65 protein-coding genes and 1 tRNA gene (1 of these 66 cut by a window edge) are annotated in these 54,466 nt (G+C 34.8%); 28 read left to right on the top strand and 38 right to left on the bottom strand.

Features of this window, described 5'->3' with window-relative positions:
* From ACNQGD_RS00330 to ACNQGD_RS00260, 15 genes are all read right to left on the bottom strand, one after another.
* Window positions 1–97, bottom strand: partial view of a hypothetical protein gene (locus tag ACNQGD_RS00330; RefSeq protein WP_417997914.1) — the 5' portion only. The gene continues 245 nt to the left of window position 1, outside the view; only the first 97 of its 342 coding nucleotides appear in the window; the start codon lies at window positions 95–97; its stop codon lies off the left edge, out of view.
* Window positions 94–309 (bottom strand): hypothetical protein, encoded by a 216-nt coding sequence (locus tag ACNQGD_RS00325; RefSeq protein WP_417997913.1) that lies wholly within the window; start codon window positions 307–309, stop codon window positions 94–96. The genes ACNQGD_RS00330 and ACNQGD_RS00325 overlap by 4 nt, the downstream gene beginning before the upstream one ends.
* Window positions 306–452 (bottom strand): hypothetical protein, encoded by a 147-nt coding sequence (locus ACNQGD_RS00320; protein ID WP_417997912.1) that lies wholly within the window; start codon window positions 450–452, stop codon window positions 306–308. Before ACNQGD_RS00320 ends, ACNQGD_RS00325 begins: the two co-directional genes overlap by 4 nt.
* A gap of 284 nt (window positions 453–736) precedes the next feature.
* A complete protein-coding gene (locus ACNQGD_RS00315) occupies window positions 737–1,093 on the bottom strand; it encodes a hypothetical protein (RefSeq protein ID WP_417997911.1) in 357 nt (118 codons plus the stop codon).
* A complete protein-coding gene (locus ACNQGD_RS00310) occupies window positions 1,080–1,253 on the bottom strand; it encodes a hypothetical protein (RefSeq protein WP_417997910.1) in 174 nt (57 codons plus the stop codon). The genes ACNQGD_RS00315 and ACNQGD_RS00310 overlap by 14 nt, the downstream gene beginning before the upstream one ends.
* Window positions 1,254–1,339: 86 nt before the next feature.
* On the bottom strand, window positions 1,340–1,615 hold the full coding sequence (locus ACNQGD_RS00305) for a hypothetical protein (protein ID WP_417996817.1): 276 nt from the start codon (window positions 1,613–1,615) through the stop codon (window positions 1,340–1,342).
* A 4-nt stretch (window positions 1,616–1,619) separates the two neighbouring features.
* Window positions 1,620–1,826, bottom strand: a complete 207-nt coding sequence (locus ACNQGD_RS00300; protein ID WP_126568832.1) for a hypothetical protein — start codon at window positions 1,824–1,826, stop codon at window positions 1,620–1,622.
* Window positions 1,827–1,933: 107 nt separating this feature from the next.
* The gene (locus ACNQGD_RS00295; protein ID WP_417997909.1) at window positions 1,934–2,686 is read right to left on the bottom strand and encodes a DUF3164 family protein; all 753 of its coding nucleotides are present in this window, start codon (window positions 2,684–2,686) and stop codon (window positions 1,934–1,936) included.
* A complete protein-coding gene (locus ACNQGD_RS00290; protein ID WP_417997908.1) occupies window positions 2,687–2,983 on the bottom strand; it encodes a hypothetical protein in 297 nt (98 codons plus the stop codon). It abuts the gene before it with no gap.
* Window positions 2,980–3,162, bottom strand: coding sequence for a hypothetical protein (locus tag ACNQGD_RS00285; RefSeq protein WP_417997907.1), 183 nt, complete (start codon window positions 3,160–3,162; stop codon window positions 2,980–2,982). The genes ACNQGD_RS00290 and ACNQGD_RS00285 overlap by 4 nt, the downstream gene beginning before the upstream one ends.
* 2 nt (window positions 3,163–3,164) lie before the next feature.
* On the bottom strand, window positions 3,165–3,548 hold the full coding sequence (locus tag ACNQGD_RS00280) for a hypothetical protein (RefSeq protein WP_417997906.1): 384 nt from the start codon (window positions 3,546–3,548) through the stop codon (window positions 3,165–3,167).
* A 2-nt stretch (window positions 3,549–3,550) separates the two neighbouring features.
* A complete protein-coding gene (locus tag ACNQGD_RS00275) occupies window positions 3,551–4,177 on the bottom strand; it encodes a hypothetical protein (protein ID WP_417997905.1) in 627 nt (208 codons plus the stop codon).
* On the bottom strand, window positions 4,177–5,022 hold the full coding sequence (locus tag ACNQGD_RS00270; protein WP_379858678.1) for an AAA family ATPase: 846 nt from the start codon (window positions 5,020–5,022) through the stop codon (window positions 4,177–4,179). The genes ACNQGD_RS00275 and ACNQGD_RS00270 overlap by 1 nt, the downstream gene beginning before the upstream one ends.
* 46 nt (window positions 5,023–5,068) lie before the next feature.
* Window positions 5,069–6,904: a hypothetical protein gene (locus ACNQGD_RS00265; protein WP_417997904.1), complete on the bottom strand. Its 1,836-nt coding sequence runs from the start codon at window positions 6,902–6,904 to the stop codon at window positions 5,069–5,071.
* A 164-nt stretch (window positions 6,905–7,068) separates the two neighbouring features.
* Complete coding sequence (locus ACNQGD_RS00260) at window positions 7,069–7,260, bottom strand: hypothetical protein (protein WP_379858675.1); 192 nt, start codon at window positions 7,258–7,260, stop codon at window positions 7,069–7,071.
* Between the two features lie 184 nt (window positions 7,261–7,444).
* On the opposite strand from ACNQGD_RS00260, the gene ACNQGD_RS00255 reads away from it, so the two are divergent.
* From ACNQGD_RS00255 to ACNQGD_RS00240, 4 genes are all read left to right on the top strand, one after another.
* Complete coding sequence (locus tag ACNQGD_RS00255) at window positions 7,445–8,062, top strand: S24 family peptidase (RefSeq protein ID WP_417997903.1); 618 nt, start codon at window positions 7,445–7,447, stop codon at window positions 8,060–8,062.
* A 638-nt stretch (window positions 8,063–8,700) separates the two neighbouring features.
* A complete protein-coding gene (locus tag ACNQGD_RS00250) occupies window positions 8,701–9,060 on the top strand; it encodes a hypothetical protein (RefSeq protein WP_417997902.1) in 360 nt (119 codons plus the stop codon).
* Window positions 9,056–9,196 (top strand): hypothetical protein, encoded by a 141-nt coding sequence (locus ACNQGD_RS00245; protein ID WP_417998262.1) that lies wholly within the window; start codon window positions 9,056–9,058, stop codon window positions 9,194–9,196. The genes ACNQGD_RS00250 and ACNQGD_RS00245 overlap by 5 nt, the downstream gene beginning before the upstream one ends.
* Before the next feature lie 198 nt (window positions 9,197–9,394).
* Window positions 9,395–10,462: a glycosyltransferase gene (locus ACNQGD_RS00240; RefSeq protein ID WP_417997901.1), complete on the top strand. Its 1,068-nt coding sequence runs from the start codon at window positions 9,395–9,397 to the stop codon at window positions 10,460–10,462.
* A 73-nt stretch (window positions 10,463–10,535) separates the two neighbouring features.
* Here ACNQGD_RS00240 and ACNQGD_RS00235 read toward each other — a convergent pair whose 3' ends face one another.
* Window positions 10,536–11,597, bottom strand: coding sequence for a sensor histidine kinase (locus ACNQGD_RS00235; RefSeq protein ID WP_417997900.1), 1,062 nt, complete (start codon window positions 11,595–11,597; stop codon window positions 10,536–10,538).
* Window positions 11,598–12,281 carry a response regulator transcription factor gene (locus ACNQGD_RS00230; protein ID WP_417994269.1) on the bottom strand — a complete coding sequence of 228 codons (684 nt, stop codon included), beginning with the start codon at window positions 12,279–12,281 and terminating at the stop codon, window positions 11,598–11,600.
* A 177-nt stretch (window positions 12,282–12,458) separates the two neighbouring features.
* Between ACNQGD_RS00230 and ACNQGD_RS00225 the strand changes: the two genes are divergently transcribed.
* The 4 genes from ACNQGD_RS00225 to ACNQGD_RS00210 all read left to right on the top strand — a co-directional run bounded on the left by ACNQGD_RS00225 (window position 12,459) and on the right by ACNQGD_RS00210 (window position 18,215).
* Window positions 12,459–15,239 (top strand): TonB-dependent receptor, encoded by a 2,781-nt coding sequence (locus ACNQGD_RS00225; protein WP_417997899.1) that lies wholly within the window; start codon window positions 12,459–12,461, stop codon window positions 15,237–15,239.
* Window positions 15,240–15,423: 184 nt separating this feature from the next.
* Window positions 15,424–16,641, top strand: coding sequence for a hypothetical protein (locus ACNQGD_RS00220; protein ID WP_417997898.1), 1,218 nt, complete (start codon window positions 15,424–15,426; stop codon window positions 16,639–16,641).
* Between the two features lie 106 nt (window positions 16,642–16,747).
* Window positions 16,748–17,086 (top strand): T9SS type A sorting domain-containing protein, encoded by a 339-nt coding sequence (locus ACNQGD_RS00215; protein WP_417995844.1) that lies wholly within the window; start codon window positions 16,748–16,750, stop codon window positions 17,084–17,086.
* A 148-nt stretch (window positions 17,087–17,234) separates the two neighbouring features.
* The gene (locus ACNQGD_RS00210) at window positions 17,235–18,215 is read left to right on the top strand and encodes a LuxE/PaaK family acyltransferase (protein WP_417997897.1); all 981 of its coding nucleotides are present in this window, start codon (window positions 17,235–17,237) and stop codon (window positions 18,213–18,215) included.
* Between the two features lie 52 nt (window positions 18,216–18,267).
* On the opposite strand, the gene tyrS is transcribed toward ACNQGD_RS00210, so the two are convergent.
* On the bottom strand, window positions 18,268–19,566 hold the full coding sequence (gene tyrS / locus ACNQGD_RS00205; RefSeq protein ID WP_417997896.1) for a tyrosine--tRNA ligase: 1,299 nt from the start codon (window positions 19,564–19,566) through the stop codon (window positions 18,268–18,270).
* A 93-nt stretch (window positions 19,567–19,659) separates the two neighbouring features.
* Here tyrS and ACNQGD_RS00200 point away from each other — a divergent pair, with 93 nt between their 5' ends.
* The gene (locus ACNQGD_RS00200) at window positions 19,660–20,649 is read left to right on the top strand and encodes an NAD-dependent epimerase/dehydratase family protein (protein ID WP_417997895.1); all 990 of its coding nucleotides are present in this window, start codon (window positions 19,660–19,662) and stop codon (window positions 20,647–20,649) included.
* 9 nt (window positions 20,650–20,658) lie between these two features.
* Here ACNQGD_RS00200 and ACNQGD_RS00195 read toward each other — a convergent pair whose 3' ends face one another.
* From ACNQGD_RS00195 to ACNQGD_RS00185, 3 genes are read right to left on the bottom strand one after another with little or no spacing between them, the layout of a single operon-like run.
* Window positions 20,659–21,084 (bottom strand): DUF4296 domain-containing protein, encoded by a 426-nt coding sequence (locus ACNQGD_RS00195; RefSeq protein ID WP_417997894.1) that lies wholly within the window; start codon window positions 21,082–21,084, stop codon window positions 20,659–20,661.
* Window positions 21,085–21,093: 9 nt separating this feature from the next.
* The gene (locus ACNQGD_RS00190) at window positions 21,094–22,434 is read right to left on the bottom strand and encodes a dihydroorotase (RefSeq protein ID WP_417995839.1); all 1,341 of its coding nucleotides are present in this window, start codon (window positions 22,432–22,434) and stop codon (window positions 21,094–21,096) included.
* Window positions 22,435–22,446: 12 nt separating this feature from the next.
* Window positions 22,447–23,172 (bottom strand): polyprenol monophosphomannose synthase, encoded by a 726-nt coding sequence (locus ACNQGD_RS00185; protein WP_417994277.1) that lies wholly within the window; start codon window positions 23,170–23,172, stop codon window positions 22,447–22,449.
* Between the two features lie 104 nt (window positions 23,173–23,276).
* Between ACNQGD_RS00185 and ACNQGD_RS00180 the strand changes: the two genes are divergently transcribed.
* The 3 genes from ACNQGD_RS00180 to ACNQGD_RS00170 all read left to right on the top strand — a co-directional run bounded on the left by ACNQGD_RS00180 (window position 23,277) and on the right by ACNQGD_RS00170 (window position 25,347).
* Window positions 23,277–23,948 carry a DUF4271 domain-containing protein gene (locus tag ACNQGD_RS00180; protein WP_417997893.1) on the top strand — a complete coding sequence of 224 codons (672 nt, stop codon included), beginning with the start codon at window positions 23,277–23,279 and terminating at the stop codon, window positions 23,946–23,948.
* Between the two features lie 12 nt (window positions 23,949–23,960).
* Window positions 23,961–24,710, top strand: coding sequence for a uroporphyrinogen-III synthase (locus ACNQGD_RS00175; RefSeq protein WP_417997892.1), 750 nt, complete (start codon window positions 23,961–23,963; stop codon window positions 24,708–24,710).
* 166 nt (window positions 24,711–24,876) lie between these two features.
* A complete protein-coding gene (locus ACNQGD_RS00170; RefSeq protein WP_417994110.1) occupies window positions 24,877–25,347 on the top strand; it encodes an Lrp/AsnC ligand binding domain-containing protein in 471 nt (156 codons plus the stop codon).
* A gap of 94 nt (window positions 25,348–25,441) precedes the next feature.
* On the opposite strand, the gene ACNQGD_RS00165 is transcribed toward ACNQGD_RS00170, so the two are convergent.
* Complete coding sequence (locus tag ACNQGD_RS00165) at window positions 25,442–26,128, bottom strand: zinc metallopeptidase (protein ID WP_417997891.1); 687 nt, start codon at window positions 26,126–26,128, stop codon at window positions 25,442–25,444.
* A gap of 211 nt (window positions 26,129–26,339) precedes the next feature.
* Window positions 26,340–29,441, bottom strand: a complete 3,102-nt coding sequence (locus ACNQGD_RS00160) for a leucine--tRNA ligase (protein WP_417997890.1) — start codon at window positions 29,439–29,441, stop codon at window positions 26,340–26,342.
* A gap of 277 nt (window positions 29,442–29,718) precedes the next feature.
* Here ACNQGD_RS00160 and ACNQGD_RS00155 point away from each other — a divergent pair, with 277 nt between their 5' ends.
* The 4 genes from ACNQGD_RS00155 to truB all read left to right on the top strand — a co-directional run bounded on the left by ACNQGD_RS00155 (window position 29,719) and on the right by truB (window position 32,440).
* Window positions 29,719–30,594, top strand: a complete 876-nt coding sequence (locus tag ACNQGD_RS00155) for a cell division protein FtsX (protein ID WP_417995492.1) — start codon at window positions 29,719–29,721, stop codon at window positions 30,592–30,594.
* Between the two features lie 76 nt (window positions 30,595–30,670).
* Complete coding sequence (locus ACNQGD_RS00150) at window positions 30,671–30,913, top strand: DUF3098 domain-containing protein (protein ID WP_417994106.1); 243 nt, start codon at window positions 30,671–30,673, stop codon at window positions 30,911–30,913.
* Window positions 30,914–31,735, top strand: a complete 822-nt coding sequence (locus tag ACNQGD_RS00145) for an undecaprenyl-diphosphate phosphatase (protein ID WP_417997889.1) — start codon at window positions 30,914–30,916, stop codon at window positions 31,733–31,735.
* Between the two features lie 6 nt (window positions 31,736–31,741).
* Window positions 31,742–32,440 carry a tRNA pseudouridine(55) synthase TruB gene (gene truB, locus ACNQGD_RS00140; protein WP_417994104.1) on the top strand — a complete coding sequence of 233 codons (699 nt, stop codon included), beginning with the start codon at window positions 31,742–31,744 and terminating at the stop codon, window positions 32,438–32,440.
* A 478-nt stretch (window positions 32,441–32,918) separates the two neighbouring features.
* On the opposite strand, the gene ACNQGD_RS00135 is transcribed toward truB, so the two are convergent.
* Entirely contained in the window at window positions 32,919–33,524 is a 606-nt protein-coding gene (locus tag ACNQGD_RS00135) for a thioredoxin family protein (protein WP_417997888.1), read from the bottom strand.
* A gap of 105 nt (window positions 33,525–33,629) precedes the next feature.
* Between ACNQGD_RS00135 and ACNQGD_RS00130 the strand changes: the two genes are divergently transcribed.
* From ACNQGD_RS00130 to ACNQGD_RS00105, 6 genes are all read left to right on the top strand, one after another.
* Entirely contained in the window at window positions 33,630–34,409 is a 780-nt protein-coding gene (locus ACNQGD_RS00130) for a patatin-like phospholipase family protein (RefSeq protein WP_417995496.1), read from the top strand.
* A gap of 68 nt (window positions 34,410–34,477) precedes the next feature.
* On the top strand, window positions 34,478–35,185 hold the full coding sequence (pyrH, locus tag ACNQGD_RS00125; RefSeq protein WP_417994101.1) for a UMP kinase: 708 nt from the start codon (window positions 34,478–34,480) through the stop codon (window positions 35,183–35,185).
* A gap of 120 nt (window positions 35,186–35,305) precedes the next feature.
* Window positions 35,306–35,869, top strand: coding sequence for a ribosome recycling factor (frr, locus tag ACNQGD_RS00120; RefSeq protein ID WP_417994100.1), 564 nt, complete (start codon window positions 35,306–35,308; stop codon window positions 35,867–35,869).
* Window positions 35,870–36,232: 363 nt separating this feature from the next.
* Entirely contained in the window at window positions 36,233–36,583 is a 351-nt protein-coding gene (locus ACNQGD_RS00115) for a toxin-antitoxin system YwqK family antitoxin (RefSeq protein ID WP_417997887.1), read from the top strand.
* A 2-nt stretch (window positions 36,584–36,585) separates the two neighbouring features.
* Window positions 36,586–36,960 (top strand): BlaI/MecI/CopY family transcriptional regulator, encoded by a 375-nt coding sequence (locus tag ACNQGD_RS00110; RefSeq protein ID WP_282713810.1) that lies wholly within the window; start codon window positions 36,586–36,588, stop codon window positions 36,958–36,960.
* Window positions 36,957–38,417 carry a M56 family metallopeptidase gene (locus ACNQGD_RS00105; RefSeq protein ID WP_417997886.1) on the top strand — a complete coding sequence of 487 codons (1,461 nt, stop codon included), beginning with the start codon at window positions 36,957–36,959 and terminating at the stop codon, window positions 38,415–38,417. Before ACNQGD_RS00110 ends, ACNQGD_RS00105 begins: the two co-directional genes overlap by 4 nt.
* Window positions 38,418–38,609: 192 nt before the next feature.
* On the opposite strand, the gene ACNQGD_RS00100 is transcribed toward ACNQGD_RS00105, so the two are convergent.
* Window positions 38,610–39,824, bottom strand: a complete 1,215-nt coding sequence (locus tag ACNQGD_RS00100; RefSeq protein WP_417997885.1) for a PIN-like domain-containing protein — start codon at window positions 39,822–39,824, stop codon at window positions 38,610–38,612.
* A gap of 388 nt (window positions 39,825–40,212) precedes the next feature.
* Complete coding sequence (locus tag ACNQGD_RS00095) at window positions 40,213–41,583, bottom strand: saccharopine dehydrogenase family protein (RefSeq protein ID WP_417997884.1); 1,371 nt, start codon at window positions 41,581–41,583, stop codon at window positions 40,213–40,215.
* 176 nt (window positions 41,584–41,759) lie between these two features.
* Between ACNQGD_RS00095 and ACNQGD_RS00090 the strand changes: the two genes are divergently transcribed.
* The 3 genes from ACNQGD_RS00090 (at window position 41,760) to ACNQGD_RS00080 (ending at window position 45,112) form a co-directional block, all read left to right on the top strand.
* Window positions 41,760–42,152: a DUF423 domain-containing protein gene (locus tag ACNQGD_RS00090; protein ID WP_417997883.1), complete on the top strand. Its 393-nt coding sequence runs from the start codon at window positions 41,760–41,762 to the stop codon at window positions 42,150–42,152.
* 74 nt (window positions 42,153–42,226) lie between these two features.
* Entirely contained in the window at window positions 42,227–43,828 is a 1,602-nt protein-coding gene (gene pckA, locus ACNQGD_RS00085; protein WP_417997882.1) for a phosphoenolpyruvate carboxykinase (ATP), read from the top strand.
* A gap of 183 nt (window positions 43,829–44,011) precedes the next feature.
* Window positions 44,012–45,112, top strand: a complete 1,101-nt coding sequence (locus ACNQGD_RS00080; RefSeq protein WP_417997881.1) for a DUF4407 domain-containing protein — start codon at window positions 44,012–44,014, stop codon at window positions 45,110–45,112.
* Between the two features lie 76 nt (window positions 45,113–45,188).
* Here ACNQGD_RS00080 and ACNQGD_RS00075 read toward each other — a convergent pair whose 3' ends face one another.
* The 7 genes from ACNQGD_RS00075 to ruvC all read right to left on the bottom strand — a co-directional run bounded on the left by ACNQGD_RS00075 (window position 45,189) and on the right by ruvC (window position 49,769).
* Entirely contained in the window at window positions 45,189–45,899 is a 711-nt protein-coding gene (locus ACNQGD_RS00075; RefSeq protein WP_417997880.1) for a PH domain-containing protein, read from the bottom strand.
* Window positions 45,900–45,968: 69 nt separating this feature from the next.
* Window positions 45,969–46,340, bottom strand: coding sequence for an MmcQ/YjbR family DNA-binding protein (locus tag ACNQGD_RS00070; RefSeq protein ID WP_417997879.1), 372 nt, complete (start codon window positions 46,338–46,340; stop codon window positions 45,969–45,971).
* Window positions 46,341–46,365: 25 nt separating this feature from the next.
* Window positions 46,366–47,151: a cyclase family protein gene (locus ACNQGD_RS00065; protein WP_417997878.1), complete on the bottom strand. Its 786-nt coding sequence runs from the start codon at window positions 47,149–47,151 to the stop codon at window positions 46,366–46,368.
* 39 nt (window positions 47,152–47,190) lie between these two features.
* Window positions 47,191–47,475 (bottom strand): GIY-YIG nuclease family protein, encoded by a 285-nt coding sequence (locus ACNQGD_RS00060; protein WP_417997877.1) that lies wholly within the window; start codon window positions 47,473–47,475, stop codon window positions 47,191–47,193.
* 34 nt (window positions 47,476–47,509) lie between these two features.
* Window positions 47,510–48,658: a radical SAM family heme chaperone HemW gene (gene hemW, locus ACNQGD_RS00055; RefSeq protein WP_417997876.1), complete on the bottom strand. Its 1,149-nt coding sequence runs from the start codon at window positions 48,656–48,658 to the stop codon at window positions 47,510–47,512.
* A 112-nt stretch (window positions 48,659–48,770) separates the two neighbouring features.
* The gene (locus tag ACNQGD_RS00050) at window positions 48,771–49,142 is read right to left on the bottom strand and encodes a four helix bundle protein (RefSeq protein ID WP_417995513.1); all 372 of its coding nucleotides are present in this window, start codon (window positions 49,140–49,142) and stop codon (window positions 48,771–48,773) included.
* Window positions 49,143–49,214: 72 nt separating this feature from the next.
* A complete protein-coding gene (ruvC, locus tag ACNQGD_RS00045) occupies window positions 49,215–49,769 on the bottom strand; it encodes a crossover junction endodeoxyribonuclease RuvC (RefSeq protein ID WP_196852764.1) in 555 nt (184 codons plus the stop codon).
* Window positions 49,770–49,824: 55 nt separating this feature from the next.
* On the opposite strand from ruvC, the gene ACNQGD_RS00040 reads away from it, so the two are divergent.
* On the top strand, window positions 49,825–50,811 hold the full coding sequence (locus ACNQGD_RS00040; protein WP_417995514.1) for a hypothetical protein: 987 nt from the start codon (window positions 49,825–49,827) through the stop codon (window positions 50,809–50,811).
* A 7-nt stretch (window positions 50,812–50,818) separates the two neighbouring features.
* Window positions 50,819–51,919 (top strand): glycosyltransferase family 2 protein, encoded by a 1,101-nt coding sequence (locus ACNQGD_RS00035; protein ID WP_417997875.1) that lies wholly within the window; start codon window positions 50,819–50,821, stop codon window positions 51,917–51,919.
* Between the two features lie 133 nt (window positions 51,920–52,052).
* Here ACNQGD_RS00035 and ACNQGD_RS00030 read toward each other — a convergent pair whose 3' ends face one another.
* Both ACNQGD_RS00030 and ACNQGD_RS00025 read right to left on the bottom strand, forming a co-directional pair.
* Window positions 52,053–52,529 carry a hypothetical protein gene (locus ACNQGD_RS00030; RefSeq protein WP_417997874.1) on the bottom strand — a complete coding sequence of 159 codons (477 nt, stop codon included), beginning with the start codon at window positions 52,527–52,529 and terminating at the stop codon, window positions 52,053–52,055.
* A 42-nt stretch (window positions 52,530–52,571) separates the two neighbouring features.
* Window positions 52,572–52,961 (bottom strand): hypothetical protein, encoded by a 390-nt coding sequence (locus tag ACNQGD_RS00025; protein ID WP_417997873.1) that lies wholly within the window; start codon window positions 52,959–52,961, stop codon window positions 52,572–52,574.
* A gap of 51 nt (window positions 52,962–53,012) precedes the next feature.
* Here ACNQGD_RS00025 and ACNQGD_RS00020 point away from each other — a divergent pair, with 51 nt between their 5' ends.
* Window positions 53,013–53,513 (top strand): DUF456 domain-containing protein, encoded by a 501-nt coding sequence (locus tag ACNQGD_RS00020; protein ID WP_417997872.1) that lies wholly within the window; start codon window positions 53,013–53,015, stop codon window positions 53,511–53,513.
* A gap of 99 nt (window positions 53,514–53,612) precedes the next feature.
* On the opposite strand, the gene ACNQGD_RS00015 is transcribed toward ACNQGD_RS00020, so the two are convergent.
* The 3 genes from ACNQGD_RS00015 to ACNQGD_RS00005 form a co-directional block, all read right to left on the bottom strand.
* Complete coding sequence (locus ACNQGD_RS00015) at window positions 53,613–53,861, bottom strand: GIY-YIG nuclease family protein (protein WP_417997871.1); 249 nt, start codon at window positions 53,859–53,861, stop codon at window positions 53,613–53,615.
* A 135-nt stretch (window positions 53,862–53,996) separates the two neighbouring features.
* Complete coding sequence (locus ACNQGD_RS00010) at window positions 53,997–54,245, bottom strand: GIY-YIG nuclease family protein (RefSeq protein ID WP_417997870.1); 249 nt, start codon at window positions 54,243–54,245, stop codon at window positions 53,997–53,999.
* A gap of 65 nt (window positions 54,246–54,310) precedes the next feature.
* A tRNA-Asp gene (locus ACNQGD_RS00005) sits at window positions 54,311–54,387 on the bottom strand.
* Window positions 54,388–54,466 lie beyond the last annotated feature (79 nt).

Here is a 54,466-nt window from a genome sequence, read left to right as displayed (position 1 = left end):
CTTCTAACGATATCGGCTTATAATCTTCGATTTGGTTCATCAACTTTTCCAGTGCCATTATTTGATCAGGCGTGACTTTAGTTTTAATCGGTTTCATTTTTCAGTTCCTTTATAATCCTCAAGAGGACAGTTATCGGGTATTGTTAGTTGAGACTGCAAAACATCTGATGATTGGCTTTCAGCTATCAAAAAATGAGGAGCATCAGGAAACATACATATTGCAAAACTGCTTTTGCTTTCTCGGCGGTTGTCTGCAATGACGCAGAATTCACACTCGTTACATTCGGATATTACTTTAGCTATTTTCATGAGCATTCCGTTTTAGGTTTTTCTAATTCTTCGCCACATTCAGTGCAAACTAATACTGTTGTTTCACAGGTGACTATACTTTCTAATACTTTTATTGTAGCGATGTCGTGGGGACAAATTACCGTGATGCTATACTTTTCCATCTGCAAAGTCTTTTGAAAAGCAATATTTAGCGTGACAATATTTTGAGCACTGGTTAACATCGGAGCAATCACATTTTGGATACTTTGATGTACGCTTTTTTTTCTTTGGTTCTGATTGTCCTAAAAGCCTACCCAACATAAAAACTCCGAGTAAGACTATAACTAAAAAGAACCATGCGACAGGGTTATTGATTACCTCCATGTTGTTTCATTTGGGCAGCATCTTTTGCCGCCGTTTAACTTTTTTTGAATTCTGTAGAATATTGAGTTTAAAAACTTTTTTATCATTTGTACTTTGATTTTACTATTCCTTTAAATGCTTCAATTATTTTCGAAACCTCTTCCGGCTTCATGTCTTTTAAGGGCTTGTTAATTGGTGATTTATCACTCTTTAAAAAATCGCTCAGTCTGTTAATGTCTGGAACTTCACCCCATTTGCCATTGGGTACCACCCATTGCGCTTGACGGAGTAGTGATAGGATTGTTTTGTGCTGTTGATTATTTTTGTCGAACAATCCCCAGTTGCTTTTGCTATGGCCTCTGCCTCCTTGTACAATGGTTTGCAATTGCTTTTTTGGGGCGTTGTAGTCGTCAATTGCGGAACCTTGTCCCTCGTACACGTATGCTTTAGTTGCTGTCATTTTCAATTACTTTTTTTTGAACTGTTTTTCCGTAGAATGCTTTGAATGGAATTCTATTTTCATACATCTCTTCATGCTCTTTGCACATTTGCTTACCTTTTCCGATGTTTTTTTTATTACATCCATCGGCAGCACAATCTTCTATAAATACTGTGTTCATTTGTTGTTATTTTAAATTTGCTCCCGAGGCGGGACTCGAACCCGCAAAAGCCATTTTCACTCGGGAAACCGAATTAACTAACCAAATTATTTTTTGCTGTCCTCTCTATCTTGAAAAATCAATTTGTTACAGATATGATTGAACTCTAACGGATCGGGTGACTGTCCTGTAATTTTGCTAAATATGTGTTGTGGTACTCTTGTCCCTAAGACGTGAAACAAATCATTTAAATTCCCTTCTTTAGATACTTTATTAATATCAATGTAGTAATCACTTTCTTCGTCAAAAACGGACTGTAATGCGCTTAAAATTTTTGCTTGGAACTGAATTTGAATTTCTTGTTTTTTGTTTTCTTTTGGCATTTTTTTATCCTTTATAAGTTGCTTTTGTGTGTTTTTTGAACCTCTTGTTTTTAATGATTAGCTTTTCATAATTCCGAAAAGCTTGATGTTGCCTTGCGGTCAAATCCGCTTTACAAGACCAGTTTCCTAGACTGTCTTTATAAATCACGTGGCCGTTCAAATCGTAGCTTTCGTGGTCAATTATTGGCGTTATGGTTATTTCTGTTTTCATATTGTTTAAAGGTGGTTCTTATCTTAAATCGAAGCCATAACACATATTCAACGATGGCTTTACCGTTGAGCACTATTAGCAGGATTGCTAATAGTGCCGTTACTGAATTACTCTGGTGCATTGGTTTCTGCAATTACTTCGTTGTAAAACTCAAACTTGTAGCCTTTAGAAAAATCAACCGCCGACATGGACAAAGGGATTGGCGTTTTGTTTTTGTTTTCGTCAATCAGTGCCGCTTCAACGAACCAAACGGAGCGCACTGGCTTGTATGATTTACTTATGATATCAACACCATCGGTAAACTCTTCATCACTGAATTTGGCAGTTAATTTTTGCAGCTCTAAAACTCGGCTGCCTTTCAGATTTCCTTTAGCGTCTTTTTTCAAAAGGTTAAAAACCATATCAACCAAAGCAGCAGTTTCGGTATCTTTTGCAAGCGAGCTAATGTATTTTTCTACTTTAGCAATACCGGCGTTTACCGTATCGTCCCAACCGTCCGTAATTCGGTAGCCTATTTGCACTTCGCCACCTTCAAAGGAGAAAGTATGGGACTGCTGTTTTTCCTTTACTCCAAAAACTTCTGATTTTAGTTTCAGGATATCCTCGAAGTACTGAAACGCTTCTGTTTTTGCATTAGACAGCACCTCAGATGCTAATGCGAGTTTAAAAATGGCTTTCGGTACTGTTTGTTCAACAAGTTCCTTATAAGCGATTCTATCGGCTTCTTTTTTAGAATCCTGTGCCGCTAATGCCGCTTTTAGTTGTGCAGGTGAAAATTTCGTTAAATCTACTGCCGGTGCTTCCATTGTTGCTGTACTCATAATTATTGCTTCTTTTACTATTATATTATTGGTTTCCATTTATTTTAAAATTATATCGGAGGAAAAGCCGCCCCATCCCGTGGCGTGTATCTTCTCGATGGTGAACTTGATTTTTGCCTCAATTGCTACCGGTATTTTATACTCCCGGACTTCGTGGCTAAAGGTTTCATTATTGGCGTGGCTTAATTGCGAAAGCAGTGCGCCACGTTCTTGATTGATGCAGATGCGTTCCCCAACTTTGAACACATGAATGCGACCTTGTTTTTGCAAATCCGAGCAATACACGAGCACGTTGTGTAAATCTTCTAATCGTTGATATATGTCTTCGTTACTCATTTGCTGTGGAAATTATGGTTTCTAATGTCGAAGGTGTCACGCTCGTAGGTTCTACCTAGTTGTTGTTCTTTTAGCTTGCGCAAATCCGTTTCTATTATTGTCCGGTTGGCGTGGTTGGGATTGTCTCTTAACCATTGCTCTAGCTCTGCTATTTTATTTTTTCGATGCTGTGGGGTCATTGTTAATTTTGATTGAATGTTAGACTTGGGATTTTTACACCGTGAACTTTGAGGTAACTCACCGCTCTTGTTTTTTTGATTTCCTGCAGTAGTGCTGTTGGGCGTATGTTGAACATGCCATACGTACAGTCATTATAAAAAGTTTGATAATCCTTTACTGGAATGTTCTCATCATATCGCTGTGTCATGGTGGCAAACTTTTCCTCACATTTTGCATATTCCATTAAATACCATTTATTGACTGCTGAGTTTGCTATTACTTTTTGAAACTCTCTAGCGTTAATGGTTACGCTTTCGCACCATCTTGCATACGATCCAAAAATCATGTTTTCGTAATCATCAGCAGTCATTTGTAATTTTTGAGCGGTTGTTGTTTTTGTACTCATGGCTATTTTATTTTTAAATCAAATTGGGCGGCTCCTTGCTCCCAAATGGTATAGGGTTCTTTATCTCCTCCAAGGCGGCTTAAACACATCGCCCGGTAACCTTCAACTCTGATTTTGACATCAGCATCATATTTCACAAACTTGGCAAGTGATCCCTCCGGGTTCTTGCCATCTGCATGGCTTATGAAAATGAACAACTTATTATGAAACTCCTCCTTTAGAAGTTTGTATTCCTTTTTGTTCAGTCCGGTGTACTGCAATGAATCAATGAAAATAATGTCCGGTGATTTTTTGCGCCTCAGTCGCTCTTTCAAATCGTCTATTCCTTCCCGGTTGCCTATTGTAAATCTGTTTTTTACTTCCTGCATGTTCTGGGCTACGATGGCATTTTGCATGGACTTTCGTGCGCCCTCTTCCAGTGTGTTGTAAAAAACTTTTCCTGATAGCGTTAAGGCTTTTGCTAATTGAAGACTGAAACCCGTTTTACCGTTAAAACTCTCACCCCATATAATCCAAATCCCTGAGCATTCCGGTGTCCCTAGTAACTTTTTAAATTCGGGCGGTAACTCTAATTCTTTGAACTTCTTTTTTGTTATTTCGTCAACCGAAACGGCTCTTTTTACTGCCATTAAACTCTGTTTTTTACAGCGTGAATTTTTCGTTTTACTCTTCGTAGGTCACATTCTGAATCGTTGAATATTTCCTTAATGTCCTTTGTACTTTCCACACCATTGGCGATGCATATTTGAGTAACATCATTGTAGTTAACTCCTTTAAGCTCTATGAACTTTCGACCGATACGGGAGTTGATTTCTTTGTATCCTTTGCGGTTAAGCTTGATTCCCTTGCTTATTCTTTTTGAAAGGTGATCCGTTGCACATAGAATGATTCCGCAATGATCTTCCAGTCTATTATATAAAGTGATAAAGAAGTACAGCACCGTGTCTGGAAGTTTGTCCGCTTCATCCAGTATGATAAGCGGGTTTTGTTGTGATTTCAGTTTCTTTACGATTTCGTTCATCATTTCGGCAACTGTAAAACCGCTATAATCAACACCCATTGAAGTTAGGAGTTGCACCAGGAACTCTTTGCGATTCCAATACTCAGCACAGCTCAACAAATACGCATTTTTATTGTCAGACACATAAAGGTCAAAACTCTTAGACTTGCCGGAACCTGCATCGCCGGTCATGGCAAAAACATTGGCGTTTTGTTGTGCATCTGTCAGGAACTTTGAAATTATTTTAAAGTCAGTTGTTTCAACAAAAACCCATTCTTTAGAACTGTGTCCTATTTGAGAGGCTACATTTCTCCACATCGTTTCTGAGATATTTTCCCAGTTGTTATTCATTATTTGCGAAAGCAAGGCAGAGGAAACGCCGTTTAATGAATTGGCTGCCTTATTTTGGCTTCCCTTTTGATTGATAAAAAGGGCTAGTTTTTCGTGTACTTGTTTTTTGAAATCAGTTGTCATACTTTTGTTTTTTAAATTTTTGGTGAATTCGGGGTGCAACCCGTTTTTACATTAATTGAGTATAATCAAACTCTTGATCATCCTCTGTGAGAACCGCTTCGCTTAATTTCTTTTGATACTGAGCGATGTCGGTTTTTTCTTTTTTAACTCTCTTGGAGTTGACACCTTTTAGTTTTGGGTTTTTATATCCGTAGCTTTCGGCAGTCATGTTGTGTTTTTGTAGGTTCGCTTCCGCTTTTTCCTCCGTTGCAATTCGTATTTTCTTAGTGGCTTCGATTTGGTCTCTGTAATATTGAGCTTCCCAATCTTCTTGCTCTTGCTGTCCTCTGTGTATTTCAACTTTCGTTTCAGCAGCTCTCACAAATTTTAATCCTAGTGGCGTTTTCTTGTAGAGATAGATTAAACTCATATCGTCCGGGTCAAATTTTATGTGAAACTTTTGGCTCACATTTTCAATATGCCATTCCTGGTCTATGGCTCTTGAATTTTCTTGGTAGACTACATATTCATATTGAGTTGTTTTTTCCTTGAAGCTAATCCCGCTAGAGTGGCACTGTATTGGTAGGTTTCTCTCAATCCAAAAGAAGTCAACCATTTGAAACGGCGTTACTTTTGGGCAGTCCGGGTTTTCACTGTCAAAATACATCTCAATACGTGGTAAGCCTGTTTTTGGGTGCGGTGCCTGATTCCATTCGTTACGCTTTTGCTCGTATTGTGCTTTTAGTTGGGCAAACGTTGGTAACATTTCAGTATTCGCAAGAACAAACTCCATGTTAGCATGGCTCGAAACTTTTTTCGATGTGATATTTTGCCCAGAATAGTTTGGTAATTGTGCTAAAAACTGAGTTTGAAATCTTCCAAATGCGCTCTCAATCGTTTTTGATTTACCATTATAAGGCTGTGTTTTAATGGCTAAATGGCTAATTTTATCAAAGAAACCACCTGAGTGAAGCTTCTTGTTACCGGCACCGTTATCCAGTGATATTTGGTAAGGCCTGTGTTCTGAAACTTGAATTGCCATTTTGAAAGCTTGGTATCCTGCCTCGTAATCTTCCTTCTCTGAAATGTGATATCCTAAGAATACTTCGCTGTACGCATCCATAACCTCATACACATTAATCGTTTTCATTTTACCGTTTGCATCCTGATAGTAAAGGTTGATTTTGGTACCATCTGAATACCAAAGTGAATCTCTCATGGATGGCAAAGCCGTTTTAAATGACATGGTAAACTTTTCTTTGAATTTCAATTCTCCAAAACGGTACCCGTACCATAAAGGCTCAATCTTAGGATCTGATAGGAAGTTGATAAGCGATTGCTCTGACTTAATCATTTTCCACTCTTGCTCTTCCGCTTCGGTATTGTATTCTTTCAAAAGTTGGTTGTAATTTGCTACACGTTTTACACGGTCACACCAACGAGCCAAAACAAATGACTTGGCATCATCGTTAATTTTCTCCGCATTTTTAGAACCAAAGGCTTTGTGTATAAAAACCCCGTAACCATCGTTTAAGTACTGTTTAACCTTATCTCTAAGGATTCTTTGGTTTCTTGGAAGTGAGTGCGGATAAGTATGTTTTGGCAATTCTGAAACTACCTCTGCGATACGTTCCCAAACATTCACTTTAGAACCTGCTAGTGCTTTTCGTTGTGCTAATTTTGAATTAACGATAGTGTTGATTGCATTTGCGATTGAAGCGTTACAACAGTACTCTTTGATGTTTTTCTCTGGTAGTGCTTCGCCACTGTCAAGCGTATAGTTTCTAAAAAATTCGTATGCTTTTTGATCGTCAAGGATATAATCAGTAAATGTGATAGTCGTCACCTTTGCGTAAGGATCTCCGGCTAGTTCAATTACTTTATTTTTTATATCTGATCTCATGGTGTCGAATTGTATTAGTGCTTTACGGCCATTGCCGCCTGTCGTCATTTTTTTGAGGTGGCCTCTTGAACATAGCTGCTTATAATTAGGCTCGCTAATTATTCCGCTTTCTACAATCCAAGAGGCTTGTACACAAAGGATATTATTTTGATAGTATTCAAACATTACGATTCTTGATTAGGTTCAAAAATTTCCAACATTACTTTTGCGTCTTTTAAAATTGCTTTTGCTAAATCTGTATTGTTGTCACGTTCACCTTTTAAAACAAGGGTTATATAGGTCGCAGTACAATCGTGTTTTTCTGCAAGAGCCGACTTATTTATTTTTTTTCTTTGTGCTTTTGTAAAGTGCTCCATTTTTTCGTTAGCTTTGTTTTAAATTCTGAACAAATATCGAAACAAGTTTCGAAATAAAAAAATATATTCGAAAGTTTTTTCGAAAGTATTTTATAATGCTTTATAAATGAGTTCTATAAATAAAAAAATTGACGACATAGCTAATGAGCACTATGCAGGCAACAATTCCGCCTTTGCTAAAGTTATGGGTACAAGTGAGGCTAATATTCGTAATTACCGTAAGGAAACGATGCCAAAACTGGAATTCGTTGTAAAGCTTAGAGAGATATTCGAAATAAGTTTCGATTATTTATTATCAGATTACGTAGACCCGGCTAAATCTAAAATAGGCGAGCCTAGCACGATCTATAAATTGAAAACTGATAGATCAATAAAGGATCAAAGAGTACCTTTATATGACATTGAGGCGACAGCCGGAATGGTAGAGTTATTCAGGAATAAAAACGGCAAAACAAAACCAGTAGATTTTATTTCGATACCAAATCTTCCAAAATGCGATGGTGCAATTTATGTCACAGGCGACAGTATGTATCCATTATTAAAGAGTGGCGATATCGTAATGTACAAAGAGCTCAACAACTCTATAGATAATATTTTCTTTGGTGAAATGTATCTATTATCAATCAATATGGATGGTGAGGAATTTGTAACGGTAAAGTGGATTCACAAATCTGATAAAGGCGATGATTTTATAAAAATAGTTTCGCAAAATAGCCATCATCAGGCAAAGGATGTTCATCTTAAAAACATAAAAGCCTTAGCGCTTATAAAAGCATCAATAAGGATCAATTCCATGAGTTAATTATTTTTTTTAACTGATTCCACATACTAAAACCTTGTAAGCCCTTATAAATAGGGCTTTTTTTGTTTCTGTACATTAAAAATTTAGGGTATTAAGTGTGTGCTTAAACGCTTTTTTAGTTACTTTTTAAATGTTTTTATGTTTTATGAATACTTTTATATACTAACATTTATCAATATTTGTAACTGCAACTGTAACCCCAACTGTAACTGCAAAGTAATTAATAGAGTTTTTTATATTTATTCATTGAGTCCATTTACAAACTGTTTAAACAACCCTTTTAAAGCGTTTAAATAGTATTTAAACGGTAAAAAATAACCCCCATTTAGTAATAAAATGGGGGTTTTAGCTATATTTGTCCGGCCTAATAGTAGTAAGGCGTTTAAAGCGTTTAAAAATGATACTAGCGATGGTAGTTCAATGGAAGTAAACGGTAGATAAATGCACCTTTTAATTTTGGAGTGTTTTAGACCTTTTTTATCGTGAAGTATTGATTTTATTGAGTTTTTCGACCTTTTTATATTACTTACTTATGTATGTTTTATTTTAGGGCTTATATTTTATTGTAAAATATTCAAAATCAAATTATTATAAAAAAACTACTGTTGTTATGTTTTGTAATTATTTTGTCAGTAAACTTGCAAGCACAAGAAACTGCCGCTGAAAAGAAAGCAGCAAAAGCTAAAACTGAAAAATTGGCTTTAGCCAAAAAAGAAAAGGCCGAAGCAGCGAGAGAAAAGGCGACTTTAGCCAAAGAAAAAGCAGCTAAGACTAAAAAAATTGCTAAAAAGAAATCCGAGACTGCCAAAGACAAAGCAAGTATAGCTAAAGAAAAAGCGGAAACCGCCAAAGATAAAGCTGCCATAGCCAAAGAAAAAGCAACAGCATCTAAAAAAACAGCAAAAGGAAAAGTAGAAACTGCCAAGGATAAAGCAACGATGGCTAAAACTGTAATAAAAGAAAAAGCTATAAACAGCAAATCAGTAAAAAAAAATTAAAGAAACTAATGAGAAAGCACCTAAAGTAGCCGACAAAATAACAGGTGAATACAATGGCAAAAAAGTATATACTGGTCCTAGAGGAGGAAAATATTACATTAACTCTAACGGAAATAAAACCTATATCCAAGAATAATTTTTAAAGAAAGCATCTTAAAAAGGCTATCCCTAAAAAGATAGCCTTTCTTTCTTTTGGTTCAAAAATAGAAGAAAAAACAATCTGAAAGAGTACTTAAGTATTGTATAACTTAATAGTTTAGTAATCTTTTGAAAATATAAAAAAGGGCTTAACTTATGTATCTTTCCACTAGAAAAACATTTGATACAATTAGAAATGGATATAAAAACTGCGCCTAAAACTATTTTGATTACCCCTTTAAACTGGGGTTTAGGCCATGCCACCCGTTGCATTCCAATCATTAGAGCTTTACAAGACAACAACTACATCCCAATAATTGCCTCAGATGGCATTGCTCTTGAATTGCTACGAAAAGAATTTCCAAATCTCCAAACACTGGAACTGCCATCCTATCAAATTGAATATGCTAAAAATGGCGCTAATTTTAAATGGAAATTAATAAAAAATGGCCCCAAAATGGTAAAAGCTATTCTGGAAGAAAAAAAAACAATTCAAAATTGGATCAAAAAATATACAATTGACGGTATTATTTCGGATAATAGATTGGGGGTTTTCAGCAAGAACGTACCCTCCGTATTTATCACCCATCAATTGAATGTGATGACCGGAAATACCACTTGGATTACCAGTAAAATACATCAATCAATTATAAAAAAATATACGGAATGCTGGGTTCCCGACCTCGCCGGAACTCCAAATTTAACCGGCAAACTGGGTCATGTTGACAATCCAAACCTCAAAACAAAATACATTGGTCCCTTGAGCAGGCTTCAAAAGAAATTGTTGCCAAAAAAATATGATTTACTGATAATTCTCTCTGGTCCTGAACCTCAACGTGGCATGCTGGAAAAACATTTGAAAAAAGAAATCCTTAAATACAGCGGTAATGCAATTTTCATTGAAGGAAATATTGAAAAGGAGCAAAAAACAACTACAATTAAAAATGTGACGTATTACAACTTCATGAATTCAACTGAGTTAGAACAGGTTTTTAACGAAAGTGAAATGGTTCTTTGCCGTTCAGGTTACACTACAATCATGGATTTAGCACAACTAAGAAAGAAAGCTTTTTTTATTCCAACACCTGGGCAATATGAACAAGAATATTTAGCCAAAAAATTGAAGAAAGAAGGCCTGGTTCCTTATGCAACGCAAGATGATTTTAGAATGGAAAATATCCAAGAAATTGAGGAATATAAAGGATTGCCTCGGTTAGACTCTAAAATTGAATGGACAAATTTGTTCCAAGTTTTTGAAAAATAATTAAACATTAATTCCTAGAAATAAAAAAACCGATTCACAAGAATCGGTTTTAAACGTATTTTAATTTTTGATTTTATTTAGCTTTCTTACTTATTTTTATTTTTTCAAGTGTAAAAGAAAATTCAGAACCCACGCCATAGGTACTGTCTACATAAATTTTCTCATCATGTGCTTCAATAATATGTTTTACAATAGATAAGCCCAAACCTGAACCACCTTCGGTTCTTGCTCCGCTCTTATCCACTCTGTAAAAACGCTCAAAAAGTCTTGGAATATTTTTTTTCTCTATTCCTTCTCCGTTATCCGTGATTCGAACAATGACTTTTTCATCTGTCAAATCTTCAATACTTACTTCGGTAGAACCTTTTACTTTTCCGTATTTGATTGAATTAATGACAAGATTCATCACTACTTGTTGGATTTTTTCTTGATCTCCAACCACCATAACAGGCTTGTTGTATTTCATGTCAAACATCAACAGGATATCTTTCTTGGAAGCTTTCATTTCGAGCAAATCAAAGACATTTTGAACTAATTTAACAATGTCAAATTCAGCAATTTCCAAGTTCAATTCCCCAATTTCGAGTTTAGAAATCATGTCTAAATCTTGTACGATATAAATCAATCGTTCTACTCCTTTTTCGGCACGCTCTAAATATTTTTTCCGGATTACTTTATCGCTCATGGCTCCGTCAATAAGAGTTGACAAATACCCTTGAACCATAAACAGGGGTGTTTTGAGCTCATGAGAAACATTCCCAAGAAACTCTCTTCTATATTCTTCCCGCACTTTTAAAGTTTCAATTTCTAACTTTTTATCCGTAGCAAACTTTTTTACTTCACGTGTAAGTGTAGCCATATCTGTTGTTATTGGCTGATTCCTAAACGTGCTTGATTCTAATAAAGAAACATCATCGTATATTTTTTTTACTTTTTTATAGATAAAACGTTCCACACGATATTGTATTACAACAAATGAAAAAGTCGCAATTGAAATAGCAAAAATTAAGCAAAACTGATACGAAACAGAAAAAAACAAATAGGTCAGAAAAGCAACTAATCCTGTAGAAAAAAGTGTGATGTAAAGCGCTGATTTGACAGCAAAACGATATGTTTTTTTAAAATTTATTGTCATTTATACCTCAAACTTATAGCCAACTCCTTTTATTGTCTTAAACAATTCTTCTCCAATTTTTTCTCTTAATTTTCTGATGTGAACATCAATTGTTCTTCCACCAACTACGACTTCATTTCCCCAAACTTTGTCCAGAATCTCATCGCGCTTGAATACTTTTCCAGGTTTTGAAGCCAGCAGGTAGAATAATTCAAACTCTTTTCTAGGCAATGCAATTTCAATATTGTCTTTAACGATTTTATATTCTTCGCGATTTATTTCGATTCCGCCTACGTTAAGTGTTTCGCTATTTTGTTCCTTTTCTTTTAATCGGCGTAATAATGCTTTTACTTTACTGACTAATAATTTAGGTTTAATAGGCTTTGTGATATAATCATCCGCACCGGCATCAAAACCTGCAACTTGAGAATAATCTTCGCTTCTGGCTGTCAAAAAAGTGATGATTACATTACTAAGCTCGGGAATTTTTCTAATAGCTTCGCAAGCTTCCATCCCGTCCATTTCTGGCATCATTACATCCATTATAATAAGGTCGGGCAGTTCTTTTTTAGCTTTTGCTATTGCCTCTCTCCCATTTGCTGCTGTAACGATTTGATACCCCTCTTGAGAAAGGTTATATCCTACAATTTCTAGGATATCCGGTTCATCATCTACTAATAGAATCTTAGTGTTTCTTTTCTTCATAAAGCGCCAAAAATTGTTTTTGAATTGTAAATGTAATGATAAATGGGGTATTCAAATGGTGTTAACCATAATTTAATATTGGAGTCCTTTTTAGACCCAAAACAAAACATAACCATAACAAGTCAGTAACTTACATTTTACATTTCGGATGTTACTTTGCAAAAAAATTAAAACCAAATGAAATTCAAGTTACTATTTTTCACGTTATTAATAACAGCTATTTCTTTTTCTCAGAATAAAGGAACAATTTCTGGAATCTTAACAGACAAAGATGCTAATAATCAGTCATTACCTTTTGCTAACGTTCTTATCAAAGGAACAAGTATAGGAACCAATACTGATATTGATGGTAAATACACCATAACTATACTACCAGGAAATTATATCGTACAACTTAGTTTTGTGGGTTATGAATCTGTAGAGATTCCGGTTACCGTAACTGCCAATGAAACCGTAACCTTAAATAAAGCGTTAGGTTCTGGTAGCTATAAACTAGAAGATGTTATCATAAAAAATACAGCAAGCAGAGAAAAGGAAACAGCTCTTTTATTAGACCAAAAACAAGCGGTCGTAATTAAGCAAAGTATTGGTGCTCAAGAAATGGCCCGTAAAGGAGTTAGCGATGTTGAGGAAGGTTTGACAAAAATTACCGGAATCACTAAAGTTGACGGAAGAGGTTTGTTTATTAGAGGATTAGAAGACCGTTACAATAACTTATTGATAAACGACTTACAATCTCCATCAAACAGTCCTTTCAAGAAAATCATTCCATTAGATTTATTTCCTACTGATGTTGTGGGAGTATTAAATATCTACAAAACTTTTAATCCTAATATTTCTGGAGATTTTGCCGGAGCAACAGTTAATATCGAAACACCTCAACCAAAAAACATCACTAAACTGAATATTGGTTTTGGATATACGACTAACAATAATCTTCAAGATTTCTTACTTTCTGATGACGCAAATTCTACTAAAGGATCTTTAGGAATGATTGGCAATGACAGAGCTCTTCCTGGCATTTTCGGATCAGTTCCAAGCGCGCAGAAACTTTCTCCAGCTGAATACGAAAATGGATTTGGTAAAAAATCATGGGATGTTAACAGCACAAAAAGCCCTTTAAATTCTAGTATTGGATTTTTACATGCTCAAAAATTCAATCTTGAAAAAGAAAGAAATATAAGCTATATCATGTCTTTCAATTTTGACAATAAATACTCTTACAGAGAAGGTGTTGACAGAACTTTCAATCTTGGACAAGGGAACTACGACAATAATTTATACAATACGCAATACAGCTACCAAACTACTTTTTCTGGTTTAGCAGGTTTGAAATACAAGACAAACCGTTTTAATTTAAACTTCAATACGTTCTTGATTAAAGCGACTGAAAGCAAAATCCAAGATCAGTTAGGATACACAAACAGTTTAGCAAATCAGACAAATAATCTTATCAGATTAAACCAATACGAAGAATCTAATTATTGGAACACACAATTGTATGGTGATTATAAATTAACCGAAGACGGAAAACACAGCTTAAAAGCTGGAGGTTCTTATGTGAAAACTTCTTTTCAACAACCTGACAGAAAATTTATCACTGGTGTAAAAGTAAATGACAGCCAAATAAACATGTCTTATGGTGGTAATAACTTGAACCGTCAATTCCTTGATGTAAAAGGAAACTTCTATTACTCTTCACTTTTAGAATATAATTTAAAATTTGGAGACAATGAAGATTCTAACAAATTATCTATTGGATACAACAGTTCGCTGAACGACATGGAATCTTCTTATCGTTTCTTCTCTGGAAGAAGAAATTTGGAGAAAAACTACACTGCTGATTTAAGTACTATAAGCCAAAACATAAACGAAGACATCAACAACGGAATTGTTTATGTTCAAGAAGAGTCTAACGGAGATTATAAAGTGAAATTGAATCAGTTTGTTAATGCGGGTTACTTCAATTTGTTCATGAATCTTGGAGAGAAATGGGATTTGAATGCTGGAATTAGAGCGGAGAGTTCAACTCGTGAAATAAAATACAGACAACAAGGTGATCCTTTTGGAAGCGCTTACCGCAAAAAGACAGATGACAAACTTGATATATTACCATCTGTAAATGCGAAACGTATTTTGAATGAAAACAGTAATTTGAGAGTGTCATTGGCAAAAACCATAACTCGTCCAGTTGCTATGGAGTTGTTACCGATAAATTACATCAATGCCGATGGAACTTCAGAAAGTGGAAACCCGGATTTAAAAGACAGTGAAAACTATAATGTAGATTTCAAATATGAATTATTCCCTAACAACAAAGAAATGTTTGCTGTAGGTGTATTTGGAAAAATGATCAACAATCCAATTGAAAGAGTTTTCAAACCAACTGCAAATAGTGGTGGTCAAATCACAACTTTCAAAAACTCAGAACAAGCGGTTATTTATGGTGCCGAAATAGAAATGCTTTTCCAATTGAGTAGAATAAACGAATCTCTTTCTAATTTCTCTTTAGGTTTCAATACGTCATTAATGAGTACTGATGTTAAAATTGACATTACAAAACAAGGAAATGAATTAGAAAACAGTAGAAACCGTAAACTGCAAGGTGCTTCAAGTTGGTTAATTAATTCTGATTTAAAGTATGATTTCATCCTTAATAAAGATTGGAAAAACTCTATGACCTTAGTATATAACGTTTATGGAGACCGTATTTTCGCTGTAGGTTCTTCAGGAATTGACCATATCTACGAGAAATCTTTTAGTAAATTAGATTTTGTTTGGACTAACTCAATTTCAAAAAGTATCGAACTTAAATTTGGAGTAGATAACATCTTGAATCCAAGTTACAAAAAAGAGTTGGGAAGCAAAAGCACTTTAAACATTACAGAAGACTCGCTAATTTTAAGAGAATTCAAAAAAGGTGTCGGGTTCTCCTTTAACATAGGATACACGTTTTAAAAACAACAACAAAAAAGAGCTGTCATAGCTCTTTTTTTTGTTTACATAAGTAACGTAAACTTTACATCAAATTCATTGTTATATAATACTTTAATAACAATTACATAACTAAATTTTAGAAGCTCTACAGTACTTTTGAAATAAATAATTAACAAAAAAACTTATAATTTTAAAATTATTAAAAATGAAAAAATTAGTATTCAGTCTTGCATTATTAAGCTTGGTATTTACAAGTTGTACATCAAGTGATGACGATGTAGTAACAACTCCACCAACGGCTACAGGAGACATAACAGGCGACATAACAGCATCAAAAACTTATACCAAAGGCACTTACGCATTAAGCGGTACTGTTAGAGTAAAAAGTGGTGCTATACTAACTTTTGAAGCGGGTTCAATAATAACTGCTGATGTATCAAATGGTACTGACGCTTTGTTAATTGAAAACGGTGGGAAATTAAATATTTCAGGAACTGCAGCAGAACCTGTTGTATTTACTGAAAAATCCAAAACTGCAGGTTCTTGGGGAGGTATAATCATGTTTGGTGACGCTCCTATCGTTTCTGGAAAAACTGCTGACTTAACGCCAATCACAACTGCAACATCTGAGGATGGAACTAACATTGTTTATGGTGGTACAAATGCCGCTCATAATGGTGGTTCTTTGAAATATGTACGAGTAGAATATGCCGGTAAAAAAATCCTTGACGGAAATTCTGAAATGAATGGTTTCTCATTCTATTCAGTAGGTTCTGGAACAGTATTAGAAAACCTTGTTGCTTACAAAGGAGCTGATGATGGGTTTGAATTTTACGGAGGAACTGTAAGCGCTAAAAACATTATTTCTTACGGAAACACAGATGATTCTTTTGACTGGCAAGATGGATGGCAAGGTAAAGCAAATACCAACTGGTATGCTTATCAAACTGGAGCTGGAAATTTTGGAATGGAAATCGAAGCAAAAAGTGTAAACAATACTTTCTTCCCTGTAGTATCTAACATTACTTTAAGAAGAGCTGCAGGAACTGCTACTGAAGCAGGAAATCCAGCCGAAATTGATGCAATTCAATTCAAAAAAGAAGGAAATGGTGAGTACTCAAATGTTGTGATTTCAGGATACACTAATACTTACACTAACATTACTACAGGTGTTATAACAAACGCAGTTGCTGTTAGAATTCAAGATGCTGCAACAAATACAAATCAAGTTACAGGCGGAAAAATAAAAATGCTAAATGTAAAAATTCAAGATGCTGCAACTTCTCAATGGGGTGCTGGTGCAGCTTTCACAGTTACATTTTTACCTGCAAACTTCACAACAAGCACAACAGCGTCTGGAGCAGTATTGACTCCTGGAGCATGGGCAATTGTTGATGGTGTTAATTTATTAGGAAATCTATAACAAACACTAAAATATATTATATCAAACATCCTGATTTTCAGGATGTTTTTTTTTGTGGTATAATATTTGAAATATTTTTTATATATTTACATAACAAATTTTCATCATGGCAAAAAACTACTTTTATAGTATCATCTTATTGGTTTTTTTATTCTCTATGAGCACTAGTGCTCAGGAAATTAAGCAACAACCAAAAACACAAGAAACCGCCGTAATTGAAGGTTTAAGCTTGTACCCGAACCCTGTGAGTAATGGCAAAGTTTACATTACTTCAAAAAATGACTTAGATAAAGAAATCATTATCTTTGATGTTTTAGGAAAAAAAGTACTTCAAACAATGCTTAGTTCCAGAGAACTTAATGTCTCTAATTTAACCTCAGGTGTCTACATCATAAAGATTAATGAAAAAGAGGCCTCTGCAACCCGAAAATTAATTATACGATAATACGTCAATATTTAAATACAAAAGCTCCAATTCCTATTGGAGCTTTTTTTATGCAGAATTCCAATGAAATGGATTCCAAAAAACAGACTATTGCTGTTTTGTAATTGGGCTTCACTTAAAAATTTTGATTACTTTTGCAAAAAAAATCTTGATTACATCCTCTGATATATTTGCAATTTCCAGTCAAAAACAGTTTGAGAAAATCGCCTTGAAAGTGTTTCGTTTCCAATACGAAAACAACTTGGTCTATCAAGAGTTTTGTAATTTTTTAAACACAGATCCTCATAAAGTAAAGTCATTACAGCAGATTCCGTTTTTACCCATTCAGTTCTTTAAGAGCCATGAAGTGGTTTCTAATACCAATCTCATTCAGGAAACCTTTATCAGCAGCGGAACCACAGGAATGATCACCAGCAAACATTTGGTTACGGAGGTTACCGTATACGAAGAAAGCTACCGCAAAGGATTTTCCCAATTTTATGGTAATATCGAAGATTATGTTGTTTTAGCCTTGCTTCCCTCCTATCTGGAAAGAGAAGGTTCTTCCTTAATTTACATGGTTAAAGATTTAATTGCATTATCCAATCATCCCGAAAGTGGTTTTTACCTGCACAATCATGACGAACTGATTGCTAAACTCATCGCTTTAGACCTAGCAGGTCAAAATGTCATTCTGATTGGTGTCACTTTTGCGTTATTGGACCTAATCGAAAAACATCAGTTTCTACTGCAGCATACCATTATCATGGAAACTGGCGGCATGAAAGGCAAACGAAAAGAAATGATTCGGGAAGAATTGCACGAACAATTGTGCAAAGGATTTGGCGTTTCGGCCATACATTCAGAATACGGAATGACCGAATTGCTTTCACAAGCCTATTCTTTAGGAAACGGCGTATTTGAATGCCCTTCTTGGATACAAATCCTCGTTCGTGACACCGAAGATGCTTTGACCTACATTCAAGACGGAAAAACAGGCGGAATCAACGTCATCGATTTGGCCAACATTAATTCTTGTTCGTTTATCGCCACGCAGGATTTGGGCAAAAAAAATCCCAACAACTCTTTCGAGGTATTGGGACGTTTTGATAATTCTGATATTCGAGGGTGTAATTTGATGGTTCTTTAAAGTTTATGCGGTGATTTGTTTATGCGGTAAATCGGTTAAACAAATTAAACGGTTAAACAATTCTCACCACAAAATAATTCTTCTTTCCACTTTGCAACAATACAAATTGATTGTTGATTAAATCTTTTGTCGAAAGTACAAAATCTTCGGCAACTTTTTCTTTATTTACTGAAATAGAATTAGCCGTCAAAGCGCGTCTTGCTTCACCATTGGATTTCATAAAACCTGTTTTTTCATTCAAAACAGTAACAATATCAATCCCCACTTCTATTTCGACTCTGCTGATCTCCGCTTGAGGAACACCATCAAAAACATCTAAGAAAGTCGCTTCGTCCAATTGTTTCAAATCATCTGAAGTAGAATTGCCAAACAAAATATTCGATGCTTTTATCGCATTTTCTAAATCTTCGGCTGAATGAACAAAAACTGTAAGCTCTTCAGCCAATCTTCTTTGCAACACTCTTAAATGCGGAGCCATTTTATGCTCTTCAATTAACACGTCTATTGTTGTCGCATCTAAAAAAGTGAAAATCTTAATGTATTTTTCTGCATCAACATCGGTGGTATTCAACCAAAACTGGTAAAATTTATAAACCGAAGTTTTATCAGCGGTTAACCAAACATTTCCGCCTTCGGATTTTCCAAATTTAGAACCGTCTGCTTTTGTGATCAAAGGACAAGTCATTGCGTATGCTTTAGCCTCTTCACCTACATTCATACGACGAACTAATTCAGTTCCTGTTGTAATATTTCCCCATTGGTCAGAACCTCCCATTTGCAACAAACAATTGTATTCTTTATGCAGATGGTAAAAATCATACCCTTGAATCAATTGGTACGTAAACTCCGTAAAGGACATTCCTTCGCCTTCACCGGACAATCTTTTCTTTACAGAATCTTTGGCCATCATGTAGTTCACTGTGATTCGTTTACCCACGTCACGAGCGAAATTAATGAATGATAAATTCTTCATCCAATCGTAATTATTTACCAGAACTGGCGCATTTATTTCATTCGAATTAAAATCTAAAAAACGAGATAAAACACTTTTAATTCCTTCAACATTATGATTCAAAGTCGCTTCATCTAAGAGATTTCTTTCATCCGATTTCCCAGATGGATCTCCAATCATTCCTGTAGCTCCACCAACCAATGCAATAGGTTTATGTCCAAAATTTTTCAAATGAACCAAAAGAATTATAGGCACTAAGCTTCCAATATGTAAGGAATCCGATGTTGGATCAAATCCTATATAGGTCGTTGTCATTTCTTTTAAAAGTTGCTCTTCGGTTCCAGGCATGATGTCGTGAACTAGGCCGCGCCATTGTAATTCGGAAATAATATTTTTCATTTTATAAAAATCAATTTTCACAAAGATAGCTTTAATTGCATAATTTGAAAATCTATCGGTCTAAAAATCGAACAATCTAATTATCTTTACCAAATGATTTTAGTCACAGGAGGAACCGGTTTAGTAGGCGCACATCTATTGCTTCATTTAATTGAAAATGGAGAAAAAGTACGCGCTATTTATCGAAGCATTGGTTCAATCGAGAAAACCAAATCCCTATTCGCTACCTATAAAAAAGAATCCCTGTTCGAGCAAATCGAATGGATTTCCGCAGATATTACCGAAGTTCCTTCCTTAGAAATCGCCTTTCAGAATATTGACACTGTGTATCATTGTGCCGCTTTGATTTCTTTTGATCCAAAAGATGAAGATATATTGCGAAAAACAAACATTGAAGGAACGGCGAATATTGTGAATTTTTGCATCATTTATGAAATAAAAAAACTGTGTTTTGTAAGTTCTATTGCTACTTTGGGTGATTTACTACCTCATGAAAAATTCATTACAGAAGAAACCGAATGGAATCCGGAGAAGCCACATAACGATTATGCCATTTCTAAATATGGTGCCGAAATGGAAATCTGGCGCGGCCAACAAGAAGGTTTAGAGGTAATAATTGTAAATCCAGGTGTTATTCTTGGACCCGGCTTTAGAGAACAAGGAAGTGGAAAACTTTTTACGAAAGTAAAAAACGGGTTGAAATTTTACACGCTGGGTTCAACGGGATTTGTTGCTGTAAGTGATGTTGTTAGAATGGCGCATCAATTAATGCAAAGCGAAATTAAGAATGAACGTTTCACCTTGATTGCAGAGAATAGTATTTTTCGTGATATTCTGAATGCTATAGCCGATTCATTAGCGGTGCAACGACCTGAAATTCATGCAAAACCTTTTTTTATGGAAATGCTTTGGAGATTGGATTGGTTTGTTTCGAATGTGTTCCAACAGAAAAGAAAACTGACTCAAACAACTGCTAAAGCTTCGTATGCAACAACTATATATTCGAACCAAAAGATTAAAGATACCTTGAAAACTAATTTTATAAATATTCACCAATACATCCAAGAAATCTCTAATCTTTAGACTTTTTTCTTAATCTAATTTTGTAGTATCTCTGCTGATTGCAGCTTGTTTTTGCTTTTTGTCAACAATAGGATTCTTTTTCTTTTTTTTCAATTTGACCAAAGAATCTACCCTCTTTGTATTTGCTTCCAATCGCTTGCTGATTTTTTCGAACATGCCCTTGTATTCATTATAATCAGAGGCATAGTAGACATTACTTTTAGCAAATTGAACACTGTCAATTTTATATTTTTTAAAAATATAATCTCTTGAGTTTATTTTAAAAGTGTCCAAGGAAGCCGGATTTTGATTTCTTATGGCTTCCAAAATAGATAAATCATACATAATATCCACCATAACATCCTTCTCTATAAGTCGTTCCGGCTTATTCACTACTTCTTCTTTACAGCTGACAAATAGTGTTGTAAACGTTAAAAGTGCTATGATTTTTCTCATTGATGAATTTTATCTTTCGAATAATAAACGTTTTCCTGCACGAATATCTTTTACTTTAAAAGCAGTATAAACTAATTGTCCGTTTACAAAAGTATGGGTAATTCTGGATTTAAAAGTAAAACCTTCAAATGGAGACCAACCACATTTAGCCAAAATATTTTCTTTTTTTACGCTCCAAGGCAAACCTGAATTTACAATTACCAAATCCGCATAATAGCCTTCTTTGATAAAACCACGTTTTTCTATTTTGAAAATTTTAGCCGGGTTGTGGCACATTTTCTCCACAATTTTTTCAATGCTTATTTTTCCTTGGTGGTGCGCTTCAAACATAGCCACAACAGCATGTTGTACTAATGGTCCTCCTGAAGGCGCATTCAAATACGATTGTTTTTTCTCTTCTAATGTATGTGGTGCGTGATCCGTAGCAATCACATCAATTCTGTCATCAAGCAAAGCTTCCCAGAGTGCTTTCCTGTCATTTTCCGTCTTTACAGCTGGATTCCATTTTATAAGATTACCTTTAGTAGCATAATCATCATTGGTAAACCATAAATGATGCACGCAAACTTCGGCAGTAATTTTCTTGTCTTCCAAAGGAATTTTGTTGGTAAACAAATCCATTTCTTTGGCAGTCGAAAGATGAAAAATATGCAAGCGGGCACCTGTTTTCTTAGCCAATGCAACCGCTTTGGAAGACGAAATATAACAGGCTTCCTCACTTCGGATAAGATGATGTACCGTAACGGGAACATCTTCTCCAAACTCTGCTTTGTATTTCTCTAAATTATTTTTTATTGTGGCTTCATCTTCACAATGCACCGCAATAAGCATGGGTGTACTGGAAAATATTTTCTCTAAAGTGGCTTCATTATCCACCAACATATTCCCTGTCGAAGAACCTAAAAATATTTTTATTCCGGCAACATTCTTTGGATTTGTCTTTAGAACTTCTTCCAAATTATCGTTGGTAGCGCCCATCATAAAAGAATAATTTGCGTACGATTTTTGGGCGGCCAACTCGTATTTTTGCTCTAATATTTCTTGGGTAACCGCATTTGGAACCGTGTTAGGTTGCTCTATGTAAGAAGTAATTCCACCTGCAACTGCCGCTTTAGACTCTGATTCTATGTCTCCTTTGTGCGTTAGTCCTGGCTCTCTAAAATGCACTTGATCATCAATTGCACCCGGAATCAAATAATTCCCTTCGGCATCAATGATTTGACATTGAGAGGATTTGGCACTAATACTTTCTGAAATTTCAACAATTAAGTCATTTTCAATTAATACATCGCCCTCAAAAATCACTCCTTCATTTACTATTTTGGCATTCTTAATTAAAACCCTGTTCATCCTGTCTTTTTCTTATAATGTGTTGACTAATCTTTTCAATCTAAGTGCAATAACTCCAAAAACGGCTTCAATAATTATTGAATTACTCATCTTGGATTGCCCTTTTGTTCTATCGGTAAAAATGATGGGAACCTCAGCAATTTGAAATTTTTTACAGTAGGTTCTGTATTTCATTTCAATTTGAAAAGCATATCCAACAAATTTTATTTTATCTAAATTGATCTCTTCGAGCACTCGCCTTTTGTAACAAACGAAACCTGCTGTGGCATCGTGAATCTTCATTCCGGTAATCATTCGTACATAAACTGATGCAAAATAGGACATCAATACGCGGCTTAATGGCCAGTTTACAACATTTACTCCGGTAACATAACGGGAACCAATCGCTAAATCAGCATCACCAAAATGACACGCATTGTATAATTTCTCTAAATCATTTGGATTGTGGGAGAAATCGGCATCCATTTCAAAAATGAAATCATAATTATGCGCTAATGCCCATCTAAATCCATGAACATAAGCCGTTCCCAGACCCGATTTTTTTTCTCTTTTTTCCAAAAACAATCTCCCTCCAAATTCAGACTGAAGCAAAACGACCTTATCAGCAGTATGATCCGGTGAATTATCATCAATAATAAGAACATGAAAAGATTTATGCTGCGAAAACACGGATCGAATAATGCTTTCTATATTTTCAATTTCGTTATAGGTAGGAATTATAACAATACAATCATTCATATTTTTAACTAATTTCACCGCAAAAGTAAACTTTTTATGCCATTTCATCCTTAATAAAATTATAATAAAAAGAATGATATAAAAATTAGTAATTTTGCAATGTTATGATCGAAAATATACTTCATCCAAGAATAACTGACAGCAAAGACTGGGCAACCGTGCTTTTTGTTCTGTCATTTGCTATTATTGCTGTTACAAAATCTGTTTTCGAAAATAGATTTGGTGATTTTGCTAATTTAATTTTTTCCAACAAATACAACAAAGTATACAGAGACAGCAGCCACCTAAAAAGCGGTTTTACCATCTCCTTATTTTTTGTCCAAGTCATTTCACTGGCTTTCTTCATCCAAATTTCGTTAAGCTATTTTGGCCATGCCTCAAAAACAGATTGGAATCTATACATTCAAATATTTACTTTCCTAGCTTTCTTTATTTTATCTAAATATTTGATTGAGAAAATAATAGCCACTTCCTTCAATATTGAAGAATTTATGGAGCAGTTTAACCTTCAAAAGGTAACTTACAGAACCTATATTGGACTATTCATACTGCCATTGAATATAATTTTGTTTTATTACGACTCATTTTCAAGAAATATTCCATTGATAATAATGTTTATTATCTTGATAATGAATATTTTAACTTATTTTATTTCAATAAAAAACTATCAAAATATAATATTCGGTAAGTTGTTTTATTTTATTTTATATCTTTGCGCTCTTGAAATAGCACCCTATTATTTTATGTATTATTGGTTTACAAAAGGGAGTGCCTAGAAACCGTTAAATATGAAAGTGAAAACAATTTTGGTGTCACAGCCTGAGCCTAAAGTGGAGAATTCCCCTTACTTTGAACTTCAACAAAAGCATAAAGTAAAAATTGATTTCAGACCTTTTATTCATGTAGAAGGAGTTAATGCAAAAGAGATTCGACTTCAAAAAATCGATCTCAATCATTACACCGCAATTATTTTAACGAGTAAAAATGCCGTAGATCATTTTTTTAGAGTAGCTGATGAAATGCGCTATAAAGTTCCCGAAGGGTTAAAATACTTCTGCCAATCAGAAGCTATTGCTTTTTACCTGCAAAAATACGTAGTGTATAGAAAACGTAAAATATACGTTGGACCAAAAGATTTTGCTGATTTATCGCCACTGATAAAAAAATACAAAGACGAGAAATTCTTATTGCCTGCTTCAGACCAATTGAATGCTGATGCGCCAATAACGCTAAACGCACTAAAAGTAGACTGGACTCCAGCTGTTTTTTACCGAACCGTAATGAGCGATTTATCCGATTTAGCCGATGTATATTATGATGTTTTGGCTTTCTTTAGCCCAACCGGAATAAAATCATTGTTTATGAACTTCCCAGACTTCGAGCAAAACAACACTCGGATTGCAGTTTTTGGAAGCACTACTCAAAAAGAAGCGTTGGACCACGGTTTAAGAGTCGATATTCTTGCACCAACACCAGCAACACCTTCCATGACAATGGCTTTGGAAAAATACATTATTGAAGTCAACAAAGGAAAATAAAAATTAGTAATATAATCCAATTACCAAAGCCATTCGCAATCCGAATGGCTTTTTTTATGACGTCGATTTAAAAAAAGACGTCCTATTCCTTTTATTAATCACTTTTTATTTAAATTTGATTTCCAATCTAAACTATAATTCATATTTAGGTTTAAAAAAACAACTCATGAAAATTAATTCTTTAATAGTGGAAATTGACGGTATCGACAAAGAAATTTTACGCGACTTGATGGAAGATGCCCGAAAACCAATTCTTCAAATCGCCAATAAAATAGGGATTTCAGGAGCGGCTATTCACCAACGTTTGCGAAAACTGGAGCAATCCGGCGTTATTTCGGGGTCAAAGTTCACGGTAAACAATAAAATTCTAGGGTATAACACCATGGCTTTTGTTGGGATTTATTTGGACAAAGCCGCCCGAAATCCAGAAGCCGTAAGGGATTTAAAGAAAATTCCTGAAGTGTTGGAGTGCCATTATACCACTGGAAACTGGTCAATATTAATCAAGATTATTTGTAGGGACAATGAACATTTAATGCATTTGCTCAACACCAAGATTCAAGCGATAGAAGGTGTTTCCAGAACAGAAACCTTTATATCATTAGACCAACAAATTGAAAGACAAATTCAACTGTAGTTTTTGGTTGAATCAGTTAATCGTTGATATGCTAATTACAAAAAAATCCGTCTTGTACTTACACAAGACGGATTTATATATTTTAAGCGAGCATCTAATTTCTTCTTCCACCCATATAAATCGAAACATAATACAAGAGTGTGGCAATGGATCCTAAAGCGGCCACTACATATGTTCTGGCGGCCCACTTCAAGGAATCTTTAGCTCCAGCATGTTCTTGTGGCGTCAGCATTCTTTTATTTTCTAACCAAGCTAATGCCCGATTACTCGCGTCATATTCGACTGGCAAAGTAACAATCGAAAACAAAGTGGTTGCGGCAAAAATGATAATTCCTACCAATAGCAATTGTGGAAAAGTTTTCATCATCAAGATTCCTCCTAGCAAAATCCATTGCATGTACGTAGAGGCTACATTTACCACAGGCACTAATTTAGACCGCATGGTTAGCCATTGATATCCCACAGCGTGTTGTACGGCGTGACCACATTCGTGAGCCGCAACAGCAGCCGCAGCCGCATTGCGTTGGTTGTAAACCGCCTCACTTAGATTAACGGTTTTATCTACGGGATTGTAATGATCTGTCAAACGTCCCGGTGTAGAGATTACTCTCACATCGCGAATTCCGTTATCGGCAAGCATTTTTTCGGCGATTTCAGCGCCTGACATTCCGTTTTGTAATTGTAATTTAGAATAATGTTCAAATTTGCTTTTTAGTCTTGAACTAACTAACCAGCTGAAAAGCATAATTGCTCCGGCAAGAATCAAATAACCCATTCCCATATTTTTGTTTTTTTAATTGTATTGTTTAAAACTATAAAAGAAACATCAAAATCTGAACCAATTTTTTACAATGTCAATTTGGCATTCACAAAATGGAAAGAAAAAAATCCAAATCCCAAAAATGATTTTGGAATTTGGATTTAACTGTAATGATTATCGCACAGGTAGAGACGCACTGCAGTGCGTCTCTACAACATTACGTTGTTAAAATTTACCCCACCAAATTGATAATTTTTCCCGGAATAATAATCACTTTGTTTGGCGTTTTTCCTTCTAATTGTTTGATGGTTCGTTCGTCTTTCATTACAATTTCCTCAATTTGTTCCTTGGTTAAATCCAAAGGTAAAACCATCGTGAAACGCATTTTCCCATTGAAAGAAACTGGATATTCTTTACTGCTTTCTACCAAATGTGCCGGTTCGAATATTGGAAAAGCAACCGTTGCAACAGAACCTGTATTTCCTAACAACGACCATAATTCTTCGGCGATGTGTGGCGCATACGGTGAAATTACAATCGCTAATGGTTCCAAAATGGCACGAGAATGACAATTCTGCGTTGACAATTCATTTACACAAATCATAAACTGAGAAACCGATGTATTAAAAGAGAAACTCTCAATGTCTTCCGCCACTTTTTTGATGGTTTTGTGCAATGATTTTAAGTTGTCTTTGGTTGGTTCGTCATTGGTAACAATCAAACCATTTTCATCAAAATACAAACGACACAGTTTTTTCAAGAAACCAAAAACTCCCGAAATTCCTGCGGTATTCCAAGGTTTCGCTTGTTCCAATGGTCCTAAGAACATTTCATACAAACGCAACGTATCTGCTCCGTATTCATTACAAATATCATCCGGCGTTACCACATTGTATTTGGATTTGGACATTTTTTCGATTTCACGACCGACTATGTATTTTCCGTTTACTTCCGTAATAAATTCTGCATTTGCATAATCCTCTCTCCAGCTCTTGAATCTTTCAATATCTAATTCATCTGAAGAATTAACCATTGAAACATCTGCGTGTAATTTGTCAAAAGAATCTTCATTTAGTCTTATCGAATCAACATTCGATTTTAAACTCTTAAATATATTTTTACTTAACTCATCAAAAATATTGTTGTCAATTTTATAATGATTATAATAAAGTCCATCTGATTTAACATCTACAGATACTTGGTCTCTATCATCAATATTTGCGAAAAACTTATTTAATTCTTTTATATAAAAATGTGAAATATAAATATTCTTAACATCTCCAATTACATCCAAATTACTATTGCCAGTAACACTTGTAATAGCTAGTCGATAAACAAATGCACTCATCCCCAAAATCATTCCCTGATTAATCAGTTTTTTAAATGGTTCTTCGGTAGGTGCAAAACCTTTGTCTTTTAGGAATTTGTTCCAAAAACGAGAATACAATAAATGTCCGGTGGCGTGTTCGCTGCCGCCAATGTATAAATCTACGCTTTCCCAATACGCCAGTGCCTCTTTACTTGCAAATTCGTTTTCATTGTGCGCATCCATATACCGCATCCAATACCAGGAACTTCCCGCCCAACCCGGCATCGTGTTCAATTCAAGAGGAAATATAGTCACATTATCGACTAACTGAGTACTAACCACTGAACACTGAACACTGTCCCAAGCCCAAACCAAAGCGTTTCCTAAAGGTGGTTGCCCGTCTTCGGTTGGTAAATATTTCTCTACTTCCGGCAAGATGATTGGCAAATGTTGCGCATCAATCATTTTTGGCAAACCATTCACATAATATACTGGAAACGGCTCTCCCCAGTACCGCTGGCGAGAGAAAACAGCATCACGCAAACGGTAATTAATTTTTCCTTTTCCTTGGTTTAGCTTTTCTAACTCTTCTATCGCTTTTTTAGTCGCTTCTTTATACGTCAGTCCGTTTAGGAAATCCGAATTGGCGATAATCACATTGTCTTTCGAACCATACGCCACTTCAGAAATATCGATGTTTGCAAAAATGTTTTTGATTTCCTGCATGCCTTGTTGCCCTTTGAAGAAATTCGCAAAAGCATAATCTCTTTCGTCACCACAAGGAACCGCCATAACTGCACCTGTTCCGTAACCTGCCAAAACATAATCCCCAATCCAAACCGGAATGGGTTCTTTCGTGAACGGATGTTCGGCATACGCTCCGGTGAAAACGCCCGAAATGGTTTTAACATCAGCCATACGTTCTCTTTCGGAACGTTTTGACGTTTTTTCTACATACGCTTTTACTGCTGCTTTTTGTTCCGGAGTAGTAATTTGAGAAACTAATTCGTGTTCTGGCGCCAATGTCATGAACGTAACTCCAAAAATTGTATCAGGACGCGTTGTGAATACGTCTATATATTGTTGCTCACTTTCGGCGTTTGACTTTTGACTTTCGACTTTGAAAGAAACTGTCGCTCCAACGGATTTCCCAATCCAGTTCCGTTGACTTTCTTTGATGCTTTCGCTCCAGTCAATATCGTTTAAGCCTTGCAACAAACGTTCTGCATAAGCCGAAATTCGCATGCTCCATTGCGTCATTTTTTTTCGAACAACCGTAAAACCGCCACGCTCTGAAACACCATTTACGATTTCGTCATTCGCCAAAACCGTTCCCAATCCCGGACACCAGTTTACTTCAGTCTCGGCTAAATACGTCAATCTGTATTGCAGCAAAATTCGCTCCTGCTGCTCATTTGCGAAAGCATTCCATTCATTTGCTGAAAAAGCTTCAATAGTATCATCGCAAACCGCATTGACACTTGCATTTCCTTCTGTTGAAAAAATGGAAATCAAAGTAGAAATATCTTCTGCTTTATCGCTGTTTTTATTGTACCAAGAATTGAACAATTGAATGAAAATCCATTGGGTATGCTTGTAATAATCCGGATTTGAAGTACGCACTTCTCTACTCCAATCGAAAGAGAATCCAATTTTGTCCAATTGCTTTCTGTATCCGGCAATTTTATTTCCTTCTTTATCCGTTCCTCCGTCAATATTTACCGAAGTAGTATCTTCCGGGCGTTGACCCGTTTGTATCGCATATTGTTCCGCAGGCAAACCAAAACTATCGTAACCCATGGGATGCAGCACATTAAAACCTTGATGTCTTTTGTATCTGGAATACACATCAGAGGCGATGTATCCCAGCGGATGCCCAACATGCAATCCTGCTCCAGATGGATACGGAAACATATCAAGTACGTAATATTTAGGTTTTGCTGAGTTGTTTTCGGCTTTAAACGTTGCGTTGTCTAACCAATATTGCTGCCATTTGGCTTCTATTTCGTTCGGATTGTATTTCATTCTACTTTCTTAATTGTTTTTTTAATGGAGTCATGCTGTCGCACACTCAAGTCATTCTACTTTCTTAATTGTTCTTTTAATGGATTCATGCTATCGCGCACTCAGGTCATTTTTATAAGGTTCTGAGCAAATGAGTAACTAAGGTTCTAAGTTTTATTGCAGTGACTAATTTCAGGTCGCAAATTTACGTTTATTGTACGAAAGTTGAAACTTTGAGCGTTATTAACTTCAAATAAAGAAATTCTTTATTATTTTTACCCAATAATTTCAATAAACTATGAGTTCTTCCTTTGATAATTTTCAAAAACGCCGGTTAATTTCCTCTTATTTTTCAGTAGTGCTAAGTGTATTCTTAGTTTTATTTCTGTTGGGAATATTGGGACTTTTTATTATAAATTCCAAAAAATTAGCCAACGATTTCAAAGAAAATATTGCCATGACGGTTTTTTTCAAGAACGAAGCCAATGACAGTATAGTAAAAGCTTTTGGAACCCAAATAAAAACAAGTCCATTCGTAAAATCTTACACTTACGTTACTAAAGAAGCTGCCGCTAAAGAACATACGGATATTATTGGTGAGGATTTTATGGAATTTCTAGGTGAAAATCCATTGCAAAATTCTTATGATATTCACTTGAAAGGAGATTATGTTATTAAGGACAGTATAACAAAAATTGAAGCTGGCTTACGCAAAAATGCCATGATTTCGGATATTGTATATGACAAACAATTAGTGAATTTAGTGAACGATAACATCAAAAAAGTCAGTATGTGGATTTTAATAATCAGCGGATTCCTTGCTGTTATTGCCGTATTACTAATCAATAGTTCCTTGCGTTTATCGATACATTCGAACCGATTTATCATCAAAACTATGCAAATGGTAGGTGCTACCAAAGCCTTTATCAGAAAACCTTTTGTGATGCGAAGCATAAAACTGGGAATGATTGGAGCAGCTTTGGCGGTTTTAGCATTAATCGGTGTTTTAATTTATGTTGAAACGAGTTTTCCAAATCTTGGTATTTTAGAAGATAAAGCTATGATTGGATTGGTATTATTGGCCGTTTTAGCAATTGGCGTTTTAATTACTTGGTTAAGCACGTACTTTGCTACACAACGTTTCTTGAACTTGAGAACGGACGATCTTTATTAGTGTTCAGTCGCAGTGTTCAGTGAAAAAAAATGAAAAAATAACAGTTAGTAGTCATACTGAACTAAATTCAGCATAAATGGAAAATAACGATCAGAAACCAGAATTTCTTTTTGATAAAATAAACTATCAAATACTATTAGTCGGGATAGTAGTAATTGCCTTGGGATTTATTCTAATGGCTGGCGGAGGAAGTGATGACCCAAATGTTTTCAATGAAGACATCTTCAATTTCAGAAGAATTCGACTGGCGCCAACTACCGTTTTAATCGGTTTTGGAATTACCGTTTATGCCATTCTTAAGAATCCCAAAAAAGCATAAATGAATACATTACAAGCATTTTTAATTGCTGTTATCGAAGGATTAACAGAATATCTTCCTGTTTCTTCAACAGCTCACATGGTTTTTCTAAGTTCATATTTCGGAATTCAAGAGGATGATTTTGTGAAACTATTTCAGGTTTCCATTCAATTTGGAGCCATTCTGGCTGTTGTCGCTTTATATTGGAAGAAATTTTTCGATTTCTCTTCAAAAAGTGTTGCAATCAACTTTTACATAAAACTTATTTGTGCCGTAATTCCAGCTTTGGTTTTAGGGAAATTATTCGATGACAAGATTGAAGCGGTTCTTGGAGATCCTATTCCTATAGCGATTGTATTAATTTTAGGCGGAATCATTTTATTATTTATAGACAGTCGTTTTCAAAGTCCAACGGTTCTTCAAGAAGAAGACATTACTATAAAAAAAGCAGTAACCATCGGTTTTTGGCAATGTTTAGCCATGATGCCCGGAACAAGTCGTTCTGCCGCTTCTATAATTGGTGGTATGCAACAAGGGTTAACGCGTCACGCTGCAGCAGAATTCTCATTCTTTTTAGCGGTTCCAACGATGATGGCAGTAACATGCTATTCCGTATTCCTGAAAACCTACGAAACATCACAAATGAAAGGTTATGAATTGATTCTGAAATCAAACGAAAACATACAATTGTTCTTCATAGGAAATGTTGTTGCTTTTATTGTTGCCGTTATCGCTATTAAATTCTTCATTGAAATTATCAAAAAATACGGTTTCAAACCTTGGGGATGGTACCGCATAATAGTAGGGATATTTTTACTGATTTACTTTTCATATTTTAAATAAATTCATTTGAAGACTGCCGAAGATTTCCAAAACGGACAAATTTTACTCATTGACAAACCCTTGAATTGGACTTCTTTTCAGGCGGTAAATAAAATGAAATGGGCTTTAATCAGTAAAATTAATCTTCCAAAAAAATTTAAGATTGGTCATGCCGGAACTTTAGATCCTTTGGCAACTGGATTGCTCTTAGTTTGTACCGGAAAATTTACCAAAAGAATCACGGAACTTCAAGGTCAAGCCAAAGAATACACCGGAACGTTCTATATTGGGGCCACAACCCCTTCCTATGATTTAGAAACTGAAATCGATCAAACTTTCCCAACAGAACATATTGACGAAGCTTTAATTCAGGAAACCGTAAAACAGTTTTTAGGAGAAATAGACCAAAAACCACCCATTTTTTCGGCTATAAAAAAAGATGGCGTGCGCTTATACGAACATGCACGCGCTGGAGAAACAATAGAAATTGCGAGCAGAAAAACAACTATTCACGAATTTGAAATCACTCGAATTGCACTTCCGGAAATAGATTTCAGAGTTGTTTGCAGCAAAGGAACTTACATTCGTTCTCTGGCTTTTGATTTTGGAAAAGCCATGAATTCAGGCTCCCATTTAACCGTTTTGCGTCGAACAAAAATTGGCGATTATAATGTGACTGATGCCCTGGACGTTACTTTATTTGAAGAAAGTCTTACTTCAGAATAATGCCCAAAAGCAAAAACACATGACATATCCAAAATTAAAATTGAATTTGCGATGTGTTTTTTCTAAAGTTAAAGTAGTTTTAATCCATACTCTATTTGTCTACTAGGCTCACGCCGATTGTTTAATAATTAGTTGCTTTTTTACCTCCAAATAGTAAATGGGACAAATAATCATAAAACTTTTCAAATCGTTTTTTCATGATGCTGTTTTTTAAGTTGTGAAACAATATTCAAACACCAATAAAAAAAGTAAATTAACAATAGATCTGGTTGGCAATCATCAATTTACAAATATTTTTTCGATACACAAAAAAATTAACAAAAAATAAACTTAATTATTAAACGCCAATAAACACAGAACATCAGGCGCTAATTACATTGAAAATTGTACCACTAGATCATAATTTCTTGTAATTTGTGAGAACTTTCAAGGCTTTTATGAGACAAAAAAGTAATAATTATATGTGATTTATGAAATTCTATTGTTCCAAATCAAGCATCAAACTAACCAATTCATCTTGAGTACTTATTCCTTTGTCATTTAAATACCACAATTGTAAATTGGCTTTTGCTGTTTCGTCAATAACGCCAAACTCTTTTTTATAATCTGTAATTAAATCGGTTGCACCGGTGGGTCTAGGACCCCATTTCCCAAGAACACTTCCTGTTTCTTTCTCTACGACAATCGCAATTGGAATTGATTTCTTTTTATTAGTCAAAAACAACTTCATCAATTCGTCATTTTCATCACGCAGAACAATCCTCAATTCAATTTTACCGGAATCAATTGCCATTTTATTGATAATTGGCAGTAGTTGGGCAGCATCACCGCACCAACCTTCGGAAATCACCAACCAAATGTATTCCCCTTTTAAGTTCTTTAATTTCAGACTATTCTCATCGGTAATTTTCATCGTTTTATCCAAACGATTCATTCGAGTTTCATTTAACTCACTATAGTGTTTTAAATCTTCCGATTGTTCATGACCAGTTGATTTCCCTTCAAGTAATAAATCTGAAACTAGTTTTCTATACTCCGGATACGAGTGACTATTAAACAATGCTTTAGCTACTGGAATTTTCATAATGAATTATTTGTTTTCACAAAGTTACCACAAAACTGGAGCATAAATATGATATATATCACTTTCAATTCCACAAAAAGAGTAATTTTATCACAAATAAAAAAGATGGATTTAAAAACAAAATCGATAGGATTAGTACTTTCCGGCGGAGGCTCTAAAGGTATAGCTCATGCTGGTGTGCTTAAATTTTTAGAGGAGCAAAACATCCGTCCGTCTCAAATGGCAGGAACAAGCGCAGGTTCAATTGTTGGCGCCATGTATGCTTGGGGAAAAACGCCCGAAGAAATTCTGGAATTTTTTAAATCGATATACTTATTTCACTGGAAGCATTTAACGTTCAAAAAAGCCGGATTAATTGATTCTGAATCCTTCAAAACTTATTTTCACAGTATATTTAAAGATGCCACATTAAATGATTTGAAAATCCCTATCCAAATTACGGCAACTGATATGGTTCGCGGAAAATTAAAAATCTTTGACCCACAAACAACAATTATCGATGCTATTTTAGCTTCTTCTGCATTTCCCGGGATTTTGTCTCCCTATGAAATTAAAGGAAAAATATACAGTGACGGTGGGATATTGAATCATTTTCCCACTGATATTTTACAAGGACAATGCGACACCTTAATAGGGGTTTATGTGAGTCCGATTCAAAAAATTGAAGCCAAAGATTTAAATTCTATTAAATCCGTAACTACGCGGGCCTTTGATATCCTTTCGGCAAATTCAAACCTGCATAAATTCAATATTTGTGACTGGGTTATCGAACCAAAGGATTTGTGTCTTTACAGCACCTTTGAAACCAATAAAGTGAAGATGAATGCCGTATTTAACATTGGCTATGAAGCCGCCAAAAAAGCCTACGAAAAACTAAATTTATAAAATTTAAATAACCCGTTTTTTAAAAAACAGAATATGTCTATATTTGCACCAATCAACTCAACACACACATGAAATACAAAAGAATTCTTCTGAAACTAAGTGGGGAAGCTTTAATGGGCGACTTGCAATACGGAATTGACCCAAAAAGACTAGCTGAATACGCTGATGAAATTAAATTAATTCATGATAAAGGGGTAGAAATAGCGATTGTAATAGGTGGTGGAAATATTTTTAGAGGAGTTGCCGGAGCGAGCGCAGGAATGGACAGAGTGCAAGGAGATTACATGGGAATGCTGGCCACAGTTATCAACGGAATGGCATTACAAGGCGCACTGGAAGAAAAAGGAATGAAAACCCGTTTGCAAACGGCCTTAAAAATGGAGTCCATTGCAGAACCGTATATCAAAAGAAGAGCAGATCGACACCTTGAAAAAGGAAGAATCGTAATCTTTGGAGCCGGAACAGGAAATCCCTATTTCACAACAGATACCGCAGCGGTGTTACGAGGTATAGAAATCAATGCCAATGTGATTCTAAAAGGAACTCGCGTGGATGGAGTGTATGATTGTGATCCGGAAAAAAATCCATCTGCCGTGAAATTCGATTTTATTTCCTTTCAAGATGTCCTCAAAAAAGGATTGAATGTAATGGATACGACTGCATTTACACTAAGCCAGGAAAATAAATTACCAATCGTAGTTTTCGATATGAATAAAGTAGGCAACTTATTGAAAATCTGCGAAGGAGAAAACATAGGAACCGTAGTAAATATATAATAGACTTGTTAGACTGTTAGATAGATAAACCCGATGATTAGCAAAACTAAAAATCTAAAAAATCTAAAAACGTAATAAATCTAAGAAGTCTAAAGATCTAAAAATCTAAAAATCTAAATTATGACTGAAGAAATTGAATTTATATTAGATAGCACCAAGGAATCCATGACTGGTTCTATTGCGCATTTAGAAAAAGAATTTTTGAATATACGTGCCGGAAAGGCATCTCCTGCCATGCTGGGAAGTGTTTTTGTAGATTATTACGGATCTGCGACACCGCTTTCGCAAGTATCAAAAATCAGTGTCCCTGATGCCAGAACGATTACGTTACAGCCTTTTGAGAAAAACATGCTACACGTAATTGAAAAAGCAATTATGGTTGCTAACATTGGCTTTAACCCCATGAATAACGGTGATGTAATTATCATCAGTGTTCCCGCACTGACCGAGGAAAGAAGACGCGACCTTGCCAAACAAGCCAAAGTAGAAGCCGAAGACGCTAAAGTGGGTATTCGAAATGCTCGAAAAGACGCTAATACCGAGATTAAAAAATTAGAAAAAGAAGGAACATCAGAAGACATTTGCAAAAGTGCCGAAGAAGAAGTTCAAAACTTAACGAATACTTTCATCAGGAAAATAGATGAACTTTTAGTGGTGAAAGAAGCTGAAATTATGAAGGTGTAAATTCCCTTTTAAATCCTATTCTAAATCCGCTTCTTCTAGACTGCCCCAAAAAAGTTAAACACTATTTGGAGCAGTTTAGAAGAAGCGGATTTTTTTTTGGTGTTCCCCGCTGAAAATAGCGGGTCAGGCTGTCCGTTCTCAATCTTTTTATTTTTTAAAGAAAAAAAATAAAAAGGATTTCCACTTCCATCCTTAACGCAAATCACTGACTACCAAATATTTTTATTTAAAATTTGTTTATTTGGTTTTATATTCTACATTTGTAGAGCTAACTCTATTTTCGTAGAACAAAATCATTTTATGCGACAAACTAGTATTGTAATCGGCTTGGTATTTTTGGTTTTTGGTTGCAAAACCAATCAAATGAAAAACAAACTCAGAGAAGGACTCTGGATTGAACAATACTCCCAGGATAGTTCCCATTATAAATCAATTGGAAAATACAGAAAAGGAGATCCCGTAAAAAAATGGAGTTATTACTTAAATGGCAGAATCATAAAAAGAGAAAAATACAAAGACAACATTTGCAGCACTACTTTTTATCATGAAAATGGAAAAATACAGTCCAAAGGAAAAACAAAAATGGAAACGAGCGATAAATACGCGCATTGGTTTTATTTTGGTGACTGGAACTTCTTTAATGAACATGGAAAACTAATAACAATAAAGAAATACAATAACGGAGCATCTCTTTCCGAAATAGAAATTAAATAAACATGCAACAACTAACGAACGCCGAAGAACAAGTAATGGAACACCTTTGGAAACTCGAGAAAGCCTTTATGAAAGACTTGCTGGAAGCCTATCCAAAACCAAAACCGGCTACGACAACCGTGGCTACTTTATTGAAAAGAATGATTGACAAACAATTTGTTGCCTACAGGGAGTTTGGGAACTCTCGGGAATATTATCCTTTGGTCAAAAAAACGGATTATTTCTCGAAACACGTCAACGGATTGATTAGCAATTTCTTCAATAATTCGGCATCACAATTCGCATCTTTCTTTACCACCGAAACCAATTTGTCTCAAACCGAACTGGAAGAACTCAAGAAAATAATTGACAGTGAAATTCAAAAAAAGAAAAAATGAGTGACTTTCTGATCAAATCGACAATTACTTTATTCGTGCTATTGGGGGTGTATTATTTGTTTTTGGAAAAAGAAAAAATACACGTATTCAATAGATTTTATTTGTTGTTCAGTCTTGTTTTTTCGATGATACTTCCATTTATAACCATCGAAGTGATTCAGGAAATAGCACAACCTACCGTCAATCCAGCAAATATCCAGATACTACAAGGAAGCACCGTAATACTTGAAGAAACAAACTATTTAGCAATAGGATTATGGAGTTTGTATGGTTTAGTAACACTCGTTTTGGCGACACGTTTTATCAGCAATATCAACAAGATTTCGTCTAAAATGAAATCGAATACGCCGATTGACTATAAGAATGCCCAATTGATTTTGGTACCCGAAAAAACACTGCCGCACACTTTTCTGAACACGATTTTCATCAACGAGACGGAATACACTAACCGTCAAATTGAAGCTGAATTGTACACCCACGAACTCACACATGTAACCCAAAAACACACTTTGGATATTTTATTCATCGAACTATTGAAAACCATTTTTTGGTTCAACCCTATTTTTATTTTTTACAAAAAAGCCATTCAACTCAACCACGAATTTCTTGCCGATGAGAAAGTCGTGACCTCCTATAACAACGTTCCGTTCTACCAATCTTTATTACTATCGAAAGCAAACGAGAACCAAACTTTTTACTTGGCCAGTAATTTGAATTATTTAATAACTAAAAAACGATTACTCATGATGACAAAAACCACATCAAAAACAGAAGCTTTATTAAAAAAAGCAATGCTAATTCCTGTAGTAACTGCCTTATTCTTTTTATTGTGTACGAAAGTCGTTGCGCAAGAAACCAATATAAAAAAAGAAACTACTCCTGTAAAACCTGGAAATTTATTTAAAACGTATTACGACAAAACTACTTTTAAAATTAAAGACGAAAAAGGAAAGATTGCCAGCGAAAAAAAATACAATGAACTAACTCCTATAGAAAAGAGGGCAATACCTTCCATCCTATCCAAGCAAAAAGAGTTGCCTACAAACGAGGAACTTCTGGCGATTTTAAGCAAAGGAGCTCCTGAAGTAATTGAAATAGATACGTACGATTCTAAAAATCAATTTGTCCAAAAAGGAGAAAATGAAGTCTATAATACTGCTGGAATAACTGAAAAACCAGATTTTCCTGGAGGAATATCAGAATTTTACAAATTTGTAGGCGAGAATTATAAAACGCCATCACAACCTAACTTAAAAGGAAAAATATACGTCACCTTTATAATAGAAAAAGACGGCAGTTTAAGCGACATAAAAAACATACGAGATATTGGTTTTGGAAGCGGTGAAGAAGCCATCCGTGTTTTGAAAATATGCCCGAAATGGATTCCCGGAAAAATGAACGGCGTTCCTGTGAGAGTAATGTATAGCTTACCTATAACTTTACAATCAAAATCATAATATCCTAAAAAGACAAATCCGTTCAACAATGAGCGGATTTTTTTTGGTAATTTTATCGTCCCGCCGTTTGGCGAGTTTTGGGACTAAATTAAGATTTGTTTTTCAGTTAAGCACGAATTTCCAAAATATAAGACCAATTTCAAATTAAGCCTAAAACCGAAAATTCGTGAAATCGCTGTTAAGCACAGTTTTTTATAATTCGCTATCCTTTTCATAAAGAAATTTTCTTAATCGACTATTAACATCGATGTAATTATCATTTTTTCTATTTTTCAGTGTACTTTTTTCTAAATCGGATATACGATTAATTAGCTCGTTTTTCTCTTGATCAAATGCTGCTTTATGTATACCTAAATTGTGAATGTGCTCGTGAATTTCGTCATTTGGGTGTGCGTCGGAAATTAAATTGTGGATATGGATTTCTAATTCATGTTTTTTATGATTGATCTCGTTAACTCTGTTTTTATAATATTCAATTTCTTCGTTGATTTTCAATTCTTTTTCATTGAATTTGAATTCGTTAAAGCGTAATCTTTTAATTTCATCCATTTCAGCCTTTTTCATAGCTTGAATTTCTTGTAAAGCTTTTTCATTAATTTGCTCATTTAAAAATGATTGCCCATAACTTAAAAACCTTTCTGAAGAATACATGTGAAAATCAACATTTGCTTGATTTTTAATTTCTTCAACAAGTTCTTGTCTTGGTCCCATATTTCTACCATCTTTTATTTTCCACCACCAATCAATTTTACGTTCATCTGTGATAAGAATAACATCTTTCTTTAATTCTTTTGCTTTCTCAATTACTTGTTTCCATAATATTAAATCGCCAAATTTACGCGTTCCATCTTTCGTTTTTTCATCCTCAAATCCTGGAGGGATTTTCATTTTATATCTTTCGCTTCCTTCTTTATAAATTTCATCTAAAATTTGTTTTGAAAAAGGCTCCGTAATTCTATTTTCGAAAAGGTTTGAGATTTTATTATAAATAGGATCATCTTTTAAATAATCACAGTATTTTTGGATACTTTCTTGAACCTCTGCATTCACATCTTCAAATACTGAATTTAAAGTTTTATCTATTTTGGTAGATAGAAAAGGAGGTTTATTTGTAGATTGTAAATCTTTTTGAATTTGTATGATTTTATCTAAAAACTCTTTATATGCTTTTTCTTGTTCTGCTATAACTTCGTATCTATTTCTGTTATATTCTAGTCCAGCTTGATGTGGTAAATAAATTTGTTTTGAAAATTTGCCAATCAAATCTAAAATTGTATCTCTCGTTGAATCAGAATATCTATAAAGATTCAGTAATACATTTGTATCAAAAAGAATAATTCCATTTCCCCAAATTTTCTTAATTTCAATTTCAGACTTTTTACAATAACCTGGAAAAGTTTTTTTCATTTATGTTCGATTTAAAAAAAAATTGTGCCTAACTTATATATAACCAAAACAAACCTTACAAAAAGCACCCAAATCAAGATAGATAAATTGAGGTTTGTTTCACCTTGCGTTTCCAAATATATTAAAATTTTCTTACAATTTAATAAAATAAACGGCGTATCAATGGAATGCCTTTCGTGAGGGATGGTAGCGAAAATCCTTTATGTTTTTTCTTTAAAAACATAAAGATTGCAGCGAACAGCCCGACCCGAAGTTGCGAGGAGGAACGACGAAGCAATTTGCAGGGTCACGCCCATACTTCGGCTACGCTCAGCATAAATAAAGAATTTTAAAAAACAAATCCGCTTCAAAAGGAGCGGATTTATCAAACTAAAAATCTAAAAAACTACTAACTAAACTCTTTATCCGGATTGTATCCTAAATACGACATGGATTGTTCCTTGAAAACAACACCGTATTCCTCTAATTCTTTTAAAATAGGCACATACACTTCCTTGCGAATGGGCAATTGCACTCCGGGAGTCGTGATTTTACCATTCAATATTAATAAAGTTGCCATCGCAACGGGTAAACCCACTGTTTTTGCCATGGCTGTATACGTTTGATCGTCGCCAATACAAACCATTTTGGAATCTATTTGTTCTTTTTTGCCATGTATTTCGTATCCAAATTTGTGATACATGACAATCATATCTTTATCATCTTGTTGAAGCGTCCAACTATCAGTCAATATTTTCTCTAAAATTTGAGCTGGAGTAGCATTTTTCAAACTTACTTTTTTATTCGGATTGAACAAGTCTAATTCTAACAATTTGTCCCACATGATGTCATCCTGATCTATCTTAAGAATCAAACGAGTCTTGATTTCCACTGAATCCGTTGGATGATACGGCAAGAAAGAATTTACAAATTCTCTGTAACTCATATTCTCAGAATCCTCCATGATGTAACTGTCATCTGTCATTCCTAACTGCACAAACATATTCCACGCTTTAGAAAAACCAACTCTCCGAATCGTTCCTCTATATAAAGTAAGTACATTATCTAACCCATACACATTGCGATATTTTAGGGAATCCCGGTTTGAATAGGCTTCAAATCGTCCATATCCTTCTACATCCAGAAACTCAGTTCTACGGAATAAATTACAGTACGGTATGTATTTATAAGTTCCCTCTTGAATAAATTTGGCAGCGCCTCCCTGTCCAGCGAGAACTACATTGCGTGGTGCCCAGGTAAATTTGTAATTCCAAAGATTCGTATCGGATTCTGGAGCTACAAGACCGCCACAAAAGGATTCAAAAAGCAGCATTTCTCCACCTTTTTCTTTAATCTCATCAATCACTTTCATGGCACTCATGTGGTCAATTCCAGGATCGAGCCCGATTTCATTCATGAAAATCAGATTGTTTTCTTTGGCTGCAGCATCTAACTCCTGCATGGCATCACTCACGTAGGAAGCGGTAACCAAATGTTTTTTATAAATAATGCAATCCTTAGCTACCTCAATATGCAAATGAGCCGGCAACATCGAAATAACAATATTAGCTTTCTCAATAGCTGCTTTTCTTTGATTTTCATCAAAAATATTTAGGGCAATCGCCGTTGCATTGGGATGATTATTTGTCTTTTTTTCAGCTAAAGCCAAAGACAAATCACCAATTATAAGATGCAAGTTCTCTTTTTCTGATTTACTTAAAAGATAATGTATCAAAGATGAAGCTGATCTTCCTGCCCCGATGATTAAAATTGTTTTCATTTTTTATAATTATAACACAAACATACAAAATTGTTGTATTTATAACAAATAGTGTTACGAAAAAATTATGCAAGAAGCGAAATCTGATTTACGTTTAATCAACCACTAAAAAAGTATCTCCTAAAACGTTTTTGATTTAATGACAGATGAGATACTTTTGTAATAAAAAAATCAAGATGGACAAAAGAATACTTTCAACAGGAGCTATTTTAGGAATGATTGCAATAATTCTTGGTGCTTTTGGCGCACATGCCCTAAAAAAAGTATTGTCTATTGAACAATTATCTACTTTTGAAACCGGTGTACGCTACCAAATGTACCATGCGTTATTTTTATTGTTTATTGGGCTAATGAAAGACATCACTCAAAAAGCTAAAAAAGCAATCTATTTTTTAGTCCTTTTTGGTGTACTTTTATTCTCAGGGTCCATTTATCTTTTAGCGACAAACGACCTTACTTCTTTTGATTTTAAAATTATAGGATTCGTGACTCCCATTGGGGGACTCCTATTAATAGTGGCCTGGGGCGTTTTATTGATGAATATTATCAATAAAAAATCACAAAATTAAAAGAATCAAAGGCTATCTGAAATATAATTTCTACTTTTGCAATCTATAAAAAGAAACTACACAACAATAAATTTATGGTCAATAACACGCTTTTCTCGCAATCGATTTCGTTAAAAGAATTAGGAATTGAAAATGTAAAAATTCATTACCAGTTATCCCCTGAAGAATTACACGACATAACAATAAAATTAGGTCAAGGAATTGAAAGTTCAACTGGTGCATTAGCCGTAAATACAGGTGAATATACTGGCCGTTCTCCACAAGACCGCTATATAGTAAAAGACAGCATCAGTGAAAGTCAAGTTTGGTGGGGGAAGGTAAATATCCCTTTTGAATCAGATGCTTTTGAAACACTTTATAACAAAGTAACCTCCTATTTGTCCAACAAAGAAGTTTATGTAAGAGATTCATACGTATGTTCTGATCCAAATTACAGATTAAATATTCGTGTAATCACAGAAACTCCTTGGGCAAATTTGTTTTGTTACAATATGTTTTTAAGACCTGAAATGGACGAATTAGCAAACTTCGATCCAGACTGGACTTTACTTTGCGTACCTAGCTTTATGGCAGATCCAGCTGTAGACGGAACGCGTCAGAGCAATTTTGCAATTCTTGACTTTACAAGAAAAGTAGTTTTGATAGGCGGAACTGGTTACACCGGTGAAATGAAAAAAGGGATTTTCTCTGCATTGAATTTCATTTTACCTGTTTTCAAAAACACGTTGCCAATGCACTGTAGTGCCAATGTTGGAAAAGACGGTGACACAGCCATTTTCTTTGGATTATCAGGAACCGGAAAAACAACTTTATCAGCAGATCCAAACAGAAAATTAATTGGTGATGATGAACATGGGTGGACTAATGAAAATACAGTTTTCAATTTTGAAGGTGGTTGTTATGCAAAAGTCATCAACCTTTCTGAAGAAAACGAACCCGACATTTTTAGAGCTATAAAAAAAGGAGCAATCCTAGAAAATGTAGTATTCAAAAAAGACACCAATCAAGTTGATTTTGAGGATACTTCCATCACACAAAACACCAGAGTTAGTTATCCTATTTATCATATTGATAACATTCAACCGGGTTCTATTGGAGAAAACCCCAAAAATATATTTTTCTTAACAGCCGATTCATTCGGAATATTGCCTCCAATTTCTAAACTGACTCCGGGACAAGCTGCGTATCATTTTATTTCTGGTTACACGGCAAAAGTTGCTGGAACTGAAGCTGGAATTACAGAACCGCAACCTAATTTTTCGGCTTGTTTTGGTGCACCATTTATGCCATTACACCCAACAAAATATGCTGAAATGTTGAGTAAAAAAATGAAAGATGCCCATGTAAAAGTTTGGTTAATCAATACGGGTTGGACGGGTGGTCCATACGGAATAGGAAGCCGAATGAAATTAAAATACACACGTGCCATGATTACCGCAGCATTAAACGGAGAATTAGACGACGTTGCGTATGAGAATCACAAAGTATTTGGAATTGCAAAACCGCAAACCTGTCCAAATGTTCCTACTGAAATATTAAATCCGAGAAACACCTGGGAAGACCCTGAACAATACGATAAAAAAGCGGTGGAATTAGCTCAAAAATTCAAAGCTAACTTCGCCAAATTTGAAGAATTTGCTAATGCCGAAATTATGGCAGGAGCACCATTAGCTTAAGTTAATATTAATTCAAAACCAATAGAGCCGTTCGTAAAGAGCGGCTCTATTTTTATGTGTAAAAATTGTTAATTAAAAACATATCAAGTATTTACAACAATACTTATTTTTTGGCGTTAAATTTGTAATCATCAATCACCCGAGCTAGAATAGCGAACTGGCGAAGCAATCAAAAAATCAATCATGTTAAAACAATTTTTTATCCTTTGTTCCGGAGCTGACAAAGACCTTCTTAAAGGTTGTTCCGAAGGTGAACAAACCAAGTATGTTGGTATTGGCGCCACCGTTTTCTTCACCGCTGTTATGGCTTTTCTAGCCAGCTCGTATGCACTTTTTACCGTCTTTGACAGTATCTATCCCGCAATCGCATTTGGTATCGTTTGGAGTTTGCTTATATTCAATCTGGATCGTTTTATTGTTTCCACTATTCGAAAAAGAGATAAATTCGGAAGTGAATTTCTGCAGGCTACTCCCCGTATTATTTTAGCAATAATCATTGCAATAGTGATTTCGAAACCATTGGAAATTAAAATCTTCGAAAAAGAAATAAACACGGTTTTATTGAAAGAGAAAAATGCCATGACTTTGAATAATAAAAAAGAAGTAGCGAATTATTTCAAATCAGATTTAGACAAGAACAAAGCTGAAATAACCAGTTTGAAATCGGAAATTGCCAAAAAAGAAAAAGAAGTCAATACCCTTTACGAAACATACATTACCGAGGCAGAAGGAACTGCAGGAACTAAAAAAATAGGCAAAGGACCCGTTTTTAAACAAAAAATTGCCAAACATGATCTAGCCAAAAAAGAACTGGACACCTTACAAAAAACCAACTTAGCTAAAATTGCTATAATGGAGAAAAACACTAAAACCCTCCAAACCGATTTAGACAAGAAAGTTACCGAAACCCAACCTATTATTGACGGATTTGATGGTTTAATGGCAAGAATCAATGCCTTGGACAAATTACCTTGGTTGCCTTCATTTTTCATCATGTTGTTATTTCTCGCTATAGAGACCTCCCCTATTATTGCAAAACTTTTATCCCCTAAAGGTGAATACGACTATAAATTAGAAGATCTGGAAACAGCGTTGAAAGCAACAATCGAACAAGACAAATACCAACGCACTTTGTTGGTAAAAACTAGTGCTACGATGCATGATAAAGTCTACGGAGATATTGCTGACGACACCAAATTGTATGATTTACAACGAAAAAATGCTACCGATTTATTAGAATTACAATCCAATAATTTTGTAGAAAAGCAGAAAAGAACACTGTAAGTCTAAAGTCTAAAGTCATAAAGTCAAAAGATACTTCATTACCTTTTGACTTTATGACTTTCGACTTTAAGACTAATTACATATAACTCAAAATTTCCTTTTTGAAAGCATCATATTCACCTTGCAAGATCAATCCGTTGTCAAGCAATTTTTTATAATTCTGTAATTTTTCAAAAAGTTCATCTTGTGATAAATCACTTAAGGATTTGTCTTTTGATGGTATTCCTACCTCTTCGAATTCTTGATTTTCAGCAGTGAAATTTGGCTGTGAAACCGGCATTAATTCAGCAAAATTAGTTACTTCTTCCGTTTCCATTTCTTCGATGATCTCCACTTCTTCCATTGGAGCAACCGGAACTTCATCAATAACGGTTGCGTTTAATACAGTGCCAACTTTCAAGATATCCAATTGCTCTTTGGCATACGTAAAAATCTTTCGAGCCTGAATTTTAGGAATATAATCAATCGAAACCTCCATATTTGTTCTGGTTGTAAAAGAAAACTCAGATCCTAGAATATTTTCTTTCACAAAAGTTCCTTCAATCTCGTCCCAAGTGTAATCAATAAAATTCATCGAAAGTCCCAAATTTTTTGGCTGACAAATGATGATTCTTTTATTCGTCATTACAATACTATCCGGCAAAACGGTAATCGCTGGTTTTTTTTGAACAGCGATATAGCCTATTTCTTCATTTTTCATCAATAAATCACTCAATTTAGAAGCGATTTTTTCGATGGCTTTTGGATCTTGTTCTTCGTTTAAAAACTTCTTAAATTGTTCTTTCATATGATATGCTGAATTTATTTCAGTATGTGTTTGTAATTTTTATTCTGAGTTTCTTCGCAAAAGTAATGCCTAATTTTCTAATTCTTGAATTTCACTCTGCAATTTCTTTGTTAAACTTTTGAGAACCAATCCATAGGAATGATCAATCAACTCCTTGATAAGCACATCCGGAACGGAAGCATTTATCGCAATTGTATTCCAATGGGTTTTACTCATGTGAAAACCCGGCTGAATGTCATCGTATTCAGCACGTAATTCCTGAGCGTGCTCCGGATCACATTTCAAATTGACAGACGGCTGTTCTTTCTCCCATTGATTTAAAGACGACAATGCAAACATTTTTCCGCCCACTTTAAATACTAATGTATCTTCATCAAAAGGGAAATGTTCTGTCACTCCTTTTTTAGACAAACAATATTCGTAATATGCTTCTAAGTTCATTTATGAAATTATTTTCATTCAAAATTTATAATTCAATATTCAAAATAGCATACAAAACTGGTTTACTGGGACTCGCATCATTCTCGAAAGATGCGATTTGTAAATTCAGTAAATAACCGCCGTCATCCACTTCGTCACCCACAAAAACCATCTCGGTAATCGTACAATCCAATCGCGCATCAGCATTCAGATTGTTGACATCAGTTACATTCCAAAAGGCTTTGTGTGCCAATAATTTTCCATCATCTTTTTCTTTATCAACGCTTGGCAAATCAATCAATAAATGTTTAATCCCGCTTTCGCGAATGAAACGCGCGGCCTCTTCAGAAAGATAAGCCGGATTGGTATTCGAATATTTTAAAGACTTTTTTATTTTAAAATTAGGAAGTGTTCTAATAATTAGAGCTTCTTTTAAAACACCTAACTTCAATGTCACATCGAGCGCAGTCGAGAGGCTATCCCTTGTAATCACCGAATCTTCTCCTTGCAGTTCCGGCACAACCGATACCAATTCAGCCAAAAAGAAAAACTGTTTCAACGATTGATTAATGCTGTAAAATTCGCGTGTAATGTGCCCCAAACATTCGGTGTGAGTTCCATGTCCGTGTGGATTGAAGAAAATAGTATTGAAATTGGTAGACGATTTCCCTTCGGAAACTTTGCCGATCCAATCCCCAAAAACCACGGGTTCAATTACTGGCTTATCAATGTACCAAGCAATTGGATTCTCGTCAGTATTCGTTAAAGGAATCGAAATATCAATGGGTTTTGATAAATCGATTTTAAATTCGTTGTTGATGGTTGCTAACATTTATGCTGAATTTATTTCAGCATCTCATCTGGAGATACTTTATAAGTTCAAATATAAATCTTTTAATTCAGGATTTGAAAGTTTTGCAATATTCCATTTCCAATCTTTATGCCAATTTTTAAGTTGTTTTTCTCTTTTAAAAGCATCACTTAAATCATCAAACTCCTCAAAATAGATTAAAATTGTAGCATTATATTTTTTTGTAAAAACTCCGCCTATACCACTTCTATGACAATCAATTCTATTTTTAAGATTTTTGGTAGCTCCAACATACAAAACAGTGGCATTTTTATTAGTCAAAATATATGTAAATCCTTTTTTCACACAAGAATCAATTAAAAATTAACAGATCCTGAAACTAGTTCAGGATAAACAAATCACTTGCAATTCCATCTGTCAAAAACTTTCCTTTTGGCGTAGGTTTCAAGATATTGTTTTCGATAAAAACTAAATCATCATCAAGGAATTTCTGTGCCTGTTTGTTCAGATATTTCAAATATTCATCCCCAAATTCCGTTTTTATTCTATCCAAAGAAACGCCCCAAATCGTACGCAAACCCGTCATAACATATTCGTTATAGCAATCAGCTGTCGAAAGGATTTCTGTTTCATTTGGTACTTTATTTTCTTGAATGGATTTCAAATAAATTGAATTATTCGAAACATTCCAACTTCGGGAAATCCCATTATAACTGTGCGCCGAAGGACCAATCCCCAAGTATTTTTTTCCCAACCAATACGCCGAATTATTCTTGGAAAAAAAATTGGGCTTCCCAAAATTCGATAATTCATAATGGATAAAATCATTGGCTTCGAGCGTTTCGACCAAAATAGCAAAATGTTCTTGGGCGACTTCATCTTTAGGAGCCGCAATTTTTCCTGTCTGTATGAGTTTATTCAAAGCGGTTTTGGGTTCTACCGTCAACGCATAACTAGAAATATGCGGAATCCCAAAACTCAAAGCTGTTTCTATATTTTGTTTCCATTTTTCATTGCTCATTCCCGGAATTCCATAAATCAAATCAAGGGAAATATTGTCAAAATATTTGGTAGCTTCTTCCAAACATTTTTTGGCTTCCGCCGAATTATGAGCACGGTTCATCAGTTGTAAATCTTCTTCAAAAAACGACTGGATCCCAATACTTAGTCGGTTAATTTTACTTTTAGCCAATTCGATTATTCGTTCCCTTGACAAATCATCCGGATTGGCTTCCAATGTGATTTCAGGATTTTCCGAAACAGAATAATTGCTATAAACTGCCGCAATTAAAAAATTAATTTCTTCGGGTGTTAAAACTGAAGGTGTTCCACCACCAAAATAAATGGTTTCAATTTTATGGTCACTTCGAGCGCAGTCGAGAAGCTCAAACTCACTTTTACGCATTTGAATTTCTTTGGCAATAGCCAAAACCATTTCTTCTTTCTTCTTCATCGAAGTTGAAAAATGAAAATCGCAGTAATGACACGCCTGCTTGCAAAAAGGGATATGGATGTAGATTCCGCTCATTTATTAGTGTTCAGTTTTAAGAAAGTGGTCAGTGGTCAGTTTTTTAGTGTCCAGTCATGAGAAAGTGTTCAGTGAGCAGTTATTTAGTAATCATATATGTACTGAATACTAATCACTCCTTTTTAACTCCAAACTTTTCAGGGTTCAATATCATATAATTAACAAGTTTTCCAATTTCTAAACTTTCAGAAATAAATTCCTGATAAATAGCTTCGGAAATATATTTACAAGACACAGCAAACTCTAACCAAACTTGAGTCTCTGAATTTTCTCCATCAGAATCGGTCAACTTACTATAAAAATGTTTTGGGTAAATCCTCTTTCTATATGCTTCAGCAATAGTTGCGGGAACACTCCTTGAAGAGCGCCGAATTTGATCTGTCAATGAATAGGTTTCTTCCTTTGGAAATGATTTTGTTATTTCAAAAATCTTCATTGCTAATGCAAATGATTTTTTATAGGCCAATAAATCTTGAAATCTCATGTGTACATTTTTAAAACTGAATACTCTAATTTAATCAAAACTACTGAACACTAAAAATCTGAACATTGATCACTATTTTTTAACTCGTTCTTCGTTTTGTTTTACAAAAGCATCCCAGCCGGTATAACTTTTGGCACCCACTACTTTCCCTGAATTGAAAAAATGACAAACCGCGGCTGCTAATCCATCGGTACTATCAAGATTTTTAGGTAATTCTTTCAGTCCTAAAAGTTGCTGAAGCATTTTGGCAACTTGCTCTTTACTGGCGTTTCCGTTTCCTGTAATTGCCATTTTTATTTTCTTGGGTTCGTATTCCGTAATCGGAATATCTCTGGAAAGCCCTGCTGCCATAGCTACACCTTGTGCGCGTCCTAACTTCAACATCGATTGTACGTTTTTACCAAAGAAAGGCGCTTCAATTGCAATTTCGTCTGGATTGTGTGTATCAATCAACTCAATCGTACGTTCAAAAATAATTTTCAGCTTTTGATAATGATTGTCGTATTTAGACAATTGCAATTCGTTCAGTTGCAAAAACTCCATTTTTTTATTGACAATTTTTATCAATCCAAAACCCATAATCGTCGTTCCTGGGTCAATTCCTAATATGATGCGTTCGTTTGACAAAAGATTTGTTTAAAGTTTAAAGTTCGAAGTTCAAAGTTTTTGTTTCTTTGTAACAATGATTTCAATTCCACACAAAACTAAGCAATTCCTCGTACTTCTAATCAAACTTTTGATTGTGGGCGGTGCGTTTTATTTTATTTACAATCAATTGGCAAATAACGACAAACTGGATTGGCAAAAATTCATCGTTTTATTCCGGAAAAACCAGTCCATTGGCGGAATCGCGTTTATTTTGTTATTGAGTGTTTTGAATCGGTTTTTTGAAATCTTGAAATGGCAAAACTTAGTCGCATTTATCCATAAAATCTCTTTGGGAGCAGCAACAAAACAAGTTCTCGGCGCATTAACCGCGGGACTTTTTACGCCGAATGGCGTAGGAGAATATGCCGGAAAAGCATTGTTTTTTGATAAATCAAACACTAAAAAAGTGATTTTCCTAAACCTGATTTGTAACGGAATCCAAATGATATTGACCGTTATTTTTGGAATTTTCGGGTTATTGTATTTCAATGCGCAGTACAATGTGATTACCACAAAAACGGTAGCACTGCTTTTTGGAATTCTAATCCTCCTTTTCATAGTTCTATTTTCGTTCAAAAAAATAACTATAAAAGGGTATTCTATCGAAAAACTGATTCATAAAATTAATGAAATCCCAAAATCGATTCATCAGAAAAATATCTTTTTAGGCATTTGCCGTTTTTTGGTTTTTTCGCATCAATATTACTTTTTGTTTCTGGCTTTTGATGTTGACTTACCTTATTTAATAGCTATTGCTACGATTACAAGCGTTTATTTTCTAGCGTCCTCTTTGCCCACTTTTCAGTTTTTGGACTTTGCTGTAAAAGGAAGTGTGGCGGTTTATTTCTTCGGGATTCTTGGCGTAAACGAATGGATAGTGATTTTTATAACCACACTTATGTGGTTTTTGAATGTGGTTTTACCCGTGATAATTGGCACTTATTATGTATTGAATTTTAAAATCATATCCCCGCCCGAAGCTTTGGGACGTTCCAAAGGAGAGGGAGACGAAACTTTATAAAATAATTATGATTACAGTTGTTTTATACCTCATAATCCTCTCTTATTGCTTAGCGATAATTGTACTCATTTATGGTTTTACCAAAGTAAAAACAATTGAATATACTGGGGTAACGCCAAAAACAAAATTCTCGATTATTGTTCCTTTTCGGAATGAAACTGAAAATCTACCCATTTTATTAGAAAGTTTATCCAAGTTGAATTATCCAATGAAATTATTCGAAGTGATTTTGGTTGATGATTTTTCTGAAGAAGAGTTTAAAATTCCAAGTTTAAAGTTTAAAGTTTCAGTTATAAAGAACATTCGGGTGTCTAATTCGCCCAAGAAAGATGCGATTGTAACTGCGATGCAAATTATAAATACGGACTGGATTATCACCACCGATGCAGATTGCACCCTCAATACAAACTGGTTACTGACATTGGACAATTACATTCAGCTTTATGCTGTTGCGATGATTGCCGGCGCGGTTACGTATGATTGTGGTAATTCATTTTTGCATCATTTCCAGCAATTGGATCTGGCGAGTTTACAAGGTGCAACCATTGGGAGTTTTGGTATCAACAAAGGATTTATGTGCAATGGCGCCAACTTTGCTTACACGAAATTCTTTTTTCAAGAGCTGAATGGTTTTGAAGGAAACGATGGAATTGCAAGCGGTGATGATGTTTTCCTTTTGCAAAAAGGGGTTGCGAAATCTCCTGAAAAAGTTCATTATCTAAAATCTCAAAATACAATTATCACTACAAAACCATTAAACGATTGGAAGTCGTTGTTTCACCAACGCGTTCGTTGGGCATCGAAAACAAGTTCGTATCAAAATGCTTTCGGAAAAGGATTGGGAATATTAGTTTTTGCTGGGAATTTAGGTTTGGTTATAGGTTTTGGATGCTCGATGCTTTGCATTATTCCGTTTCAAAATATAGTTTCGCTTTTCCTTTTAAAATTTCTTGTTGATACCGTTTTGATTTATAAAGCCAATCATTTTTTAACCAAAACCAAAATGCAGTATTTAATTTTGAGTAGTTTGTTCTATCCTTTTTTTAGTGTGAGCGTGGCTTTGTATTCGTTGTTTGGAAAATACGAATGGAAAGGGAGAAGATTTTAGATTGTAGATTTTTGATTTAACGCATGGTTAAAAAACTAAAACTGTCCGTTTTTAGCTTATAATTATTGGAGATATCTAAAGGTTTACTGAAATCAAAAATCTTTAATCTTCATTCGAAAATCCTTTTTAATAACTACTCCACTTTAAGAATGACCGGAAGTATAAATTGTGTTTTTACAGGAATTCCTCGCTTGATAGCTGGATTTATTTTGGGGAAACCAACCAAACGGGCTTTCAGAATACTGTCAATTTTTATTTTGTCGTAGGTTACGGAATCTTTTGGAAAGTGAGGCTCAAATTGCAGGGTTGCATTTGGAAAAACAGTAACCTTTACTTCAATCGTATCCAGTTCAGGATAGAGAATCGAAAGGGTGTCCATGCTCAACTTCTCTTGAATCAGCTGCGTTAAAACCTCAAAAAAACACTGTTGGCGTTGTTTTTTATCTTCTATTTTTTCACAATCAACTACTGATGGGTATTCATCGACTTCTTTCCAGTTGATGGATTTCAGTTCCTTTTGCAACAATTCCTTTTCCAAAGGAATTTGCTTGTCAAAGTATTGACAGGAATTAAAAAATATAAATACTAAAAAGAGGTAATACTGCTTCAAGGTTATGTTTTTGAATTGGACTAATATTGTATAAAAATACAATTATTTTTTTTGAGAGGCTTTCGAAAGCAAATAATCTTCATAGTTTTCAGCAAACCATTTCTTTTTGTTTTCGGCAGCGATTTCTTTTTGATCTGGATACAAAGCTGCCAATCGATCTGAATAAACAGCAATCTGAATCGTATATTTATAGAATTCCTCCTTTGTCAATACTAAATTTGGATTTGATTTTTTATCGGAAAACTCAAAAAATAGTGCATCAAACTCTTTCAAGGAAAAATTTAATACTTTTGCTCTGTTCTCATTGTAAATGGTCTCTTTCAAAAGCATATCATTTGTGCGCACTATTTTCTCCTGAGCGTTTACTGACCAAAAAGAAAGCGTTAAGAGGAACGTTACTGAAAATAATTGTATTAATTTAATTCTGTTCATTAGCTAGATACGTGTTGCTTTTGTGCTTTCAAAATTACTAAAAATAAACTTATGGATATATTACTTTTAATTCTTGGTTTCGCATGCATTATTACAGGTTTATTTGGCAGTTTTTTACCGGTTTTACCCGGGCCAAGTGTGAGTTGGGTTGGGCTGGCATTACTTTATTTTACGAATGCTGTTCCAGCAAATTATTGGATTTTAGGGATTGCTTTGTTAGTCACTGTAATCATATCGGTTTTAGATTACGTGATTCCGGCCAAGGGAACCAAAAAATTTGGGGGAAGTTCCTATGGCATTTGGGGGACAAACATTGGATTGATTGTTGGAATTCTTGCTCCTGTTCCTTTTGGGTTCATTATCGGCCCTTTTGTTGGCGCACTGATAGGAGAACTTATTTATGATTTTAAAGACCATAATCGAGCTTTGAAAGCAGCCGCAGGTTCCTTTATGGGTTTTCTTGCTTCCAGCTTTATAAAATTTGTAGTATGCGTAATGTATTTGGGATTATTTGTGTGGATTGTATGGAACTATAAATCCCTGTTGTTTTAATGTACCGTTAGTTTTAAGAACTCTTTTTAAAAGAAAAAGGCTTTCTGGGCGGGACTCGAACCCGTCTCGTCCCAAAAAACGAGATGACAGGCAAGTGTTCTATTCAGCCTGAAAACTCTTTAATAATCTTTCTATCGAAGCAACGTTAAGCTTTTTCAATCGTAATTCTTCTCTTAACACTTCTGTTTTTGTTTCAAATTCTTTGAAATACACCAAAACCCATGGGCTTTTGCCAGAAGTGTATCGGCTTAAATCAGTATTGTGTTCAAAAATACGCTTACCGAGATCTTGTGTAAATCCTTTGTAAAATAATCCTTGATGATTTTTTATGATGTAAACAAAATACATATCGATACTATTTGAATTTTACAAAAACAAAAAAAGCTTTTCTATTACGAAAAGCTTCTTATTACTGGTCTCGTTTTTGGAACGAGAGGACTTGAACCCGTCTCGTCCCAAAAAACGAGATGACAGGCAAGTGTTCTATTCAGCCTGGAAACTCTTTAATAATCTTTCTATCGAAGCAACGTTAAGCTTTTTCAATCGTAATTCTTCTTTTAATACTTCTGTTTTTGTTTCAAATTCTTTGAAATACACCAAAACCCATGGACTTTTTCCAGAAGTGTATCGACTTAAATTAGTATTGTGTTCAAAAATACGCTTACCGAGATCTTGTGTAAATCCTTTGTAAAATAATCCTTGATGCTTTTTTATGATGTAAACAAAATACATATCGATACTATTTGAATTTTACAAAAACAAAAAAAGCTTTTCTATTACGAAAAGCTTCTTATTACTGGCGGTCTGGACGGGACTCGAACCCGCGACCCCATGCGTGACAGGCATGTATTCTAACCAACTGAACTACCAAACCAGTATTTTAATCTACAACATTCTAATACGCTAATATAGTTTTTGAATCGAACCCGTCTCGTCCCAAAAGACGAGATGAC

It is taken from the genome of Flavobacterium glucosi (assembly GCF_048286535.1).
Classification (GTDB): Bacteria; Bacteroidota; Bacteroidia; order Flavobacteriales; family Flavobacteriaceae; genus Flavobacterium.
The sequence above is the reverse complement of the archived record's forward strand: the minus strand, read 5'-3'. Positions and strand labels throughout refer to the sequence as shown.

Excerpts from the sequence above, each read along its gene's own strand:
- ACNQGD_RS00325 (WP_417997913.1), bottom strand. The coding sequence starts at position 309 with ATGAAAATAGCTAAAGTAATATCCGAATGTAACGAGTGTGAATTCTGC.
- ACNQGD_RS00320 (WP_417997912.1), bottom strand. The coding sequence starts at position 452 with ATGGAAAAGTATAGCATCACGGTAATTTGTCCCCACGACATCGCTACA.
- ACNQGD_RS00315 (WP_417997911.1), bottom strand. The coding sequence starts at position 1,093 with ATGACAGCAACTAAAGCATACGTGTACGAGGGACAAGGTTCCGCAATT.
- ACNQGD_RS00310 (WP_417997910.1), bottom strand. The coding sequence starts at position 1,253 with ATGAACACAGTATTTATAGAAGATTGTGCTGCCGATGGATGTAATAAA.
- ACNQGD_RS00305 (WP_417996817.1), bottom strand. The coding sequence starts at position 1,615 with ATGCCAAAAGAAAACAAAAAACAAGAAATTCAAATTCAGTTCCAAGCA.
- ACNQGD_RS00300 (WP_126568832.1), bottom strand. The coding sequence starts at position 1,826 with ATGAAAACAGAAATAACCATAACGCCAATAATTGACCACGAAAGCTAC.
- ACNQGD_RS00295 (WP_417997909.1), bottom strand. The coding sequence starts at position 2,686 with ATGGAAACCAATAATATAATAGTAAAAGAAGCAATAATTATGAGTACA.
- ACNQGD_RS00290 (WP_417997908.1), bottom strand. The coding sequence starts at position 2,983 with ATGAGTAACGAAGACATATATCAACGATTAGAAGATTTACACAACGTG.
- ACNQGD_RS00285 (WP_417997907.1), bottom strand. The coding sequence starts at position 3,162 with ATGACCCCACAGCATCGAAAAAATAAAATAGCAGAGCTAGAGCAATGG.
- ACNQGD_RS00280 (WP_417997906.1), bottom strand. The coding sequence starts at position 3,548 with ATGAGTACAAAAACAACAACCGCTCAAAAATTACAAATGACTGCTGAT.
- ACNQGD_RS00275 (WP_417997905.1), bottom strand. The coding sequence starts at position 4,177 with ATGGCAGTAAAAAGAGCCGTTTCGGTTGACGAAATAACAAAAAAGAAG.
- ACNQGD_RS00270 (WP_379858678.1), bottom strand. The coding sequence starts at position 5,022 with ATGACAACTGATTTCAAAAAACAAGTACACGAAAAACTAGCCCTTTTT.
- ACNQGD_RS00265 (WP_417997904.1), bottom strand. The coding sequence starts at position 6,904 with ATGAGATCAGATATAAAAAATAAAGTAATTGAACTAGCCGGAGATCCT.
- ACNQGD_RS00260 (WP_379858675.1), bottom strand. The coding sequence starts at position 7,260 with ATGGAGCACTTTACAAAAGCACAAAGAAAAAAAATAAATAAGTCGGCT.
- ACNQGD_RS00255 (WP_417997903.1), top strand. The coding sequence starts at position 7,445 with ATGGGTACAAGTGAGGCTAATATTCGTAATTACCGTAAGGAAACGATG.
- ACNQGD_RS00240 (WP_417997901.1), top strand. The coding sequence starts at position 9,395 with ATGGATATAAAAACTGCGCCTAAAACTATTTTGATTACCCCTTTAAAC.
- ACNQGD_RS00235 (WP_417997900.1), bottom strand. The coding sequence starts at position 11,597 with ATGACAATAAATTTTAAAAAAACATATCGTTTTGCTGTCAAATCAGCG.
- ACNQGD_RS00230 (WP_417994269.1), bottom strand. The coding sequence starts at position 12,281 with ATGAAGAAAAGAAACACTAAGATTCTATTAGTAGATGATGAACCGGAT.
- ACNQGD_RS00225 (WP_417997899.1), top strand. The coding sequence starts at position 12,459 with ATGAAATTCAAGTTACTATTTTTCACGTTATTAATAACAGCTATTTCT.
- ACNQGD_RS00220 (WP_417997898.1), top strand. The coding sequence starts at position 15,424 with ATGAAAAAATTAGTATTCAGTCTTGCATTATTAAGCTTGGTATTTACA.
- ACNQGD_RS00215 (WP_417995844.1), top strand. The coding sequence starts at position 16,748 with ATGGCAAAAAACTACTTTTATAGTATCATCTTATTGGTTTTTTTATTC.
- tyrS (WP_417997896.1), bottom strand. The coding sequence starts at position 19,566 with ATGAAAAATATTATTTCCGAATTACAATGGCGCGGCCTAGTTCACGAC.
- ACNQGD_RS00200 (WP_417997895.1), top strand. The coding sequence starts at position 19,660 with ATGATTTTAGTCACAGGAGGAACCGGTTTAGTAGGCGCACATCTATTG.
- ACNQGD_RS00195 (WP_417997894.1), bottom strand. The coding sequence starts at position 21,084 with ATGAGAAAAATCATAGCACTTTTAACGTTTACAACACTATTTGTCAGC.
- ACNQGD_RS00190 (WP_417995839.1), bottom strand. The coding sequence starts at position 22,434 with ATGAACAGGGTTTTAATTAAGAATGCCAAAATAGTAAATGAAGGAGTG.
- ACNQGD_RS00185 (WP_417994277.1), bottom strand. The coding sequence starts at position 23,172 with ATGAATGATTGTATTGTTATAATTCCTACCTATAACGAAATTGAAAAT.
- ACNQGD_RS00180 (WP_417997893.1), top strand. The coding sequence starts at position 23,277 with ATGATCGAAAATATACTTCATCCAAGAATAACTGACAGCAAAGACTGG.
- ACNQGD_RS00175 (WP_417997892.1), top strand. The coding sequence starts at position 23,961 with ATGAAAGTGAAAACAATTTTGGTGTCACAGCCTGAGCCTAAAGTGGAG.
- ACNQGD_RS00170 (WP_417994110.1), top strand. The coding sequence starts at position 24,877 with ATGAAAATTAATTCTTTAATAGTGGAAATTGACGGTATCGACAAAGAA.
- ACNQGD_RS00165 (WP_417997891.1), bottom strand. The coding sequence starts at position 26,128 with ATGGGAATGGGTTATTTGATTCTTGCCGGAGCAATTATGCTTTTCAGC.
- ACNQGD_RS00160 (WP_417997890.1), bottom strand. The coding sequence starts at position 29,441 with ATGAAATACAATCCGAACGAAATAGAAGCCAAATGGCAGCAATATTGG.
- ACNQGD_RS00155 (WP_417995492.1), top strand. The coding sequence starts at position 29,719 with ATGAGTTCTTCCTTTGATAATTTTCAAAAACGCCGGTTAATTTCCTCT.
- ACNQGD_RS00150 (WP_417994106.1), top strand. The coding sequence starts at position 30,671 with ATGGAAAATAACGATCAGAAACCAGAATTTCTTTTTGATAAAATAAAC.
- ACNQGD_RS00145 (WP_417997889.1), top strand. The coding sequence starts at position 30,914 with ATGAATACATTACAAGCATTTTTAATTGCTGTTATCGAAGGATTAACA.
- ACNQGD_RS00135 (WP_417997888.1), bottom strand. The coding sequence starts at position 33,524 with ATGAAAATTCCAGTAGCTAAAGCATTGTTTAATAGTCACTCGTATCCG.
- ACNQGD_RS00130 (WP_417995496.1), top strand. The coding sequence starts at position 33,630 with ATGGATTTAAAAACAAAATCGATAGGATTAGTACTTTCCGGCGGAGGC.
- pyrH (WP_417994101.1), top strand. The coding sequence starts at position 34,478 with ATGAAATACAAAAGAATTCTTCTGAAACTAAGTGGGGAAGCTTTAATG.
- frr (WP_417994100.1), top strand. The coding sequence starts at position 35,306 with ATGACTGAAGAAATTGAATTTATATTAGATAGCACCAAGGAATCCATG.
- ACNQGD_RS00115 (WP_417997887.1), top strand. The coding sequence starts at position 36,233 with ATGAAAAACAAACTCAGAGAAGGACTCTGGATTGAACAATACTCCCAG.
- ACNQGD_RS00110 (WP_282713810.1), top strand. The coding sequence starts at position 36,586 with ATGCAACAACTAACGAACGCCGAAGAACAAGTAATGGAACACCTTTGG.
- ACNQGD_RS00105 (WP_417997886.1), top strand. The coding sequence starts at position 36,957 with ATGAGTGACTTTCTGATCAAATCGACAATTACTTTATTCGTGCTATTG.
- ACNQGD_RS00100 (WP_417997885.1), bottom strand. The coding sequence starts at position 39,824 with ATGAAAAAAACTTTTCCAGGTTATTGTAAAAAGTCTGAAATTGAAATT.
- ACNQGD_RS00095 (WP_417997884.1), bottom strand. The coding sequence starts at position 41,583 with ATGAAAACAATTTTAATCATCGGGGCAGGAAGATCAGCTTCATCTTTG.
- ACNQGD_RS00090 (WP_417997883.1), top strand. The coding sequence starts at position 41,760 with ATGGACAAAAGAATACTTTCAACAGGAGCTATTTTAGGAATGATTGCA.
- pckA (WP_417997882.1), top strand. The coding sequence starts at position 42,227 with ATGGTCAATAACACGCTTTTCTCGCAATCGATTTCGTTAAAAGAATTA.
- ACNQGD_RS00080 (WP_417997881.1), top strand. The coding sequence starts at position 44,012 with ATGTTAAAACAATTTTTTATCCTTTGTTCCGGAGCTGACAAAGACCTT.
- ACNQGD_RS00075 (WP_417997880.1), bottom strand. The coding sequence starts at position 45,899 with ATGAAAGAACAATTTAAGAAGTTTTTAAACGAAGAACAAGATCCAAAA.
- ACNQGD_RS00070 (WP_417997879.1), bottom strand. The coding sequence starts at position 46,340 with ATGAACTTAGAAGCATATTACGAATATTGTTTGTCTAAAAAAGGAGTG.
- ACNQGD_RS00065 (WP_417997878.1), bottom strand. The coding sequence starts at position 47,151 with ATGTTAGCAACCATCAACAACGAATTTAAAATCGATTTATCAAAACCC.
- hemW (WP_417997876.1), bottom strand. The coding sequence starts at position 48,658 with ATGAGCGGAATCTACATCCATATCCCTTTTTGCAAGCAGGCGTGTCAT.
- ACNQGD_RS00050 (WP_417995513.1), bottom strand. The coding sequence starts at position 49,142 with ATGAGATTTCAAGATTTATTGGCCTATAAAAAATCATTTGCATTAGCA.
- ACNQGD_RS00040 (WP_417995514.1), top strand. The coding sequence starts at position 49,825 with ATGATTTCAATTCCACACAAAACTAAGCAATTCCTCGTACTTCTAATC.
- ACNQGD_RS00035 (WP_417997875.1), top strand. The coding sequence starts at position 50,819 with ATGATTACAGTTGTTTTATACCTCATAATCCTCTCTTATTGCTTAGCG.
- ACNQGD_RS00025 (WP_417997873.1), bottom strand. The coding sequence starts at position 52,961 with ATGAACAGAATTAAATTAATACAATTATTTTCAGTAACGTTCCTCTTA.
- ACNQGD_RS00020 (WP_417997872.1), top strand. The coding sequence starts at position 53,013 with ATGGATATATTACTTTTAATTCTTGGTTTCGCATGCATTATTACAGGT.
- ACNQGD_RS00015 (WP_417997871.1), bottom strand. The coding sequence starts at position 53,861 with ATGTATTTTGTTTACATCATAAAAAATCATCAAGGATTATTTTACAAA.
- ACNQGD_RS00010 (WP_417997870.1), bottom strand. The coding sequence starts at position 54,245 with ATGTATTTTGTTTACATCATAAAAAAGCATCAAGGATTATTTTACAAA.